Below are 56,215 nucleotides of genomic sequence, written 5' to 3' on the forward strand. Positions count from 1 at the left end.
CCCGCACCCCGCCACCCCGTCGGCAAACACCCCCACAAACAAGACACCCCCCGACCTTGAAGGCCGAGGGGGAACCTTTAAATTCAAGCTCAGCCGACACGGACATACCCATCGGGGTCAGGGCGTAGATGACGGTGCGGCCCAGGCCGGGTGCGGCCATTGCTCCCATGACGGCGGCGGCGGCCGGCAGCGCCCACAATCCGGCGCGCACGATGCGCGGGGAAGACTGGCCCAGCATGGTCAAGCCCAGCAGGACCAGCGCGAGCACCGCCGTGGCACCCTCGCCCGCGGCGAGCGCCCCGAGGGCGGTGCCTTGACCGTAAGAGTGACCGATGTTGCTGTAGGTGCCGATACCGCCGAAGACGCCCGTGGCCAGCATCGGCACGAACGCAGCCGCCAGCACCCCCACCTCAACCCTTGTCAACCGGGTGGTGCTGCTCATGCGGCACCACCGGGAAGGCTCGCGCCGGCGGTGCGGTTAAGTAGCGCTACCCGGGCGGCCAGAGCGCGGCGGCGGGCCCGGCGGATGCGGCGGGCGTCCAGCTCGGCCGGCGTGCGGTCCAGAGTGGTGATGTGTGCGTCCAGCAGGTCAACGTCCGCCAGGATGACGGGCATCTCCAGCTCGATCGCGTCCAGCTCAGCGGCCGTCGGCTCCATGAAGTCGGCGAACGCGGTAACAGCGTCCTGAACAGTGACGATGTGGTTCATGGGTCGTGTTCCTCTCACAGGTGAACGGCCCGAACAGAGCCCCCGGTGTTCCCGCACCGGGGGCTCACGCCGCTGAAGTCGGGTTCTCCGGCTCCCTGCCACTCCGGCCGTACGGACCCCGCTCCGAGAGCGGTCCCGGACGGCCGAAGGAGGCAACCGGCGCGGCGCTAGCCGCCGCGGTTCGGTGGAACGTGACCGGCCGGCCGTGGCGCTCGTTCGCGCTCACGGACCGGGGATGGAGCGGCGCGGCCGTGTCGGTCACTCACGGCCGCGCCCATCGCTTTCGTCGACTCATTGCCGCTCCTTTGGCCGTCTGATCAGGGGATACGCACTGCAAAGGGGACCGCTGTCCCCACCCTCCGGCCGTTGCTCGCGGTCACCGGGCCACCTCGCCAGTACGGGCCGAAACCCTGTTCCGCCTGGCCTTTAGCGGGATTGCAGCGTCCCCGCCCTGTCGTGCGTTCGTGCAGCTCAAGCAGCCGTGACGACGCTCCTCCGATTTGCTTAGGGGGGGTTGCCGCCTCGCTTGATAGGCACCGTAGGCAAACCGGAGGCTGCACGCAACCCCCTCTCGCGGTACAGTTCGATAGCCCCCCTAGGCGAGGATTGGAGAGTCGTGCACGACGACATGGAGCGGGTCTCTGGCATCGGAGATCCGGTCGACCGGGCCAAGGCAACAATCGACCTGATGGCGACGTATCAGGGGTGGGTACTGGAGCTATCCCGCGTTCGCCGCGAGGCCATCGAAGAGGCGCAAGCATCCGGTATGACCCAAGCGGAAATCGCATCGCGACTCGGGGTAAGTCGCGGGCGCGTTGGTCAGCTCGCGTCTGCCGGTCCCCCGCCGGGGCGAGCGTTCTTCGGCACCGACCTCGTGACCGTCTCCCTCGGCGGCAAGTACGAGGGTGGAAAGACGCCAGACCAGAACCCTGGCGAGGTCGTCGCCAGGGAAGACCTCGATAACTTCGAGCACCTGCGCAAGCTGCTCAACGGCATGAAGCTTGATGCTCAGTACGAGGTGATCCCACCTTCCGGCATCGTCAACCTGAACCGTGACAACCACGTGATCGTCTGTGGTCCGCGCCTGTCACCCATCGTCGCCCAGGTGCTGGAAGGAGACGACAACCTACGGTTCGAGAAGGACCACGCCTGGCACCTGGTCGACCAGAAAGCGGGGAAGCAGTACCGATCTCCGATGGACGGGGACGGGTCTGCGGGTGACTTCGGCTACCTCGGCCGGCTCCCTCGACTCGATGGGCGTGGAACCTTCCTCTACATCGCAGGTATCCACGCCATCGGCGCGAACGGAGTGGTCCATTACTTGGAGCACAACCTGGCTGAGCTGTATCGAGAGGTCCGAACGAAGCGCTTCTCCACGCTGATCTCGTGCCGCTACAACCCCGAGACCCTTGAGGTACTGGAGAGCCGCAGGGTCACCCCGCTGTACCGACACGAAGGCTGATCATGCGCGTTTGCTTCGACTCACAGCCGGGGGGCGCCAACCCCAACGAGGATTGGGTGGCTGGTTCGCCGGATCTAGCCGTGGTGCTAGACGGGCTAAGCACAGCCGGGCTGCCTACAGGCTGCCAACACGGCGTGCCCTGGTTCGTGGCCCACCTAGGAGGGCACCTCATGGCGGCTCTGGCAGAACCGAACGTGTCGCTGCCGGATGGGCTGGCGACCGCACTCGAACGCATTGCCGCACTGCACCCGGAGTGCGACCTTGCCAACCCTGGGACGCCATCCGCCACTGTCGCGATACTGCGGCAGAGGCATGGAGTCCTCGACCACCTCGTTCTCGCTGATTCGCCCGTGGTGTTCGAGGGCCCCGAAGGCCACACAGTGGTCACTGACCTGCGTGTGGATGATGTCCTGCCGGACTTGCGGGCGGAAGTGGAGAGCCACGAAACGCACACGCAAGGGCACAGAGAGGCTCTTCAGCGGCTTGTGCTCGCTCAGCGAGAGGTGCGGAACACACCAGACGGCTACTGGGTAGCCGGCGCCAATCCGGAGGCAGCACGGCACGGTCTGACCGGTTCAGTCAAACTTCAAGAGGTACGTTCCGCCGCCGTGATGTCCGACGGCGTGTCGAGGCTGGTTGCAGAGTATGAGACGGCCACCTGGGAAGAGGTCTTCACCACTCTTCGGACGGGCGGCCCCCGTGAGCTGATCGAAACCGTACGCAAGACTGAGGCGACGGATCCAACCGGCCGCCGGTGGCCACGCTACAAGTCCGGGGATGATGCCACCGTGGCCTACTGCCAGTGGTGATCAACTGAAATGTGGAACCCCTCTACGCAGCCGTGACGTACGTGGGAGGCTACTGCTGACTGCGGAGGCCCACACGGGGGGATTTCACACTCTTATGGATCTGCAAGGCGTCGGGGCAATAGCCGCTGTACCAAGTACCGTCATCGTCGGGTTCCTCGCTTGGTGGGGCGCGTCAAGACAAGCCAAAGCTGCTGCAGAAGTGGGACGGGAGCAAGCGCGTAGCGCCATTGTCGCCGCGCAGGAGCAAGCGCACTCCGCATATCAGGCAGCGCTAGACGCTGTACGGGAGCAGGCCCGAACGGATCACCACCACTGGCATAGCAACCTACGTCGGGAAACCTGGGCAGCGTTCCTGCTTGCCGTCTCGCGATACGACGGTGCAGCCGTGGAGCTCCACGAACTGCGCAGCGAAGAGCGCGTCCCGGACGCCCAGGAAGCTCTGGACCAGGCACATGACGCCCTTGCCGAGGCATGGGCCATTGTGGAGTTGGAAGGGCCCCAAAACATGGTTGCCCTGGCTCAAGTTCTCTATAAAGAGGTGGTAGGGCGAGCTGAAGAGCTATGCGAAATGGCACCCCTTCACCGGGCCACGCATGCCTTAACCGAGCTATTGGACCAGGAACTGACTATCGTGCCAACACTCGACGGGGAGGGGTGTCATCATCCCGCCAACGATGCCCAAGACGCACTTCTCGCGCTGGGTCAGCTATGGGATGAAATACCTCCTGATCAGTGGGAGCGGTCGCTGACCGACCAGCAATGGGAGGCCATTGACACCGCCCAGAAGGCTGCCCAAGACGCCCTGAATGCCTGTCCTGGTCTCAGCCCTGAGCACTCCCGCACGCTCATCAACATCTACAGCAGATCCCGGCAGGACTGGCGTACCGCAGAGGCCCACACAGAAGCAGCCGAGAGACGCCTCGATACTGCGCGCGAGTGTTTCCTCACTGCCGCACGGGAAGAGCTGAGCGGGGGCCAATGAGCCTGAGGCGGGCCCGCCCTGGGGCCGTCCGAGGGTGGCCAAGGACAACCCCGGTGACGCACCCAACGTTGACGCGGGCCAAAGGCAGTGGAGTTGACGGCAGTCTCTGACGGCAACACCAGCGCACGTTGCCGTACCGGGAGGTCCGACTGGACACCAGTTTCAGGAGACAGGCATGCCTCACCGCTGACCAGCGGAACGTTCGGATGATCTCCTAAAGCGGTGCTCACTCTACGGCGAGTTCAAAGCGAGGAAGAGAAGCCGCGAGAGACGCCGGCGGACTGGTCGAGGTGAAACGGTGAGCCTGCACGCGTGGGAATCCAACCCTGCCGTAGGGCGGCCCCGATGGCGTCGGCGACATCCGAGGGCAGTATCGGACTGCCCGGGCGGTCGACCCAATTGCCAGTGTGTGAACTCGGCAGGTCCCACCGGGGAACAGAGAGTGTGACCACATACGTCAGAGACGGAGACCCCGTGACCGGCCCACCGGACGTCGGGCACGACGACCAAGAGCACCACCACGATGACTCGTCCGCCATTGCCCAGTCCCTGCGGCGGCCCGAGGTCTTCGCCGTGTTGTACAACCGGTACGCCGCCGATGTCCACCGCTACGTCATGCGGCGGCTCGGCGACGCGGCCGCCGACGACCTTACGGCCGACACCTTCCTCGCGGCGTTCCGGGCCCGCTCGCGCTACGACCTGACCCGCACGAACGCCCGGCCCTGGTTCTACGGCATCGCCGCCAACCTGATCGGCAAGCAGCGCCGCACCGAGGAGCGCGCCCTGAGGGCGCTCGCCCGCACCGGCCACGACTCGGTCACCGAGTCCTGGGTCGATCACGCGGACGACCGGGTCACCGCGCAGGCCGCCCACCGCCTCCTCGCTGGCGCGCTCGCCTCGCTGTCCGGCGGCGACCGGCACGTACTGCTCCTCGTCGCATGGGCCGACCTCAGCTATCAGGAGGTCGCCGAGGCGCTCGCCATCCCGGTCGGCACCGTCCGTTCCCGACTCAACCGGGCGCGCAGGAAGGTGCGCTCCGCGCTGGGCGACGACCCCACTCTCGTGCAGGATTTCGCCCCGGAGGCCGGCCATGGATGAGATGACGACGCTGAAGAACTTCCGGCCGGACGCGCCCGCCCCTGACCGGGCCCGGCTGGCGCCTGGGCGGCAGAGGCTGCTGGACGCCGCCGCCGAACAAAGGCAGCGCCGCCGCTTTTGGCCACGGGCCGGCTGGAAGCTCGCCGCGGCGGGCGCTGCCGCCGGGGTGGCGGTGGCGGCGGTGCTGGTGGCGCAGGTGGCGCCGCCGAACGACACCCACCGGGTGGGGGCCGAGCACGCTACGTCTGCCGAGCCCACCGACGGCCAGTGGCTCTACGAGAAAATCCTGACGCGGCAGTCGACACTCAACTTCCGCGACGACCTCAATCCCGTTCCCGATAAGAACTCCCCGGCATACTGGGAGTTCACGGAGGAGACTTGGACGCAGTACGGCAGCGGCAAGGTCCGCCGCATGCTGCCGCGCGGCGTCCTGGATTCGGTGATCAGCGAGGCGAACACCGGATCGCCGAAGAAGCTGCGTCAGAAGCTGGAGAAACTGCCGAGCGAGCCGCAACAGCTGCTGCGGTCCCTCCGTGAGGTGATCCGCCTCGGGGGCGATTACCAGCGGATCCAGTACACCTTCTCCAGCGCGGACACCATTCCGTTCGAGGTCCGCCTGTCGCTCTTCCGCGCGCTCAAAACGATCCCCGGCGTGGTGGTCCGTCCGCAACTCGTCGAGGACGCGATGGGCAGGCCTGCCCTGGCCGTCCACCCCTCGGACGACAACCCGTTCACCAAGAAGACCCACCTCCGGGACGAGCTGCTCCTCGATCCAGAGACCTACGAGTACCGGGGTGAACGCACGATGATGCTCGTCGGCGGAATGATCGACTCCAAGGTCACGACAGAGGAAACCCTGATCAGGGTCTCAGCCGTGCAGAGGTTCGCGACTGCCGTGAACGAGCCGGGCGTGCGTCCCTGAGCTTGTCTTCTCTGACAGCGAGGCCGTTGACGGCACCACCAATCCCGCCGAAGCCCTCTGGACGGCGTTGTCAAGTTGTTGATGTGGTGGCTGCTTGAGGGTGTGTCGGGGTGCGACAGGCCCGTTTCTGCTGGTTCAGGCCGTGGTGGGCATGTCGGTGGTGCCGGTGATCTCGTGCCAGGTCTCGAGGCGGTGGTGCATCTCGGTGCGGTATTCGGTGGCGGTGATCAGGTGGCGCCGGGGCCGGAGGTGCGACGAGACCTGGCTGAAGACGGACAGGAACTTCTGGGCCGACCAGGGTGAGCGGAAGCTCTGAGGCGACCCCCGTGATGTGGACACTCCGACAATGGATCTTGCAGATCCAGGTCATGTCCCCTGTAGTGGTGTAGCCGGGTCGATCTGCTCTTTGTCCTGGGGGTAGATCGTGTCCATGCTTCCCTCGGGGAGGTAGCGGCGGGGAAAGGCGATCCACTCGTCGTGCATCTCGACGAGCACGGCGGTGGTGAGGCGTTCGAGGGCGTCGGGGTTGGGGAAGATCTGGACGACGTCGGTCCGGCGCTTGATCTCCCGGTTGATCCGCTCCAGCGGGTTGGTCGACTGGATCTTCTTCCAGTGCCGATCAGGGAAGTCCGCGAAAGCTTGCTGATCTCCAGCAGGCGCCCTTCGGGCAGGGCGAAGGCGTTGCGGGGGTTTCGGTAGGAGTGCCCGCCGTCGTTGATCCAGGCGCCGTCTGCCAACCGCCAGTGGGCAGGTTCCCATTGGCCCTGGTTCTCCAGGAGCATCCCCGCTACTTCGGCGGGCTCTTCGATCAAGCTGAGAGCGGCAAGCGCGGCAGTGAGGGGAACCGCGGCGTGGCTGGGAGCCGCGCATCGCCAAGTGTCGGAAAGAGCAGCAGGAGGCGAGCGTCGGTATCACCAACGCCCTCTTGTGCCGGCTGTCGAGCAGCGGACAGCAGTTCCGGCCAGGCCGTGCCGGGGCCCATGAAATGGCCGTCGTCCACTGCGAGGGTTTCCGCTGCGGGCCAAGCCGGGTGACGTATCAGGTAGTCCACTCCTCGGTCTCCGTCGAGGTTGCGGTAGACGACGTAGATGGTGTGGCCGGAGCGCAGGGGCACGCTGAACACTGGCCACTCGCGGTCGGCGGAGAGCGCGCGGTGCAGTTCCATGGTCGCATCCCAGTCGGCGCCGAAAGCGGCTCGTTGCGTGTCCTCACCGCGCAAACAGCTACCGAGGTGTACCGGCCAGAACAAGGGGTCGTCCAGATACGCGCTCCCCTCGATCAGAGGGCCGCCTTCGTATCCCGGGATCTGCAACACCCGAGGATCATGGCACGAGACGCGGGCACTCCTGCCTCTGCGCCTTCGACAGGATGCGCATACGGCACCGCACCACAAGCGCTCCAGAACGAGCGGGGAACGGCGGGGAACCGCAGTGAAAGCAACCCGGCCCGACGAGGCTGGATCACAGCCGTTCGCCCAGGTCAGTCCCCAAACCGGCCGCGAATGCTCGCAGCTTCCCAAGCTGAGATCTCGGGGAAATCCGCTGCTTGCCGTCCTCAAGGTGTCCTACGGTTCGACGCATGACTCCGATCAGCCCCGAGAACCCCCTGACCTCCAAAGACGCCCAGGCGTTGCTTGCCATGCCCTCTGCCCGCGTCGAGGTGAAGCGAGGCATGAGCGAGCGGGAACTTGACCACGTCGAGGAGTGCTGGGGGTTCCGCTTCGCGCCGGAGCATCGAACTCTGCTCGGGGCAGGGCTACCTACGGGGAGCCGTAGTTGGCCCGATTGGCGGGACGGCGAGCCGGAGGACCTGGCGAAGCGGTTGGCCTGGCCGGTGCACGGAGTGCTTTTCGACGTGGAGCACAACGGTTTCTGGCATCCGGACTGGGAACCGCGGCCGGCGGGCACTCAGGATGCCTTGGAAGTGGCTCGCACATACTTGGCCAAGGGGCCGGCCATGGTGCCGATCTACTCGCACCGGTACCTGCTGGCCGATCCAGACCGCACCGGTACCCCTGTGCTGTCGATGTACCAGACGGACATCATTTATTACGGCACCGATCTGGTCGACTATTTCCACCACGAGTTCGGTTGCCCTGTGCCGACACCCGAAGACCATCAGTACGCCACGATCCCTTTCTGGTCGTACTTCCTCGACTGAACGGCCCCCTGGCTCGGAAGCAAGAGGTCGCGTGCCACAACCGTGCCAGATGCAGGGGTCAGCCACGGTCAACAACGGCAACGAGCGGTTGCATCTGTGCCCGCTAGCCGGGCCGGTGAAGCCGCAGGTCACCGCCAAGACACCCCGCCCTCTCTCCTAAAGCGGGTGTCGCAGGTTCGAATCCTGCCGGGGGCACAACGCATTACCGCTCTGACCTGCATCGGAGCATCAGAAAGGCCCCTCGGGAGTGATCTCCGAGGGGCCTTTTGACCCTGCATGGGAACGCATGGGAACGCGCCGTCGGGCATGCACGGTGCTGTCCTATGCGCACGCCGTGCCGGTCGTCCACCGGGACCTTAAGCCCGCCAACATCTTGGTGGCGGAGGACGATACGGTGAAGGTCCTCGACTTCGGCATCGCCGCAGTCCTGCGCACCGACGTCACCAGGATCACAGCCACCGGAAGCCCGGTCGGCACCAGCCAGTACATGGCGCCCGAGCAGGTTCAGGGCGGACGGGTCACGCCACAAAGCGACCTGTAGGCGCTCGGCTGCATCCTGCACGAGCTGTGCTGCGGGCGCCCCCCTGTTCGACGGGGACAGCGCATACCAGCTGATGCGGCAGCACGTCGAGGCCGCGCCCGTGCCGCTGCGCTTGCTGCGGAACGACGTGCCGGAGGCACTGGAAGAGCTCGTCCTCCACCTGCTGCGCAAGCGCCCGGAGCGCCGGCCCGCCAACGCCCAGGAAGTCTATGGAGCGGCTACTGCCGTTCCTGCCCCCGCCCGGCCATGCCCCGGCGCCGGACGAGGCTGGCCCCGCCGGCACCCCCGCGCGCCCTGGTTGTCACACCCCTGTCACCGAGGTGTTCGTGCGGTGCGCACGGCGTGACCGGCCGGCCGCGGCACCGCGCTGCGACCCTTTTCCGCCAGCCCGAAACAGGCTTCGCATGTTTGTACAGGAGACGCTGGGCACTCGCGCTAAGTGGCCATGCGCAACACACTACGTGCATCGAGTTCACGGAATTCGCCCAAGCAATCCGAGAACGGCGCGGCGAAGGACCGGCTGAGCCCGATGGAGGCGTTGCGCCTCGGGCGCGACCAGTTCACCGAGCTCACCGGCCTGATTCCCGAGTCCGTGTCGTCCTTCGAACGCACGGCGGAGGGGTGGGTGCTGGAGATCGAGGTCCTGGAGCTCGCCCGTGTTCCCGACACGGTGAGCCTGCTCGCGAGCTACGAGGTGGAGCTCACCGCGGACGGTGAGCTCGCCGGTTATCGGCGCGTTCGCCGCTACGAACGCGGAAGGGCCGACCCACACCGGTCGGGCGGTCGCTCCCCGACACAGCAGACCGGCGGAGGTGGCGGCTCCAGCGGACTGTACGACGTCTTGGAGCTTGTCCTCGACCGAGGGCTCGTCATCGACGCGTTCGTGCGCGTCTCCGTCGTCGGCATCGAGATTCTGAAGATCGACATACGGGTCGTCGTCGCAAGTGTGGACACCTATCTGCGCTTCGCCGAGGCGTGCAACCGGCTCGACCTGGAGGCCGGTCCACGCAAGCCCCCCGGACTTCCCGACCTGGTCGGCGAGATCACCGAGTCCGGCGCGCGGGGCAAGTCGAAGGGCGCCCTCTCCGGCGCCGCAGAGACGATCTCCGACGCCTTCAATCAGGCGCGTGAGGAGGGCAAGTCCGAGGAGCGGCCGCGGCCGCGCAAGACAGCGCCGACCCGCAGTAAGAGGGAGGAGGAGCAGGAGTGAGCACGTACGTCTATGGCATCGCCGCGGCCTCCCATTCCTCCCTCCCCAAGGACATGGGCGGGGTCGGTGATCCGCCGCGCCCGGTCAGGATCCTGAAGCAGGACGGACTGGCGGCGATCGCCAGCGAAGCGCCCGAGGGACTGCGGCCCAAACGCAGGGACCTGCTCGCCCACCAGAACGTGCTCAACGAGGCGGGCGCGGGCGGCTCCGTGCTGCCCATGCGGTTCGGCAGCCTGGCCCCGGACGACGATGCCGTCACCCAGGTGCTCGCCGAACGCGCCGAGCACTACCTGGAGCGGCTGACGGCCCTGGACGGCCGGGTCGAGTACAACGTCGAGGCCAGCCATGACCAGGAGGCGGTGCTGCACCGGGTGATGGCGGAGAACGCCGAGATGCGCGCCCTGGCGGAGGCCAACCGGCAGGCCGGCGGCGGAAGCTACGACGACCGGCTGCGGCTCGGCCAGATGATCGCGCAGGCGGTACAGGGCCGCGAGGCGGAGGACGCCGCGGAGCTCCAGAGCCTGCTGGAACCGGCCGCCGAGGCCGTCAGCGTCGGCCCCGAGTCCACCGGCTGGCTGGCCAACCTCTCCTTCCTGGTGCCCCGGGACTCCGCCGAGGAATTCCTGGCCGCCGTGGAGGAGGCTCGCAAGAGCTCCCCGCACCTCGAACTGCGGGTCAACGGGCCGCTGCCGCCGTACGGCTTCGTCGAGCCCGGCCCCGCCGAGCCCGCCGGGACCACGACCGGCACGGCCACCGGCGAGGAGTGACCCATGGGACTGATCACGGAAGCCCTGTTGCTGCGGTTCGCACCGCGCGCGGCAGCCTCTGGGCAATCAGACAAGTGCTCGCCGAGGCCGAGCGACAGTACTACGACCCGGCGACCGTCCGCGCCGAACTCGCCTTCCTCGAGCGTCGGCTCGAGGAAGGCGAGAGCACCGAAGAGGAGTTCGACCGCGAGGAAGACGCACTCCTCGACCGACTGGAGATCGGTCTGGGCCATACATCGGAGGCGGGCGACGGGACCACATGATGAACCGAACCGCACTGGGCCTCGCCATAGGGGCCGGGTACGTCCTCGGACGTACCAAGAAGATGAAGTTCGCATTCGCCGTGGGCTCGCTGGCCGCCGGAAAGCGGATGCAGCTGGGCCCGAAGGCGCTCGAGGAACTTGTCAACCAGCAGCTGCGGAACAACCCGCAGTTCAAGGAGATCGGCGACCAGCTGCGCCAGAACCTGCGCGGAGTGGGCAAGGCCGCCTCCGGCGCGCTGGTCGAGAGGCAGATCGAGGGCCTCGCCGAGCGGCTGCACGGCCGCACCGACCAGGTGCGTGAGCAGCTCTCCGGCGTTGTACCGGAGACCTCCGACCTGTCCGGCCTCCACGACGAAGAAGAGGAAGCGGAAGAGGAGGAGGAAAAGGAGGGCGCCGAATCGGCGGAGGTCGAGGGCAGTGGGGAGGCTTCCGAGGACGAGGAGGCCCCGCAGCGCGAGGCGGCGAAGAACGCTCCGGCCAAGAAGAGGCCCGCCAAGCAGCCCGCGGGCACGAAGGCCGCGACGGCCGCCAGGACGGCTCCCGCGAGGAAGGCCGCCGCCGCGAAGGGCGGCGCGCGGCGCGCCGCCAGCGGGTCGGCCGGTGAAAGGAGGCGGTGACGATGGCAGACACCATCGGTTCCGAGAACGGCAAGGCGAAGGGCGGACTGTCCCAGCTCGCCCAGAGCGAAGCGGCCGACCACCTCAAGAAGGAGTTGCAGGGCTATCTGGCAGCACAGGCCGAGCGGATGCTCGCCGGCGCGGGTCGCAAGCTCGGCGAAACCACCGGCAAGCTCAACGACATCGCCGAGGGCAACAGCCCCGGCTTCGCCAAGATGGCACTGGAGGGCGGACGCAAGCTCGCCGAGGGCAAAGGCCCGCTGCGCGCCATCCTGGAAACGGGCGCAGGCCAGGCCAAAGAGAAAATCGGCCAAGCCTTCAAGGGCCTCATCGGCGGCAAGCGCAAGCGCGGAGGGGGCAACAAGCCCACGGTCATCATCGAGTCCCTCGACGTCGGAGTGCCGGTGCGGACCGCCTACGATCAGTGGACCCAATACCAGGACTTCAGCACCTTCGCCAAGGGCGTCAAGAGTGCGAGCCGCAACGACGACACCACCTCCAGCTGGAACCTGAAGGTGCTCTGGTCCAGTCGCAGCTGGAAGGGGCACACCGTCGAGCAGGTGCCCGACTACAAGATCCAATGGACCTCGGAGGGCGCCAAGGGCACCACCAAGGGCGTGATCACCTTCCACGCGCTCGGTGAGAACCTCACGCGCTTGCTGCTGGTGATGGAGTACTACCCCAGTGGCCTCTTCGAGAAGACCGGCAACATCTGGCGCGCTCAGGGCCGCAGGGCTCGCCTCGACTTCAAGAACTTCGACCGCTTCATCACCCTCAAGGGCGAGGCGGAGGACAGCTGGCGCGGCGAGATCCACGACGGCGAGGTCGTCCGCACCCACGAGGATGCGATCGCCGAGGAGGAAGAAGAGGAACCCGAGGCCGAGGAAGAGGAGGCCGAGGAAGAGGAGCCCGAGGGCGAGTACGAGGAGGAGGAAGAGGAGACCGAGGAAGAGGAACCGGAGGAGGAGTACGAGGAAGAGGACGAGGGCAAAGGCGAAGAGGAAGAAAAGGAGTACGAAGAAGAGGCTGACGAGCGCGAGGCCGAGCGGCCACCCGCCGGGAGCCGGCGATGACGACACCCAGCAGGCTCCCGGATCCCTACGGGGCCCAGCAGCGGTGCCAGCCTCGCCGACATCCCCGACGCCGCTGCGCCGCCGACGACCCGACCTCTCCCGCGAGTCCCTGCGCGCCTCGGACGAGCGGTTCGCCCAGGCCGCCGGGATCCTCCACCTCTGAGCCCCTGAGATCTCGACGCACGATCATCGTTCCCATGCTCGCCACACCGCCGTCCCTGCGGCCCATTACATGATCGATCTACGCTTCACCCGGGCGAGTAAGCCGGAGACCCCCGACACGCCCATCGCGCGGATCGGGACAGGCGAGATGAATCGAATGCAGCTCCGTCACGCTGCGTGCATATCCGGTCTGACCTCCACGATGAGGTCCGAGTCCGTCTCGTCGCCCTCCTCGTCGCGCCAGAGGAAGACCCGGACGTGCTTCGCCCGTGGAAAGCCGCGCATCTTCCACTCGGTCATCAGGTCGGCGACGACGAGGGCGACGGCAAACTGGGCGCCCTCGCTCGAATCGGCAGCTGTGATCGCGCCCCGCCACCGTTCGGGGTCGCTGCCGTAGGGGCGCCATCCCTCCGAGCCATGCGACTCGAATACCCGGTACACCCAGTCCGTCTCGGTGCCCATAACGCCGATCGTGTCACCTGGGAGCACCCTGCGCCGTATCGGATCGACTGCGGCCGGGGTGGTCAAGGTGATACGTCCGCCACCGTCCCCCTACGCCTGAGCACGACGGCCACCAAGGGCGCCGGCAGCGCGGCCGCCGCCTTGGCCGAGACATGGTCTTCAAACTCGTCGAATCCGCCCAGCAACGGTGGCTGGCCGTCAACGCACCCCACCTCGTCGCCCTCGTCCGCGCCGGAGCTCAGTTCGAACGCGGCCTGCTGGTCGAGCGTCGGAACCGCGTGGCGTAAGGCAGCATTCGGCGTTACCGGGCGGACTCCGAACGCCCTGCCCCGTGCGTCGGCGAACCGGCTGGTACGGGGGTGTTACGGGATCGCCATGCGCCAGATGCGGGCCCAGGTGGAGGCGTACTGGCGCAGCAGCGGGCCGGTGGTGTACGGGATGCCGTACTTCTCACATAGCTTGCGCACCCGGGGAGCGATCTCGGCATAGCGGTTGCTGGGCAGGTCGGGGAATAGGTGGTGCTCGATCTGGTGGCTGAGGTTGCCGGTGAGGATGTGCAGGAGAGGGCCGCCGTCGATGTTCGCCGAGCCGAGTGCCTGCCGTACGTACCACTCGCCGCGCGACTCGCCCTCGATCTCGTCCTCGGTGAAGGATTCTGCACCGGCGGGGAAGTGGCCGCAGAAGATGACGGTGTGCGCCCAGATGTTGCGGGTGACGTTGGCTGTGAGGTTGCCGAGCAGGCAGGACAGGGCGGACGGGCCGGCCAGCAGCGGGAACAGGACGTAGTCCTTAGTGAACTGCCGTGCCGCCTTGCGGGCCACACCTTCGAGGTCGCACAGGAACGCGCGCACGGACTTGCGGCCCTGGACGACTGCCTCGGGCTCCAGGTCGTACAGCGCGATGGCCCAGTCGAAGAGCGGTGCCAGCAGCGGCCCGCCGTAGCAGGGCTGGAGGAGATGGACGGGGCGCCAGGGCTGGTCCATGCTCATCCGCATGGCCACGTAGCCCAGGTCCCGGTCCCGGCCCACCACGTTGGTCCAGGTGTGGTGCAGGTCGTTGTGGGTGTGCTTCCAGGCGGCGGCCGGAGTGGGGAAGTCCCATTCCCATGTGGTGGAGTGGATGGCAGGGTCGCGCATCCAGTCCCACTGGCCGTGCAGGATGTTGTGGCCCAGCTCCATGTTCTCCAGGATCTTGGCGGTGGTGAGCATCGCCGTCCCGGCCATCCAGGCGGGCGGCAGAAGGGAGACGGCCAGTACGGCCCGGCCGCCGACTTCCAGGGCGCGGTGCACCCTGATGAGGGTACGGATGTAGCGGGCGTCCTCGGCGCCGCGCTCGGCCAGCACCTCGGCGCGGATGTGGTCCAGTTCCTGCCCGAAGGCGTCGGCTTCGGGCGGCGCAAGAGCTAGCGCAGCGGCCACTGGTTCTCCCCTTCCTCAAGGCTCGACAGATCGCCTCTACAGGTCGATGCGCACGGGTCCACAGGCGGCCGAGACGCAGGTCTGGATCAGGTCGCCCGGCTCGCCGTGTACGTCGCCGGTCCGCAGGTCGCGGACCCGGCCGGCGGACAGCGGGCTGACGCAGCTGTGGCAGATGCCCATACGGCAGCCGCTGGGCATGACGACACCCACCGCCTCGCCGACGTCCAGCAGGGGCGTGGCGGCACCGGCGTCCGTCTCGACACCGCTGCGGGTGAAGCGCACCCGCCCGCCCTGCCCGCCCGATCCACTGCCAGGCGCGGCCGGTGACGGCGGCCGGAACCGCTCAAGGTTCAGCCGGTGCCGGGCATCCGCGTCGCGCCAGGTCCGCTCGGCGAACGCCAGCAGCCCTTCCGGCCCGCAGGCCCAGGTCTCGCGCTCCACCCAGTCAGGGCACACAGCGCCCAGGCGCACCCGATCCAGCCGCCCTTCCCGGCGGGTGTGGTGTTCGTACAGCGTGAACCAACTCTCGCGGGCGGCCATGGCATGGAGCTCACCGCCGAAGACCACACGGTCGGCGTCCGACGAGCTGTGCACCAGCATGGTGTCCGGGCGGCGGCCCGTGCGCCCGGCGAGCGCGCGCAGCATGGCCACCACGGGAGTGATGCCAATGCCGCCGGTCAGGAACAACAGGCGCGTGGGTGGCGGGACGGGCAGCACGAAATCCCCCTGGACAGGGCCCAGGCGCAGGGTTTCCCCGGGCTGGACCCGGTGGGCCAGGTGCCGGGACACCCGCCCGTCCGGGACCGCCCGCACGGTGATCGCGAAACGCCCGGAGCCGTCCGGCGGGGTCGTGATCGAGTACGTCCGCCAGTGCAGTACGCCTTCGATGCCCACTCCCACCGGCACGTACTGCCCGGCCGCGCGATGTCCCGACCAGCCGCGCCCCGTCCGCACCACGAGCGTCGTCGCGTCCGCTGTCTCCGCCCGGACCACCTCCACCCGGCCCGCTGGCCACCTGGCCGACCATAGGGGATCGATGACCGTCAGAAAGTCATCAGGCAGCAACGGCGTGGTCAGCTTCCCGGCGCCCTGCCAGACGGGCCGCGCCACGCGCCGGAGCACACCCACCATTCCGCCTCCCCGTCCCTCGTCACTCTCCGATCACCTACGCTCACGCATCCGTGGAGGGCCGGCAAGCCGGGTTGCTCCTTCCTTGACGGGCATGACCCTGGCGCGAGCCGGCCGCCTACCCGCCCGCACTAACGACGACCTCGCGGCGCCGGTGTGGACACGCATGCAACGGGATGCAGCCCCGGCAACGGCTTGCCAAGCCCTTGTCCCCGGCATGTCCGACCGTCAGCCGGTCGGCGGTACATGCGGTCCCAGGGCTTCGGCGTAGTCGGCGGACGTCCGTTTCGTGACCACTTGCGGTGAAGGGAGCGCGAGCGGACGGTTCCTGTCTCATGTCCATTGCGCCTCGGTGGCCTGCGTCTCCGCACCGTCGGGCGGAGCCAGCCGACGGTGCCGGGGGATGCCCCCTGCGTGGCTGAAGAGACAGGTGCGGATGCGGACGGCGCTCGTGCATGGGATGAGCGGCTGGGCTGGGCGTTCGGGCTGAGACGCCATCCGCTTTCCGAACGTGATCGGTTGGTTCGGGGCGGGTGGGCATGAACTCCGGTCGGAGGCGGGAGATATGGGCGTGGTTCGTCCGTTCGTCTCGTTCGTGGGGGGTGGCTGGTGCCGTCAGTGCTCGGTCTACTGGAGGCCCGGGAGAAGAAGGTCCGGGAAGATATTGCGCGATTGCGGGAGGAGGCCGAGCGGGTGCAGGCCGCGCTCTGTGAGGCGGAACGTGCACTTGATCGGCTGGTGAACGCCCGGGTGACGGTGGCCGAGGTGCTGGCCGGACCGTCTTCGGCGGTCGTGGAGCCGGCGCGGGGCTCGGTGGCGGGGGCGCCGGTGCCGCACCGGGCCGATGGCATGGCGGTGTCGGTGCTCGCGCCGGATTACCGGCGGATCGTGTCGGTGCTGGAGTCGGAGGCAGGCCGGGAGGGTCTGCGCTGTCAGCAGTTGGCCAGGGCTCTGGGGCTTGAGGTGGTCCCCGCGAAGGTCGAGGGACTGCGGTCGAAAGCGAAGCGCCTGGTGGAGCGGGGGTGGGCCCTCCAGGTGCGGCCGGGGGTCTTCACCGCGCTCACGGCGCCGGCCGGCTGAAGACACCGGGGCGGCGTCCGGCCAGGCGGCGGCTCATGAGCATGGTCATCGACCACAACACCATGGCCTCGTGCATGGAGGGCAGTTTCTCGTAGTCGCGCGCCGGGCGGCGCGAGCGCATCAGCCAGCTCAGCGTTCTCTCCACCACCCACCGGCGCGGCAGTACCACGAACCCCGTCACGTCATCAGTCCGTTTGACGATCTCCAGGGTGAGCCGGAGTTTGTCGCGGGCCCAGCCGACCAGGCTCCCGGCGTATCCGCCGTCCGCCCAGACAAGACGGATGGAAAAGTATCGGCGTCGGAGCCGCTCGAGCAGGGGCACCGCGGCGTCACGGTCCTGCACGTTTGCCGCGGTCACCGCGACGGCCAGGACCAGGCCGAGGCAGTCCACCACCAGGTGGCGCTTGCGGCCGCCTACCTTCTTCCCGCCGTCCCAGCCGGACGTGGAGCGCGGGATGTTCGCCGCTGCCCGCAGTGACGCGAGTCCACGATCGCGGCGGTCGGGTCCACCGTCCGGCCTTCCTTCTGCCGCACGCGGTCGCGCAGCCGGTCGTGCGACTCGGCAAGCAGCCCCGTTACCTGCCAGCGGCGGGCGAAGGCGTGCACCCGCCGGTACGGCGAAAATCCGCAGGCAGATTGGCCCATTACGCAGCAGACGGGCCGGAGCGCGTGCGGTGTTACGGATCAGACATGACGGACGCCGAATGGCAGGTCGTCCGGGCGGTCCTGCCGGTGCCCGCGTGGCTTGAGGGACGGGGCGGCCGGCCGGAGAGCTATTGCCACCGCGTGTGCCGAACCTGTGCGCGAGGCAGTCACACAACAGGGACGGCGAGTTGGACTCCACCGGTGCGAGCGCGAAAGACTGCAGCAACAGGGCCTCCTGGTGCTCGTTGGCTTCGACAACCCCGAGCTACCGTGAGGCCCTGCCTTCATGCACCGACCGGCCGTGATCACCCGATCAAGACCCTTGTTCGACGCGACAAGCCCGTTGATCGGTAAGCGGATGACTTCTGATGGCAGATGATCCGGCTGCGAGGAGTGCGGCACGCGCCGGCCGTCGTCCTCGACCTGACCGCGTGCGCGGTGGCGGACCGACAGCGCACCCCGCGCTATGGCGACCTGGCGCAACCTCGCGGTCGGCGCCCTGCGACTCAACGGCGCGAAGAACATCGTCTCCGGCCGTCGCCGCAATGCGCGTGACGCCCGCCGACCCCTCACGCTCCTCGGCCTCGCCTGAGCACGAAGTGGACGTCACTCGACTACGCCGAAGCCCTGAGGGCTGTCGCAGAATAACTTCAGGCTTTGATCTTGGTCAGGCGGGCTGTCTCGCGAGGTCATCGAGTGGAACGGCGTTCGGCGTTCGTGAGTTATTTTCCGACGACTCCCTGGGCCGCTAAGGGGTCGACCGGGTCCGGCGCATGCGTTCTCGGCGTTCCCTCAGGCCGAGACCGAGAGGTAACGCCGCCTCAGATGGTCGGGGTGTTGTCAACAATCGGCCTGTGAATCTCAACGACCGGCTTCCACCCCGCGGAGAACTCGATGAAGTCCGCACGGGTGGGGTAGGTGTCGATCGCGCGACGGTCACGCTTGGGGCTGTCGCTCCCCTTGCGCCCCCGGGGAATCTGCTCCTCGAAGATGTCGACCTTCACGTCGGGAACCTCCTTGAGTCCCTGGCGCCAGATCTGCACGATGTCGGCGCCGAACGCCTGCCGGGCCGCAGCGTAAAGGGCCGTGAGGGCCCCCTTGTCCCCGCCAGGGACGAAAAGTGCCAGGTCCAGCACGACACCGGCGGACTGGAGGACCTCGATGGTCACCGAGCCGTTCTCGTCGGCCAAGTAGATTCCGGCTTCATTCTCGTCGTCGGGAAGGCAGGAGACCTCTTCCTGGAATACGGTTCTCGCCGTGATCGAGCCGCCCTCGAAATTCTCACCGGACTTGGTCAGAAAAGCAGGGACATAGCAGTCGGGAAGCTTGAGTTCTGCCGTGTCGGCGGAAACGAAGAGCCTGTCCTTCACGCCGAGCTTCGTCACCTCTTCCAGCGAGAGGCGGCGAGCGGCGATCTTCTCCGTGTTCACGATTTCCCTTTCAGGTTGCACTGTCCCTCCGAACAAGGACGCTACCACGAAACCCTGAGGTCAACTGCCCAGTAATCTTTGGGTAAATGGCCTCCGATGACCTGCACGGGAGGATACCGAAGCGAGTGCCACTCGGTCGGGAACACGCATCCGCCAGGTAGTGTCCCTCGTCATGGTGTTGGGGATCAACTGGCGGTTGCATTTCGGTGCGTTGGGTAGCGCGGAGGAACCAAAGAGAGCTTACGGTAGATATCACCCATATCCCCTTCGGGGAGGTGGCGGCGAGGTAAGGCGATCCATTCGTCGTGCATCTCGAAGTGCAGCGGAAACCAACCGGATGGTCCGACAACGCAACAACGGAGACCCCACCGGCAGCATCTGGATGGAGCGCGAACCGGAAGTCGCGTACTACCGCGCCCTCTTCGGTCAGGACTTCGGCGTAGTCGGCTGACGTCCGGTTGCTGACGTCTCGTCATGTTGGGCGGGGTTCGGTACACAGCAGGCACGGACGTCCGCGATCATGGAGTTCTCTACGCTCTGTGACCTTGGACTGCCCGTGCCTGCCGACGCATCATCTCTGATCTCCCCTGCCTTTGAACAGCTCAGACCGCATCCGGAAGTGTCCGGGAGCGATCTTCCGGATCTGCTCGAACGCCTCGCGCAGGTCCCGGACCCGCGGGATCCGCGGGGAGTACGGCACCCTCTCGTGACGCTCCTGGCACTGACGGCCTGCGCGGTCCTCGCCGGAGCGCGATCCCTGCTCGCGGTGAGTGAATGGTTGGCCGACGCACCGCCGGCCCTGCTCGAACGGCTCGGCACGGCCGTCGACCCGCTGGTCCCGAAACGGTCCTGGCCCGCGGAATCCACGATCCGGCGACTGCTCGCCAGAATCGACGCGGACGCCCTGGACCGGGCGGTCGGAGCCTGGCCCGCGGACCGGCAGACCAGGGGACAAGGGCTGCGAGGGCTCGCGGTCGACGGGAAGTCGCTGCGGGGTGCGCCCCGCGCGAAGGGACGGAAGATCCACCTCCTGGCCGCCTGCGACCACGTGAACGCACTGGTCCTGGCCCAGATGGACGTCGGTGAGAAGACCAACGAGATCACCCGCTTCCGGCCTCTGCTCGACACCCTCGGGGATCTGGCCGGCACAGTCGTCACCAGCGACGCGATGCACACCCAGCATGACCACGCCGTCTACCTGCTCGACCGGCAGGCCCACTACATCGTGATCGCCAAGCGCAACACGAAGAAGCTCCGTCGGCAGCTCAAGTCCCTTCCCTGGACGCCGATCCCACTGCAGGACAGGACCCGTGCGACCGGTCGCGGCCGCCAGGAGATCCGCCGGCTGAAGGTGTGCACGGTCAACAACCTGCTCTTCCCCGGCGCCCGCCAGGCCGTCCAGATCGTCCGCCGCCGCGTCCACCGCAAGACCGGGAAGATCAGCCTCAAGACCGTCTACGCGGTCACCAGCCTCACCGCCGAGCAGGCCGGCCCGGCTCAGCTCGCCCGACTGATCCGAGGGCACTGGACCGTCGAAGCCCTGCACCACGTCAGGGACGTCAGGGACGTCACCTTCGCCGAGGACGCCTCCCAGCTGCGGACCGGAAACACCCCCAGAGCGATGGCCACCTGCAGAAACCTCGCGATCGGAGCTCTCCGCCTGACCGGCGCCCGCAACATCGCCTCCGGCCTCCGACGGGCAGCCCGAGACCAAACCCGGCCCCTTGCCCTTCTCGGCCTCACATGATCAAAACGGACGACAGCAAACTACGCCGAAGCCCTACGCCCTACCGGGGCAATACCAGTGAAAGATCGTTCCATTTTGCTGACTCGTCCGAGGCGGCACCCCGGTGCCTGGCGGCATCAGCAGATCTGGCCGGGCCGGGTCGCAGTGGCCTTGAGCAGATCCCGCAGCAAGCCGAAGTCGATGTTCTCCGGCCTGCGGAACCGCAGACAGCCCTTGCCCATGTCTTGCCCGGCCAGCCGTTTCTCGAATGCCTCACGGACGTCACTGCGCATGAGATAGAAGGAGATGTATTGCTTCTGGCTGGCAAACGCGATCTCGCAGGCGCCGTCCCGCTCATATGCGGGCATCCCGTACGCCATGACCTCGTCGAAGCCCACCAGCTCCTCTCGGCACAGCTGCCGCATCTTGGTCAGCATGGCCCTGCGTTCCTCAGGAACCTCAGTCAGGTAGCCGTCGACGTCGCTGGCCTCGCTCTGCACCATTCCGTGAGGTTATGCCGGACGCAAGGCCCACATCAACTTTCCAAACACTGCCTTCAGGGCCATGTCAGGTGCTTGACCTGCAGGGAAGCGCCCTTCCGGCGGCAGGCGCTGGTGGCCGGTCATTCGCGATTCCCCGTGGCTCCCCGCCCGACCTGGCACAGGTCTGGCACGACGAGTCGAGCGGCCATTGCTCTGGAGTCGGTCGCCGCAGAACCGCCGAGCAGGCCATGCGTGAGCGATGCGTGCGCGGATGCCCGAGCAGCAGCACAAGCCGGATCAAGAATCATGCCGGGGCTCCTCTGACCTGCACGGACAACAGGCCGGCCCTCCCTCTCCGGAGGAGTCCGAAGCCGCTCCCCCACCGCCCCGGATCATGGCCCCGAGCCGGTCGGCGATGGCCCGGTCACGGTCGCTGGTCATGTGCTGATAACCGTACGACGATGTCGCCAAGTTGGTCTTCCGGAGGCGTCGCGCCTGCCGAAGTACATCATTTCTGCGTGCGCAACCTGCCCCCGCTGAAGGGCCAACGCGTCACAGTCAGCCGCCTCAAGACCTGATGCTTCAAACGCCCTGTCGTCGGGGAAGTCTGAGCACGCTGCAGGCCGCTGCGGTGGCCTGTGAGGCACGGCAGCGCACCTGCACAGGCCGGCCCGTCCAGATCAGGCAGTGCGCCCCGCAAGCGGGGCGGGCGCCGTGGCCGTCTCCATGAGCCGCTCGGCCTCCTCCTCCGTGGCGGCGGGTGGCACGACGAGCAGGTCCCAGCGGCCGTACCCGGGAGCGAGCAGGCAGATGGTGTGTTCGGCTCGCGGCAAGTCCGTCCGGCGCAGGTGCACCCTCTGGTCCTCGATGAGCGTCCCGTCCCCGGAAAGCGACCACATCGCCCCGTTCACGAGAACGCTGCTGATGTGCCCCCAGCGGTGCGGCAGCCCGGCGAGCAGTCCGGGGAGCTCGGCGGTCAGGTCGTAGGACCTCGGCCACCAGGCCCCGTCGATACGCCGGGCCGAGCCGTCCTGGGACTGCTCCCCCAGCCGGAGCCGGGCGGAAGGCGGGTGAAGCGAAAGGGTGGTGGTCATGAGGACTCCTGGGGCGGTAGGGGTGGGGGACTCGCCACGGTCGGGGGTTCGGCGGGCGACGGCCCGCCCGGCGGCCACACGCATGACGCCGTCTCGCCCGGATGCGTCCGGTCGACCGGCGGCCTGCTGGCCTCCAGCCAGGAGCGGAGCGGGCCGGCGCCCCGCTCGGGGTCGAGCGTGAGGTGCAGACGCGTCCCTCTCCCCGACGGGAAGGCCGGGTAACTGCGTTGCTCGCCCCCGGCGAACAGCAGCCGGAGAGCGTCCGCGACGTGCCGGGCCGCTTCGGCGTCCATGGAGACGATGCGGACCTCGACCCTGCCCCCGGCGGGAGGGGCATCCGGAACGTCCAAGGTCAGGGATGAGTACGGTGAGTGCAGGGATTCGGTGGTCATCGGGCGGAACCTGTCCCGGGCTGGAAACGGCCCGTGAGGTGTCACGCGGCCCCTACCGAGCCGCGCGCCGAGGACGAGACCAGCCCTGTCACCGGTGTACGAAGTACCCTCGACCCTCCCCACCGTACTCCTGGCACCCTCGGCGCAGCCGCTTCCCGTCGCAGGCGACGTAGGGTTGACGTACCGAGGGCACCACGCACTCCGGCCGCCGCGCCGGGTCGTCCTCGGCGAGAGACGAACCCGGGCCGCCCCCAGCGGTCGGCGCGGAGACGGGTCGGCATCATGTCCGCCGCGGTCGAATCCACGCAAGCTCGTCATGGCTGGGGCCGCGCTGAGCACCCGCGCTGGTCCACGCCCCGGCCGAGGGGAAGCGTGATGGCCTTTCCCCGGCTGGACATCCGTCGGCGGAACCGAGGGGAGCGGACGCTCGTCACGCTCGCCGGTGACATCGGACCGGCCACGACGCCGCTGCTGCGGGCCGCATTGGAGCAGTGTCTGCTGGACGGTGTCACCGTGATCGACATCGACCTGACCACGGTCGGCTCCTGCGACGCCAGGGGCTTGGACGTCCTCCTGTCGGCGTCACGGCGCGCCGGCCGGGTTCACGCCTCCCTGCGGCTGCATCACCCGTGCGCGCAGATCACCCGGCTCCTCGCTGTCACCGGATCCGCTTCGCTGCTCCTTGCGGCTCCTGTGAGCCCCGTGCCGCCCACCGCACCCGGCGACCTCATGAGTACCGCGACGCGGGCGCCCGAGGACCCCGCTCGTCGGCCGGATCAGCCGGTCCTCAAGGACGCGATCCGCCTTCGCCGGCTGACCCGCTGGCAGGCCGAAGACATGTGCGAGGACATCGCGGACCTGGCCGCGGAGTCTGTCGCGGGCACCCCCGGCGAGGCGTACCACGACCGTGGAGACTTCCTGCGCCGCTTGGCGGTCATGGCCCACCGCCCCGGCTTCGCGCTGCTGGTCGCCGAGACGACGGTGCTGGTCGGTTGCGCCTTCGGTTTTCCGGTGGGCCCTGACGGCTCCGGCCGGCGGGGGTTCGACGGAACGCTCCAGGAGACCATCCAGCGGCTCACCTCCCGCGCGCGGTTCGTCGTCCTCACCCAGGTCGTGGCCCATCCGCACGCTCAGCAGCGCGATATCGCCCGCCGCCTGCAACAGCGTCTGCTCACAGACCTGCACTCCTCCCTCGGGGTCACCCTGCTGCATCCTGCCGACCAGGCAGGACAAGCCGCCTTCTCGTCCTGGGGCTGGCAGAACATGGGTGAGGTCGTCGGGCTGCCCGGCCCCGTCGCCCCCTGCCTGTTGAGCCTGCCTGTCGAAGGGCTGTCCCCGGCACGCCGATGATGTGACGGAGGGGCGACGAGCCGGCGTTCGTACCGGCCACGGCGGTCACGCCACCCGTCGTCTGCCGTACGGACGTATCTCCGCGCGACGGCTGCACACCGCGCCGCCCGCGACGGCCGGGAGTAACCTGGCAGGTACCGAGAGCTTTTAGGGCGCACGACCACGGCGGCGCCGTTCCCGGCGAGGGATGGACACGGGCAGCCGCAAGCCGCCCGGGACGGGATCGCACGATGGACGCCATCACCAAGCCCGCCGAGGGTCCGGCACCAGCTGACGGACACACCTACCGGATGCCCTTGCCCCGGCTGCGCCTCACGCGGGACGCCAGCCACGGCCCGCTGGACGGAGCGTGGTGGCCGCGTTGCGCCGAACTGGAACTGGAGCTGCCCGCGCTGGTCGACTCCCTGGATCCGAGCGTCGGCACCGTCATCCACGTCACCGTGGGGACCGCCGCCTGGCCCGATGCCCCGCAGAAGGTGATGGCGCCCGGGCATGTGATCGAGGTGGACCTGACCGACCTCGCCGCCGAGGCGCATGCCATCACCGTGGACTGCGGCACCGTGGGACGCTGGGAACTGCTGGTGATCCCACCGGACGAGCCGGCCAAAACGGCTGCCGGGCTGCTGATCGCTGCCGCCGACCCCCGGAACTCGCTGTCGGCTCCGCGCCTGCTCGCACTCGCCGAGTGCGGCTCCGACGGCCAGGACACATGGGAGTCGGAAGGAGGAGCCGGACTCAGATGAGCAGCCCGATCCGGTCGGGCCCACGTGCCCGGGCCGATCCGGGCGTCTACGACCCCTCGATGGAGCGATGACACCGGCAGACCCTGCGTCGTCCCAGCCCGCCGCCCTGACCGGCCCGGCCCGTGGCGGGTGAGTGGATGACGACCGGACGGCGCGCGGACCGCTCCGAGAGCTTCGGGGAAGCTCTGCTGGGCGAGATCCTCGATCGCGCGCATGAACTGCCGCCCCATCTCATCGGGCCCTTGGTCGCCGACGTGATGGAGCGGCTCGGGGGCCGCCGACCGCAGGTGCTGCTGCAGGACTACGGACAACTGCTGCTGGTACCCCTGCCCGGCGACGGCCTCACGGAGTGCGAACCGCAGGTGATCGACGACTCCGTGGCGGGCCGCTGCTTTCTCGACGCTCACCCCGTCGAGCTGCCCGAGGACGACGGCGTGCGGGTCCACCTGCCGCTGCTGGACGGCGGCGACCAGGTCGGGGTCATGGCAGTCACGTTGGACAGCGTCGACGCCCACGACCGCCGCATACTGCGCAGGATCGCCGGCCTGGTGGCCGACCTGCTGGTGACCAAGCACGGCTACTCCGACCTTTTCTTCGGTGTCCGACGCGGTGAACCGATGAGCGTCGCCGCGGAGATCCAGTGGTCCCTGCTGCCGCCACTGGCGATGCTCATGCCTCGGGTCGCCGTGGCCGGGATCCTGGAACCCGCCTATGACGTGGCGGGGGACAGCTTCGACTACGCCCTCAACGGAGACGTCCTCCACGTGGCCATGATCGACGCGATGGGCCACGGCCTGGACGCGGCCACGATGGCCACCGTGGCCATCGGTGCCTACCGCCACGCCCGCCGCGCCGGCACCGGGCTGCCTGAGATCTACGCCTTCATGGACCGTGCTGTGGCGGACCAGTTCGGTCCCGAGCACTTCGTCACCGCGCAGATGCTGCAGCTGGACACCACGACGGGACATCTTCAGTGGGTCAACGCCGGGCACCCGTCACCGATGCTCGTCCGCGATCACCGTGTAGCACTCCGGCTGACCGGTCCGACGACCCTCCCTGTCGGCTTCGGCGGTCCGGAGCCGCAGATGTGCGAGATGAAGCTGGAGCCGGGGGACCGCCTCCTCTGCTTCACCGACGGACTGATCGAGGAACACGCGATGGGTGAAGAGCAGTTCGGAGAGGGCCAGCTGATCGGCTGGGTGAACCAGTTGGAGAGAACCGGCCGCGGGATCCGGTCAGTGGCGCGCGCCTTGTCCCACACGCTCAAGCGGGCGCGGGGCGGACACACCTCGGACGACGCGACGCTGCTCCTGGTGGAGTGGCGCGGCTGACCTCACCGGGTGTCGTCCAGTGCCGCTCCGCCGCCCGCGGCTCGCTCGTCACTCCGGCGGCACCTGTGCGCTTCCGGTGTCGATGAGAATCTGTTCCGCCTGGGTGACGTTGTCGGCCCGGACGGCCTGAGCCATCGCGGCGCGGGCGGCCTCGGGTGCCGTGTCCGGCGGAACCACCAGCAGCGAGAAGATGTCCTGATCGCCGCGAGTGATCAGGACGGTGTCGTCGCCCACCGGAAAGGTGTCGATGTGCACCACCCGGTCCTCGACGACGATCCGCGTCGGGAGCCCTTCCCAGGCCGCGGCGTCCAGCCCGACGCGCGTGACGGGGCCGAGGTGGCCGGTGAGGGCGCTGAGCAGCGCGGGCAGCTCGGCACCGATGTCGCGCGACCGCGGCCACCACGCACCATCGAGGACGCCTTCGCGTGCCTCCGTGGTCTCCAGCCGGAGCAGCGCACACCCCGGCTGCACGGCCTCGTGAACGCCACTGGGCAGATGCCGGGAAACAGGCCGTGCATCGGAGCCGGTCATGAGGATCACCCGTCTTCTGGAATCGGTGCGATCATGGGACTCGCCTCGCCATCCACGCTACTCCTCGTGCCACGGGCGTCGATGTTTCCCGAATCTGACCCTTAGTCGTGGGTCACACTCGTAGTCCGGGCACGAGCGTGTACGCGCTACTGGGCGCAGCTTTACCAGTTTCTGCGGCGCAGGCTTCGCGCGAAGAGCAGAACCGACAACAGGAGCAGGGCTCCTTCGACGGCCAGGCTGACCAGCCCGAGCGGTTCCGTCCAATTGCCGATGTCGTCGCTGTAGTCGGGGAGTCCCGTCCCCCTGGAGAGGATGTAGCCCAGCAGGGGGCCGATGGCGACCCCGGCTGCCAGGAGCCATCCCAGTCGGACGAGGCCGATGAGGAGCAGCACGGCGGCGATCACGGCCGCGATCTCCAGGACGTGGTAGGCGACGCCGACATAGTAGGGGTCTCTCGTCGTCGTCATGCCGCCTTGGTCCACGACATGGATGGCGGCCACCGCGAGACAGAGCAGAGCTCCCGCCCACCTGGCCACCCAGGTGGCCTCCGGCGCCATCGCGGTGTGGTGTGACATGCGGAGACACCTTCTCCCTCCTTCGGCAGCGCGTGGCCGCCGTGCCGTGATCCCATCCGCCGGTCGGTTCCCGAAGAGGCAGTGCGCCGCACCTGTGTCAGGTCCCAGCCTCAGCGGACGGCTGCTCGACGTCGCCTCCGACGGTGCGGACGAGTGACACGGAAGACGCGCCGTCACGCACGGCGCCCACCCGCGGCCGGGCGTCCATGGCGTTTCAGACCTCGCGGGCCTGGTGGGCAGAGCACCGTTGCCGCGTAAGGGCTCCGGCTCCGACGCCCCTGCTGGGCTGCCGGTGACCGAGGCCCCAGGCGCCTTGCGGCAGCGCTCCGTTTCTGGGCCGTCCGTGGGCCGTCCAAGGGTGACCAGTGACGCCCTGTGACGACCAGTGATGACAGTCGTCCGGAGCGACAGCCCCAGGTCACCCAAGGGAACGACGGCACATCCAACGCGCCGGCGGCATGGCTCGGCGATGTGGAGTCCGAGCATCGGGGCAGCAGCGAACACCTGAACCGCGAAGGTGAGCGCCTACCTTGCGGGCTCTACCAGCATTGCTGGCCTGTCGGTTCGACGTGAAGCCTCCGGGCATGAGCTACGACTTGGCTGTGTGGGAGGGTGATCGCCCGGCGGACGACAGCGGGGCCGGGCGAACTTTCACGAACCTCTAACCGATACGTCGACACGGAGGTGAACATCCGCCGACCGGGCGCATTGCGGTATCCGCGGTCTCACCTTTCGTGCAACACGACAACCAGACCGAGATCGACCGTCTCTACACAGACGGTGTCGAGCAAGGCACTGAGCTCATGCCGCCAAGAAACCATGGCTTGAGTACCAAGTTCGGCTTGGTCAACGATCAGTTCGGCGTCTCTTGGCAACTGAACCTGCCCGCGTGAGTCATTAAGCCCGCGACATAGCTTGGCGGCGGCAGACACGATACCGAGCGGCCCTGCTCGCGAGGCCACCTCGCGAGCCATTCTCGTGCCAGAACGGGCGGGGACTCGCAGGGAACGGCGGTACTTCCAGGTACCCGGCGACAGACGCTGCCCATGCCGGCAAAGCCACAGGTCACCTCGGACAACCGCCCAACCTCGCGGTTGTCCGGGGTGTTCCGTTGCGCTGCCCAGGCAACTTGCCCCGTGCCACTTCGCTCTGAGCTGCTCTGTGTTTCGTGGAGTTCTTGCTGTGCCAGCACCACGGAAGTACCCGACGAGCCACGGGAGCGTGCGATCCGCCCTCGGCTGAGTTCCGCCCGCCGAATACAAATACGACTGGCATCGAACCCAGTGAGCCACCCAACTGTCTGCCTGCACCGAAATCACAAACTCCGTTAAACCAGGGGCAGTTCAGCTCGTCTGGGTGACATTCGTGGTGTCCCGAAGCGTGGCTGCGGCGGACCGTTGGATAGTGCCGCACGTGAACCTTCAAAAAATCGCCGTAACGCTCCTCGGCGCCAGTAGTTGCCTGGTGCTGTCCTGCACGACAGCCGCCCACGCCGATGGCACCATTGCCAAGATCGGTAGCCACGGAATCAGTCAGCCCGATAGCTGCGGCGACCATGGCAACCACGGCGGCGGCAAGCACCGCGGCAACCACGACGACAGCAAGCACGACAACGACAAGCACCGCGGCGGCAAGCACCGCGCCAACCACGACGACGGCAAGCACCGCGGCGACCACCACAACGGCGGCGTCAACTGCGGCCACCAGGGAGACGGCGACCACCACAACAGCGGCCACCACGACGGCAAGCACCGCAGCGGCAACCACGACGGCGGCTGGCACGACGGCAAGCACCGCGACGACCACAACAACAGCGGCCGCCACGACGGCAGGCACCGCAGCGGCAACCACGAGGACGGCAAGCACCGCGGCGACCACCACAACGGCGGCCGGCACGACGACGGCAAGCACCGCGGCGACCACCACAACGGCGGCCGGCACGACGACGGCAAGCACCACGGCGACCACCACAACGGCGGCCGGCACGACGGCAAGCACCGCGGCGACCGGCACGACGACGGCTGGCACGACGGCAAGCACCGCGGCGGCCGGCACGACGACGGCTGGCACGACGGCAAGCACGACGACGGCAAGCACCGCGGCGACCACAACAACGGCGGCCGGCACGACGGCAAGCACGACGACGGCAAGCACCGCGGCGACCACCACAACAGCGGCCACCACAGCGGCCACCAGGGCGGCGGTAACAGCCAAGACGGCGGCAAGAGCCAGAGCGGCAGCCCCAGGCGGTAGAAGGCGCCCGCCTCATGCCACCGGCCCAGCCGACGCCAGCGGGTGTGCCCAGAGTGGAACCCCAGCTCCAATGACGGCAGTTGCCGGCTGACGTCGAGTAGAGCACGCACGAGATGCCCTGCAGGCACAGCCGGTCAGGCACCGGTTCGGGCCGGGCGCGGCGCAAAGGCCCCGGACCGATCACGGTTCGGGGCCTTTGACGCCCATAGGTCTGCCCGTTGCCGGTGCTGTTCCGCTGACATCCAACGGTGACATCAACGACCACGGACAGCGCCAGCAGTGGGCGGCCGCGAATGACTCATGTGCGTTCGGGTGACCCTACGCCAGCCCGCGGTAGACCGAACTCTAAAGCGGGCGTCGCAGGTTCGAATCCTGCCGAGGGTAAAGAGAAAAGGGCCAGCTCTGGACGAGTCCGCGGACGCCCAGGCCCTCCATATCAGCGGTCCGGAAAGCTGGCCATGCCGCGCAGGACAGTCCCGATCAAGAAGAGGACTGCCCCCACTGCGAGTACTACGAGCAACTTCAACGAGACATCTCCCGACGACGCGAAGAGGAAGAACACGCAGAAGCAGAAGAAGCCGCACCCCGAAAAGATGTGGCTGAACCCGTGGGGCACGGTACGCAGGACCCGGCCTCGCTCCCATGGGTGGATCCAGCCGGTGGTGAGCCCCGCCACGCCCAACCCCACGATGCCCAGAGCGAAGGCCATCAACGCCGACAGGACCACGTAGTTCATCGCGCCTCCCAGCGGAGATCGTGGCACGCGAACGTCCCCTCTGGTGACCTCACCACCTATGGAACTTGCGTAGTGATACGGGGCCGTCTGCGGGCCGTCCGAGGCGGACCAACGTTGACAGACGATGACAACCACCCAGGGGATCAGCGCAGGCCAGGGCGGTACGCCGGAGCATCGGCCCAGGTGGGAGACTGGTCGGATCACTTTCAGAAGATCTGATCGAGTACCGATGAGCTGTTGACTCGGTCATTGAGGCTCCGCCGACCTCGGTTACTGTCTGGGGGCCCGAGAGGCGGGCGCAGTGAGGGGAGGCCGCCGCCGTGTCGATACGTGAGAACTTCGCCAAGCTCTTCAAGAGCACGGCCAAGACTCCTGACGGCGACCCGTTCGCGGTAGAGCGCCCGTGTCAATGCTCCCCGGAGTGGCCCGACTTGGAGACGACGGCAAACGGGCACATGCTCCCGGCTCAGCCCTCCAGCCACTACAGCGTTCTCACGAACCCGGAGGTCGGTCCGTTCATCGCGCGCTGCACCGGTTGCAAGGCTCGCTATCCCCACCCGTGGGTGATCCCGCAGGGCGCGCCGATGCCTTTCGACTGGGCTCGTGAGGCTCCGCCGACCACGTGAGCACTGAGTGGGCTCAGTCTGGGAGGAATCATGCTCCCGGGCTGGAGGCGGGAGACGGCCATGTGTGCCCCCTGCGTGCCCGATCGCACGCAGGCCACTCTGCCAGGCGGCATCAAGGCCAGATCGCTCCGCGTGTTCACCGACTCGCCCGAGACCATGTCCACCGACGTCCATTTCCGCTATGGGCACAGTGATGTCAGACTCACCGTCGCCCCGGACGTGGACGCCAAGGCCTCCGCCCCCGTCACCAGCGAGGAACTGCTGGCGGCTGTCGGCGATTCCCGCTTCCTCGACCTGGTGCGGTACGCCGACGAGCACCCGGTGCAGAAGCGGCAGACCACCATCGCGGGCGGCTGAAAGCGGATGGCACGCCGAGACCACGCCCGGGAGGCGCGGAGCGGTACTGCGTGTCCAACTGCGTGACAACGCCGACGTACGGCGGCGGAGAACCACGCACACCTGCGGACGGCGCAGCAGGTGAGGCACGCACCAGCTCCAGGCCAAGCGCCCGGCCACGTCCGTCCGGGATGAAGAGGTCCGTGCCCCATCCGTGCCCGACCGTGCTGGGAACCGCGGGGACCCACGGTGGCGAGTGGGCACCGCGCAGCGCTCCGGCCCCTGACCGATTCGCCTGGTCAGGGGCCGTTCACCTGCGCGGTGGGTACGGGATTCGAACTTATTCGCCGACGGCACCGAGACCGCGGCCGCGCACCCGTGGAAGATCCGGCCGGACCTGGTCTGAGCACTTCCCTGAACACGCCGAAGAGCCGGGAGGATCACCCTCCCGGCCCCTTCACGTCGCTGCCACCGTGGACCGTGTCGCCCCTCTCACACCCACCGGGCTGTCGATAGCCCGTGACGCCGGCCCCGGGCGGAACGTGCTGCGCTGGTCGGCGAACAAGGAGATGGACATCGCCGGTTACCGCGTCTACCGCCGTACCCCCGGCCAGACGTCCTTCGGCGCTCCCGTCGCCACGGTCACCGGCACGTCCTTCACCGACACCACCACCGGGGGCACCACCCACCTCTACGAGGTCCGCGCCGTCGACAAGTCCGGCAACATGTCCGCCGGTACCTCCGACGTCTCGGTCACCGGGAACCCGGTCTTCCTGCGCCAGTTCTTCGCGAACACCTCCTTCTCGGGCACGCCGAAGCGCACGGACACCGACACCGCGATCAACGAGAACTGGGGCACCAACTCGCCCGGGGTCCCCGGCGTCGCCAAGGACAACTTCGGCGTCCGCTGGCAGATCACCCGCGACTTCGGCTCCGGAGGTCCTTTCGCTCTCACCGCCTCCGGCCAGGACGGCATCCGTGTCTACCTCGACGGCGCGCGCAAGATCGACCTGTGGAAGAACGGGTCCAGCACCGTCCCCCGGACCGTCAACCTGACCATCCCCCGCGGCACCCACACCCTCCGCATCGACTACGTCAACTGGACCGGCGCCGCCGCCGTCAAGTTCGTCTACACGCCCCGCACCGGCGCCACCGTGGACCGTGTCGCCCCTCTCACACCCACCGGGGCGAAGGTGGTGTACGACAAGGGCACCGACTCCGCCACCTTCTCCTGGGCGCCCAACAAGGAGATGGACCTCGCCTACTACCGGGTCTACCGGCAGACCGCGGTGGGTGACTGGGCCCCCATGGTCCTGACCGACAGGACCGCCTGGACCGACACCAAACTGCCTCGCGACGGCAAGCCCATCCGCTACTTCATCCGCGTCACCGACCGCGCCGGGAACCTGTCCGAGAGCACACCCGTCCTGACGGTCACCCCGGTCGACACCGTCGCCCCGACGGCACCCGTCATCGCCGTGTCCCACATGGCGAACACCCACAGCTCTCTGAAGATCAACTGGGACGGCCGGACCGAGGAGGAGATAAGGATCGGTGGCACCATCAGCATCTACCGGTCCACCGGCGACACCCTCGGCGACAGCCCCGAACTCATCGGCACAGCGTCGAAGGACTCGTCGCCGACGTCGACCTACGCGTACGTGGACGAACTGCCGGCGTTCGACGGCACCACCTACACCTACGCCGCCGTGGTGACCGACGCCGCCGGCAACGTGTCCCCGATGTCCGCGCCGGATTCGGTGACCCCGGACAGCGTTCCCCCGGCCCCGCTCACCGGCCTGACCGCCACGCCCCGCGCCGACGGCGTCCTGCTGAGCTGGGACGCCCCCGCCGAGAGCGGCCTGAGCCACGCCGCCACCCGCGTCGTACGGCGGCCGGACGGCAGCACCGGCTACAACAGTGACGGGTGCTCCGACGCCGTCGACCCCAGGAAGCCCACCGCCCTGCCGAACGCGATGCTGTGCGCCGGCCCGGCGGACGGCGAGACGGTGACCTTCCTCGTCGTGGCGATCGACGAGTGGGGCAACCACATCGGCCTCGACCTGGCCCCCACCGTCACCACCACCGAACTCGACAACAGGCCCGACGACGCCCTCGACGAGGACTCCGGCGCGCTCACCGTCCTCAACCCCGACGCCGTGACCAGAACCGGCCGCTTGGAGTGGACCTGTTCCGACAAGACGGCCTGCGCCGGCATCACCGAGCACCGCGTGGAGCGCTGGAACGTGGCCACCAGGGCGTACGAACCGGTCACCTCCATCGCCGCGGTCCCGGACCGCATCTACCGCGCCCTCGTGCGCCTGCCGCTCGGCGAGACGTCGTACTTCCGGATCACCGGCATCCTCGCCGACGGCACACCGGCCGCCGTGGTGCACTACTCGGCGGCCAGGGGCGACTACGTGTGAGCCCCGGGAACCGCGCCGACGACTTCGCGGCGGCAACACGGGTTCTGACCGAGGTGGATCAGCAGGACGTCTGCGGCGGACCCTGATCGCCCGGGGAAGCGTTGTCATGCGCGCAGCGGCTACGGGGGCCGCGACCTCAAGGTCGCGGCCCTCGTAGCGCTGAACATCGGCCACCGCGACACCGAGGTCGACGAGCGCCTGTCGAGGGGAAACGGCCGTCCGGTCCGCAGCGTTCGGCTCCGTGCCACGGCACACCGGCGCACATGGCGCGTGCGCCGGCGATCCGCACCCATGACGCAGAATGAGGTGCCGCTCCAGCTCCACGAATCGTCATGGGCATCCCGCAGCAGGGCGGCGAAGGCGCCGTGTGCAGGGCGCGGGCCGCCAACTGCCCGGAGGCCGACACGATGGCCGGCGGAGTCGGCGACGGTGGCCGCAGAGGTCGGCGGGACGGCGACGTCGTCCGGGTCCGCCGGGACCTCGGCATCACCGCGAGGCCGACCGCGGTCCGCCGGGCGGTGCGAGCGGTGCGCGTCGACGAGTCCTTCATGGTTCTGTCCATCGGTCAGGTCGTGACCGTGAAGCCGTGCTTCTTGCCGAGCTTGGTGAGGGAGTCCTTGCCGGGGATGCCGTCGGCGGGCTCGCCGGGCTTGCGGCCGCGGTACCCGCAGCGTTCCTGCCAGCCGCTCATGGCGTCCTTGGTGGCCGTGCCGTAGTGACCGTCCAGGTAGGTCTTGGCGAGCAGGCCCTCGTTGACGAGAGCGGCTTCCACGGTCTTCACCCCGGCATAGGAAACCGGCGTCCCCTTGGCCTGCGGGTCGCGCTTCGCCGCAGCGATCAGCTTGGACAGCGACACCTTCGGCTTGGCCGGGGCGGGCAGCTTGGTGGTGGGCGGCTTGCCGTCGAGCCGCTTCGCGACGCGGTCGAGGATCTGCTCCCAGTCCATGCCGGGCCCGCGCGGGTCGACCTTGCCGGGCTGCCAGTCCAGGTGCCGCAGCGCCGACCGGGCGCCCCACCCGTGCTGCCGGCTGATCGCGGCCACCACGCGGACGATGGCCTCGATCTGCTCGGTCGGCCACGGGTCCTTGTTGTCACCGAGGTTCTCGCACTCGAAGCCGTAGAAGGCCCGGTTGCCGTCGACGGTGGCCTCGTCGTCGACGGGCGGCCGCCGCTCTGCGATGACCGCGGACAAGACGTCCGGGTCTCCCAACCCCGCATGGTTGGCGCGGCCCCAGCCGACCACATGCACACGCCCGTCCTTGGCGATCATGCCGTGACAGAGCGGGCCGGGCAGTCCGGCGTACCCGTCGCGCACGATCTTCACCGTGTTCGCGGTGCCCTTGGTGACGGTGTGGTGGATCATCACGCCGTGCACGGGCCCCCAGGCGCCCTTGGTGTTGCGGTTGTGGCTCTTCCAGTCGCCGACCTCGACGACGGCCACACCCTCGGCCTTCAGTGCGGCGAGGAACTGGGCAGCGGTGAGTGGCGTGGCCACGGGCACCTCCAGGGTGAGAGGGGATCGGTCAGTTGGCGGCTTCGTGGACGGCGGTGATCCAGATCCGGTCGCCGGCGGCGAAGACCTGAGGGCCTTCCCCGACGCGGCGGCCGCCGCCGTCGGATTGCCAACGTAGGCGCTCACGTCCGTGTTTGACCCCGAAATGCAGGCGGCGCCCGTGCTGTACCCGGCGTTCGATCTGCCGATGAACAGGGTGCCGACCATGTCCTGCCCGGCTGCCGCTGCCGCTGCCGCTTCCATTCCGTTGCCCGGCAACGCAAGCGTTGACCGTGGTGCGCGCCGTCCCCGGCCCAGGGGCGCGTCGTGCGCGCAGCCCACGGCTTCCGGCAGAACAGGCGTCGGCCTTCAGCGCGGCGGCCCGTACCGCCGTCGAGCTTCGCGTCCTTGCTCGGCGTCACGAGCCGCGGCGGAGCGTCAACGTCCGGGCGAAGGAGGTATCAAGGCGGCATCAAGTGCGCGTAAAGATTGCCGAGAGCAGGCAATGTATTGCCACCCGATCGCATGGCAATATGCAGGCGGGGGAGATCGTCGAGCGAAAGCGGGGCCCGAATGAACTGGTTTGTGGGTCTCGGTATCGCGGGACTGGTCCTGCTGGTGCTCTCGCTGATCTTCGACGGGATCCTGGAAGGCCTGTTCGGCGGGGTGCTGGACGGGTTGTTCGACGGGCTGCTGTCGCTGCCGGTCATCGCCGGATTCGTGTCCATGCTCGGCTTCGGCGGGGCGATCGCGCTCGGCACCACCGGTCTGGGGGTCACGGGGGCAACGGCGATCGGCGTGGTGGCGGGCCTCGCCGCGGGCTGGTTGACGTGGAAACTCAGCCGTGTCCTGATGCGGGAACAGGGCGCGGCCGCTCCACAGGGCGGCGATCTCGTCGGGAGCTCCGGTTCCGTGGTGACCGCTATTCCGGCCGAGGGGTACGGCGAGGTGCTGGTGTATCTCGCCGGGCAGCCGCTGAAGCTGGCCGCGAAGTGTTCGGTGCCCGTGGCGCGGGGTGCCGAGGTCTGGGTGGAGTCGCTGCTGTCCGCGACGTCGGTCGCGGTCCGGCCGGTCGAAGACTGACCGTCGGAGCGGCGCGCCACACCACGAGGCCCACACGCCCGCCCCTTCATCCTCCTTCCGCGTCCGTTCCTGATCCGTTCCAATTCGCCGTCCCCCGGGGAGGGCTGAGGGGATTGCACACATGAGTCCTGTACTGATTGCCGTGATAGGAGTCGTCGTACTCCTGGTCCTGCTGGCCCTCACGGTCGTCACCCGCTACAAGGTCGCGGGTCCCAGCGAGGCGTTCATCGTCACCGGACGGCGCGGCAAGAAGTCCACCGACCCCGAAACCGGCCGCGTCTCCACCGACAACAGCGGCCAGAAGGTCGTGGTCGGCGGCGGTGTCTTCGTCGTGCCCTTCGTCCAGCAGAAGTTCACCCTCGACCTGTCCAGTCGGCACATTCCGGTGGCCGTCCGGGGCGCGGTCACGCTCCGCGGGGTGAAAGCCAACCTGGAGGGCGTCGCCATCGTCAAGGTCGGTGGCACCGAGGACTCGATCCGCGCCGCGGCCCAGCGCTTCCTCCAGCAGCAGGACGGCATCGTCGGGTTCACCCAGGAGGTGCTGTCCGGCGCGCTGCGCTCCATCGTCGGGCGGATGTCCGTCGAGGACATCATCCGGGACCGGGCCGCCTTCGCCGGACAGGTCGCGGAGGAGGCCGAGGCCAGCCTGTCCGGGCAGGGACTGGTGCTGGACGCCTTCCAGATCCAGGACATCACCACCGAGGGCTCCTACCTGGAGGACCTCGGCCGGCCTGAGGCGGCCCGCGCCAAGCAGGAGGCCGACATCGCCGAGGCCGTCGCCCGGCGCGCTTCCGAACAGGCCCGCCTCAAGGCGGAGGAAGAGATCGCGATCGCCCAGCGCACCTACGCCCTGAAGCAGGCCGAGATCAAGGCCGAGACGGACGAGGCCGCCGCCCGCGCCAATGCCGCCGGCCCGCTCGCCGAGGCCGCCCGGCGCCAGGAGGTCCTGCAGGAGCAGGAGAAGGTCGCCGCCCGGCAGGCCGCGCTGACCGACCGCGAACTGGACACCCAGGTCCGCAAGCCCGCCGACGCCGCCCGCTACCGGGCCGAGCAGGAGGCGGAGGCCCACCGCATCGCCCTGGTCAAGGAGGCCGAAGCGGCCGCCGAGCGGGCACGGCTCACCGGTGAGGGCGAGAAGGCCCACCGTGCGGCGCTCGCCGACGCCGTTCGTATCGAGGGTGACGCCGAAGCGGCCGCGATCGCCGCCAAGGGCGCGGCGGAGGCCGACGCCATGCACAAGAAGGCCGACGCCTTCGAACGGTACGGCGACGCGGCGGTGCTCCAGATGCTGGTCGAGGTGCTGCCGCAGGTCGTCGGCAAGGCGGCCGAGCCGCTGGCGGCCGTGGACAAGCTGACCGTCATCTCCACGGACGGCGCGGGCCAACTCCCGCGCACGGTCGCCGACAACGTCGCCCAGGGCATGGAACTCCTCAGCTCCACCACTGGCGTCGACCTCGCCCAGCTCCTTCAGGGCCTCGCCGGACGCGGCACGACGAAGACCCCGGCGCAGGTCGAGTCATCGGCTCCGGCATCGGCCGAACCGTCCCAGGGCAAGATCGACATCACCGAATAGAACACAGAACGGGGTGACACCGCCGACCACGGAGCCCGGACGCCTGAGCGGCGCCCGGGCTCCGCTGTTTCCTGGCCCTCCCACGCTGCCGTCATCGGTCGAGTCCGCCTCCGTTCTGCTGCCGGGCGTGGCGTCGACGCGGGAACTCACGGTGGCTGCCGGCTGCCCGCCGGGGGTGTTCTGCGAGCCCGTTCCGCCGCCGCTCATCGCCGGTCAGACGTCTTCATGTGTTGCCAACTCGGAGGCAGCAATGAACAGTTGAGGAAGAACGAACTGTGCTGCGTCTGGAGGGGAAAGAGATGAGAGTCACGGTGGCCGTCGACGTCGGGAGCGGAGACGCGGCCGGAGCCTCGGACGACCTGTACCAGTGGCTGCGCCAAGACCCCGATCTGCGCGCGTTCGTCCGCAGGGAGGCTCCCGACGCGCCGGCGGACGGAGCCATGGGCGCGCTGGGGGAGTTGATCGCACTGCTGCTGGCTCCCGGTGGTCCGACGGCCGCGCTGGGCGCGGCCGTCGTGATGTGGCTGCAGAACCGCCGGGGCAAGCAGACCGTCACCATCACCCGGCCGGACGGTACGCAGGTCGTGGTCTCGTCGGAGAAGGTGCGGGGTCTGACCGCCGAGGGCACCAGTGAGCTGGCCGAGCGGGTCGCCGCAGCGCTTGCGCAGGAGCGGAACCCGCGGGAAGTACGGAACCCGCGGGAAATACGCAATACGGCGGAGGACGGCGGTCGGGTCGGTCCGTCGCGAGAGGCGGGCTGACCATGCCGCCGCGGCGGGCGCGGGATCCGCGGGTGGGAGCGGATCTGGCCGGAGCCGGCTGCCACGCGCTGGTGGTCGGGACGGCCACCCACCCGGGGCGGCAGTTGCCGGGTCTGCCCTCCGCTCTGCGGTCGGCGCGGGACGTGGCCGAGGCGCTGAGCACGGTGTGCGGCATGGGCGACCGGGTCACACTGCTCACTGACCCGACGTCACCGAGCGACGTCCTGGAAGCGCTGTCGGAGGCCATCGGCCGGGCCGAGCCCACGGAGGAACGGTACGAGCGGGGAACCGTCCTCTTCTACTTCGTCGGGCACGGGTTGCGCGGACCCGGTCAGCAGCTGTACCTGGCGACGGCGACGACCCGGTCCCAGGCGGATACGGCGCACTCCATCCCCTACACGGAGATCGAGCGCTACTTGAGCGACGCCGCCGCCGACCCGGTCGTGATCCTCGACTGCTGCTTCGCGGGGAACGCGCAGGAGCCGGGCCGGTCGGCCGCCGTGGACCCGTTCGCCGGTGCGCGGCCCGCAGGCAGCTACCTGCTCGCGTCCGCGATGCGCAACGCCCTGGCGTATGCCCCACCGGACGCGGAGCACACCCTTTTCAGCGGCGAGTTGCTGAGCCTGCTGCGGGAGGGCGACGCGGGCGGTCCGAAGTGGCTGACGCTGGGCGAGGTCTACCGACTGCTCGACCAGCGGCTCCAGGGCAGCGCGGCCCGCCCGTACGGCGGTGGCACCGCGCGCATGGGGGAGCTGTCCCTCGCCGTCAACCGCCGGTACGAGGCGCGGCCGGGCCCGGACACCGGGCTGCCGATGGCCGACGTACCGGATCCGAACGCGGTCTGCCCCTACCCCGGCATCCTCCCCTTCCTCCCCGAGCAGCACCGTCTCTTCTTCGGCCGGGAGGAGCTGACCCAGGAGCTGCTGCGGCGCGTCGAGCGGGCACGGCCCGGTGAGCCGGTGGTCCTGGTGGGGCCGTCGGGAGTCGGCAAGTCCTCGCTGCTGCGGGCAGGGCTGAGCGTGGCGGCGGAGCAGGCGGGGCTCGGCCCCGTGTGGATGGTGCCCGCTCCAGGTCAGCGGCCGTTCCGGACGCTTGCCGAGGGGTGGGCGAGGGCGGTGGGCAGGGAGCCCTCCGAGGTCGTACGGGATCTGGAGCGGGGGCGCTTCAGCCGCCCCGCGGCCACGGGAGCCACGGCGGGCCGGGCACCGCGCGTCCTCGTCATCGACCAGCTCGAGGAGTACTTCACGCTCTGCTCGGACGCGGCCGAACGTGAGCGGTTCGCCGCCGCCCTCACCGCGGGAGCGGACCAGGAACCGGGCGGGAACGGGGACGGGGGCGGCCCGCGTCTCGTCCTGGCTCTGCGCGCCGACTACTACGGCGACGCCCTGAGCGACCCCCGCCTGGCGCCCGTCGTACGGACGGGCCACTTCGCCGTGCCCGCGCTGGGCGACGAGGAGGTCGAGGCGGCGATCACGGGTCCGGCAGAGTACGCGGGCCTGCGGTGGGAGGAGGGCGTACCGCGGCTCCTGGTGCGCGATGTGAACGAGGAACGGCACACCGCGGGGGACGCCGCGGCGCTGCCCTTCCTGGCCTACGCCCTGCCGGAGATCTGGCTGCGGCGGCAGGGGACGACGCTCACGTACGCCGGGTACGTCGGTGCCGGAGGTATACGGGGCGCGGTGGCCAGGGCCGCCGACAGGATCTACGACACTCTCGACGGCACCGGCCGCGCGGCCTTGCGGAGCCTTCTGCTGGCCATGGTCCATGTGGTCGACGGCGAGGGGCGGTTGGTACGCCGCAGGGTACGGCGGGAGGAACTGACCGGCAGCGAGGACCTGCTGCGCCGGCTCGCGGACGCCCGCCTGGTCGTCGTGGACGAGGAGGGCGGGGCCCAACTCGGCCACGACTCGCTGCTGCACGCGTGGGGGAGGCTGAGCGGCTGGGTCGACGAGGTGCGGGACGACCTGCTGAGACTGCGGCGGCTGACCGCGGCGGCGGAGGGCTGGGCCGAGGCGGGACGGAAGCCGAGCGGCCTCTACCAGGGCGATGCCCTGGAGGAGGCGGAGAAGCTCACGGCGGACGACGCCCACGCGGTCCGCGGAGCCCGGCCGGTGGTCGCAGTCGGCTCGCCCGTCGCGGCCGCATCGGCAGCGGTCCACTTGCCCGTCCGCCTGCCCGTCCGCCAGGTGGTACGGGACTTCGTCGCCGCGAGTGGTCACGCGCAACGGCGCAGACGTTTCGTCACCCGTGCCTGGATCGCAGGGCTTTCTGCCCTGTCGCTGGTGGCCGCCTCGCTCTTCGGGTGGGCGTTCTACGAGAACCGGCAGGCGGCGAGCCGGGAGGAGAGTCTGATCGCCAGGGAACTGGCCGCCCAGGCCGACGCCATGCGGGAAGGCGACCCGCAGACCGCACTCCGCCTCAGCCTGGCCGCGTACCGCACCGCGGTGACCCCTGAGACCCGCTCCAGCCTGTACACGGCGGCGACGACCGTCACGCCGACCCGCCTCGTCCCGAAGGAGCCGTACCGCAAGCCGGTGCTCAACGTCGCCTACAGCCCGGACGGCAAGGTCCTGGCCGCGAGTCACCGGGGCGGCCGGATCCAGTTGTGGGACCTGTCCGAGCCGGCCGTACCGGTGGAGGCGGGCCGTCTCACGCTGAGGAGCGGTGCGGCCATCGCCTACCATCCGCGTTCGCGGCTCCTGGCCGCGCAGTCGGCGGACGAACTGAAGCTGTGGGACACCACGGACCCGGCGAAGCCACGGCGGCTCTCCTCGGTCCGGATCGCCCACGGTGTGACGTACACGCTGGCGTTCAGCGCGGACGGCCGGACCGTCGCGGCGGGCAGTCAGGAGGGCCGGCTGCGGCTGTGGGACGTGAGCGACCCCGCCCACCCCGCACTGCGTACCCAGCGGACGATCGCCAAGGCGGAGGTGATCTCCCTGGCGTTCACCCGCGACCGGCACCACTTGATCACGGGCAACGGCAGCGGAGAAGCGGGGAGCGGGCAGCCCGCGCAGGTGCGGCTGTGGGACCTGAGCGATCCGGACCGGCCCGTGCTGCGGGACACGAAGCAGGCCGACACGGTCATGGCGGTCGCGGCCGATCCCCGGCGCGACCTGGTGGTCGCGACCGGTGCGGCGGGGAAGATCGCCTGGTGGGAGGTGGTGGACGGACGGGAACTGCGGCGTGTGAAGGCGAAGAAGTACCTGGACTACTGGGGCTACAACCGGCTCGGCATGCCGTCGCTCGCGTTCAGCGGGGACGGCGCACACCTTGCCGGAGCGGACGGCGAGAGCGGTGTTGAACGAGCCGATGTGAACAGGAAGGTGTCGGATCTCGTGGACAGCATGCACGACGTCACCCTGCCGACGGGCGAGCCGGCCCAGTCGGTCGCCTACAGCCCGGACAGCCGGTATCTGGCTGCCGGTGAGGTGGGTGGCGAAGTGCGGCTGTGGCCCGAGCGGCCTTGGGCGCCCGCGATCGAGGGCAGCATCGACGTCATGCCCCAGGCGGGGACCAGTCCGTTCAGTCCCGACGGTGAGTTGGTCATCGCCTCGCGGGCGAACGCGGACTCCACGAACACGACGAGGGTGTGGGACGTCAGCGCCCCGGGCGCACCGAGGGTCCGGTACACCCTGCCGAGGGGATGGGAGGCGAAGTACTTCCTGACGGGGCACAAGTCGCCCGTGTTCCTCGTGCATTACTGGATCAAGGGGCTGGACCACACCTTCCAGTTGTGGCAGTTCGACTCCGACGGGACCCTGAGGAAGGGACGCGGCATCCGGCTCACCGCCGACGCCCCGAGTGTCGCCGTGAGTCCCGACGACCGTCTCCTCGCGGTGGGTTCGCAGGAGGAGCCCCACATCGCGGTGTGGGACATCGGGGATCCCACGAAGCCCGTGCGCAGGGGCACGATCGAGGCGCGGGCGGGTGGGGGCCTCGGGGCCACGGGAAACCTGTGGTTCACGGGGGCGCGGTCTCTGGCGACGGTGGAGAAGGGAGGGCACATCAGGTTCTGGGACGTCTCCGACCCCGCCCGGCCTCGCAAGGGCGGGCGCATAGCCCACGCGGCGACGGGGGAGGGCGCGATGTACGTCCCCTCGTCCCAGCTTCTCGTCACCGAGGACGTAGGGGACACCCTTCGGCTCTGGGACCTCTCCCGGCCCGCGCACCCCGCAAGAGGCGGTCTGCTTCCGGCAGCCGCGGGGGGCTACTTCCCCACGCGCAAGGGAGAGTTGGCGGCGACACTTCACGACGGAAGCGTCGAGTTCTGGGATGTCACCGATCCCGCTCGTCCCCGGAAGAAGCACGACGACCTCCTGCTCGACCACGAGGTCACGTCGATCACCATGACCCCGGACGGTCGCTACGCGGTGACGAGCGAGCCCTATCGCATCTGGTCCGTCGGGAAGGACGGGCGGTGGAGCACTCCCGGGCTCGTCACGCTGAAGACCGCGGACGCGGTACACGTGCCCCCGGCAGCCTCGCCGCAGGGCCCTCGTTGGCTGGCTGTCACCGCCTCGGGCGGCTCCGGTCCGACGGACGAGAGGACCTACGTGCTCGACTTCGACACCGACCGCCTCTACGAAGCCCTGTGCAGGTCCCATCCCTTGAGCGTCCGCGAAGACCAGTGGGAGCAGCTGTTCCCGCACCTGGCCTACCGCACGTCCTGCGACTGAGGCCAAGCGGTGCTGGTGAGCTCGACTCGTCGAGGGGAGCTCGGGTGGGAAGTGGCGGACGCGTGTCGCCCGCGAGGTGCTTGTCGAGCGCTTCCTCGGTGCCCGGCCACTTCGGGTCGCGGTAGTCGTCGAGGACGACGATCCCGCCGGGTGCCGCGATCTCCTCCGCCCACTCCAGGTCCTTGGCGACGCCCCCGGCCGAGTGGTCGCCGTCCACGACGATCACGCCGTAGCGGCGGTCGGAGACGGCCGCGCGGGTCTCGGGGTCCTCCGAGAAGCCCTGCTGGATCCGGGCGGCGACGCCCGCGCGGCCGGCCGGCGCCGGATTCGTCCGGACGGCGTTCACGTCGACCGGCGTGCCCGTGAGGTCGGGCCGTGTACTGACGCTGTCACAGCACCTGGATGTCGCGCTTGAGCTCCTCGTTCTCCGACTGCGACCGGGCGACCGCTGAGCGGCACCCTCGGAGCAAGCGCGTCTTTCATGCGACATGCACGGCCCACCTCCGCTCCGAACCGGTACGGCTCCGTGGGACGGGGGCCGTACCGGTTCGGCGCGGGAGGGGGTCAGTTGGTGAAGGTGAAGTACTTCCAGGCGCCGTGGGTCGTGGAGTTGACGGTGTCGCCGGAGGAGCCGTTGATGTAGGACGAGCGCATGCGGGCCCGGATGCCGGACGTGCCCGGTGCCTCCAGGCTCACGGACGACTTGCCCTTGGTGGACAGGGCGAAGTACTCGGAGCCCGAGTCGTACCAGGAGCCCTGGTAGTACACCTGGAGCTGGAAGCGCTGTTTGCGGCCGGGATAGTAGTTCATGGTCGTGGTGAACAGCGGGTCGGTCTTCTTGCGGAAGTAGTAGTACGTCGTGGAGCCGATCTTGCCCGTCTTGTAGTGCCGGAAGACGGCGGTGGAGACCTTCACCCGGGCGTACGCGGTCGACTTCACGGTCTTGGCGGCGTAGCGGGCGTCGCCGCCGAAGACGGCGGTGACGGTGGTGTCACGGGTCATGCCGACGGTCGCCGACAGGTTGCCCTTGGAGTTGACCTTGGCCGTCTTCAGCAGCTTCTTCGGCTTGTCGGGGCCGAAGGGGTCCGCGTAGATCGAGACGGTGCGGTTCTTGTACGTCGTACCGAGGTGCGCGGTGAAGGTGACCTTCTTGCCGTACGAGTACAGCTTGCCGTTGTTGTTCAGGGTCAGCGCGGTCGCCTTGCGCGAGACGTCCACCGTGCCGGAGCCGGAGGCGGGCATGTGCGTGGCGTCGCCCGCGTAGGAGACCTTGTAGGTGACCTTGCCGCCGGCGGGCGGGGTGTCCGTGAAGGAGAAGCTGCCGTCCGCCGCGGTCTTGACGGCGGCCAGCGCCTTGCCGTTCGGCGACTCGACGTCGGTGCGGGTCACCTTCAGGGCGGTGCCCGCGGTGGGCAGCGTCTTCGAGGTCAGTTTGCCCTTGACGGTGAGCTTCTTGGCGCGTTCCGACTTGGCGGGGGCCGACACCTTGAGGGTGGGCAGTTCCTTGGTGGGGTCGGTCAGGGCGCGCAGGGTGTGGGTGCCGTAGGAGTTCACGGAGACGGCGAAGACCCGGCTCGAGTCGGGCGCCCAGGCGAGCGCTCCGTTCACGAGGGTGTCGGCGCCGCTGGTGTTGCCGGTGTTGGGGAAGTCGTACTCCCGCACCGGCACCCGGTCACCGGGCCGGTGGATGTGGACGTCGGGGTCGTACCAGGAGAAGCTGCCGCCCGCGATGGTGCCGTCGGGCGCGACGCGCACGGCGTTCGGGTACGCGTCGATGGGGTAGCCGGTCAGCTCGGTGAGGTCGGTGGTCGAGTAGGCGCCGAGGCTGTAGCCGTACGACGAGGCGCCCCACGAGGTGAGCACCTGGCTGCCGTCGGGTGTGAGGTCCAGTTGCTCCGCGCCGCTGCTCATGGCGCCCTTGGCACGCAGGGTGGCGCCGTCGGCCGAGACGTCGTACACGGCGAGCATGCCGCTGTTGCCCGCCACCAGGACGCCGGGGACGGCCGGGTCGGCGGCCAGGGACGTCCCGGCGCCCGTGTAGAAGTCGGCGTCGCCCCGCTGGGCGAGGTGGACGACGGGTTCGTCACCGGAGACGTCGAGCGAGCCGAAGTCGCTGCCGTGGGAGAACCAGATCCGGCCGTCCACGACCTCCAGGTCGCCGGGAGCCGCGCCGACCGGGTAACTCGCGGTCTGGGTGTACGTCCCCGTCTCCACCGAGACGATCCGGTTGCCGTTCCTCACGGCGGCGTACACCTGGCCGGAGTCGGCGGACAGCGCGAGGCCGGTCACGCCGGAGAGCCCGGTGAGCGTCGCCTTCACGGTGCCCGTGTAGTCGGTGACGACGATCTTGCCGGCGGTCGGGTCGGAGACGTAGACCCGCTGGTGGGTGCCGTCCACGACCATGTCGCCGACCGACGTCACCGGAAGGACCTTCGCCGAGTCGGCCGCCGCCGGACCCGCCACGCCCGTGGTCAGGGCCACGGAACTGAGGACGACCGCGAGTGCCGTCGCGGTCGAGATGCTACGCCTGCGCACAGTGATGGAACCCCCACGGAAGAAGCCCGGTGCTCACCGGGTGGAAACGGACAGGCCGCGTGTCCCCCCTCGCACCGACGACGGATGCGTGGACGCTGCCGAAGGTGCAGCGTATGGCATGCCAGTGACAATTGAAGACTGGAATTTCCCGACTCGCTGCGACCGGCCGGGCGGGCGCAGGTCACCGGTCCGACGGCGCCGCCTCCCTCCTCACGATGGGGGCGGGAGGCGGTGGGCCGGCTGTTGTCAGGCTGTGCTCGTCCATGCGTCCGGGCGGGGTGCCAGCACCGCGGAGACGACCGCGCCGGACGAGGTCACGACGTCGGTCGCGAAGCGCAGGCGTCCGATGCCGAGGCGTCGCAGCGCCGGACCGTGGTCGGTGACGACGACGAGGGAGGCGGCGAGCAGAAGAAGTTGCCACAGGGCCATCACCGGGCGGCGCGTTGCGCGGGGCAACTCCGCCAGGGAGGCGTGCAGTCGCTCGCAGTGGAAGGGGACGTGGCGTTGCTCGTCGGACAGGATCCGCCCCGCCACATCCGAAGTGAGCACGTCGTCGGTGCCGTCGCGCAGGGCCCGGTAATAGCGGAGTGCCACGACTTCCGCGATCATCAGCACCAGCAGTTCCATGCGCAGGCCCATGAGACGCCGCAGCCGCACGAAGACCGTGTCGCTCCAGTGGCCGGACAGGGTTGGTACGCCACCCGCGCCGAGCAGACGGGCGAGTAGACGGGCGTGGTTCTGCTCCTCGGCGACGAAGAGCCGGACTGCCTGCGCGTAGTCGGGGTCGCCGGCCTCATCGGCTTTGCCGACGAGGTTGGCGCCGTCGCCGTCCTCGCCGACCTGGAAGCGCTGAATGCTGGCCCACACCGCCGGGTGCAGCGTCGCGCTCTGCCCCCAGTCCGGGTCGCCCTGGGCGCGCCTGCGCTCGCGCTCGTCCTCGAACCGCCTTGTCCACTTGGCGAAGCCGCCCGCATCCACTCGGTCTCCCCTCCCCGGGGCACGGCCGCCGCGCCCCGGAGAGGGACGACGCCGGCGGACGCCGAACCGTTCCACTGCTGCCGGGAGCCACGGACCACGCAGGGCGCACATCAGGCTGTGGCGTCCTCCGGGACCGCCAACGCCTCGGCAGCTTTCCGGGCCCCTTCGGGGGTCGGGGTGCCCGGTGGGGTGTATGCGGCCGGGGCGTCCGGCGCGTACATCGCGGTCACCGCCGCGGAGGCCGTTCAGGCGGCCCGCAGGCTCGGTGCCCACAGGGAGCGCGGGCAGGACACGCAGGACGGCGTTGGGTGCCGTGGCCGCGTGGACCAGCATCGCCGCTTCGCCATGGCCGTGGGTGGCGTACGAGTGGGTGGCCGCCCGCACCAGTTCGGTGAGGTGGCGGTGCGCCGCGTCGGGGTCCGTGCCCGTGGCCGCGGTCGCCCAGGTCGGCAGGCCCCTGACGCGCGCGAGCCGGGTGGGGAAGCCGCCGTCCCGTTCGGCGATGGGCGTCACCGCGTCGAGGGCGGCGGCCGCGCTGTCGGCGCCCGGCAGCGGGACGAGGTCCGTGACGGGGTGGTGGCGGGCCGCCCAGTCAGCCAGCCGCCCGGCAGCCAGGACCGGTCACCCCAGACGGCGTACCGGCTCGCCCGCCAGGTACGCCTGGATGTCCTCCACGGCGTCGCCGTAGTACGTCGCGTAGTTGGCCTGCGAGACGTAGCCGAGGTGGGGGGTGGCGAGCAGGCGCGGGGCGGTGCGCATCGGGTGGTCGGCGGGAAGTGGTTCGACGTCGAACACGTCCACTCCGGCACCGGCGATACGGCCCTCGTGCAGGGCGGCGAGCAGCGCGTCCTGGTCGACGATGGCGGCGCGCGAGGTGTTGATCAGGTACGCGGTGGGCTTGAGGAGGGCGAGTTCGGCGGCGCCGAGCAGGCCGCGGGTGCGGTCGCTCAACGCGAGGTGGACGGAGACGAAGTCGCTGTCCGACAGCAACTCCTCCTTGGAAGAGGCGAGTTCCACGCCCACCTCGTCGGTGCGCTCCTTGGTCAGATTCCGGCTCCAGGCGCTGACCCGCATCCCGAAGGCGAGGCCCACCTGCGCGACCCGGCTGCCGATCCTGCCGAGGCCGAGCAGGCCCAGGCGGCGGCCCTGGAGGTCGGCGCCGACGGTGGACTGCCAGGGGCCGCCCTCGCGCAGCGCGTTGTTCTCGGTCACCAGGTCGCGGGCGAGGCCGAGCAGCAGCGCCCAGGTCAGTTCCACCGGCGGGGTGGAGGAACTGCCGGTCCCGCACACGGTGACGCCGCACCGCTCGGCGGCGGCGTAGTCGATGACCGAGTTGCGCATGCCGGAGGCGACGAGCAGCTTCAGGCGGGGCAGGCGGTCGAACAGCGCGGCCGGGAAGGGGACGCGTTCGCGCAGGGTGACGACGATGTCGAAGTCGGCCAGGGCGCTTGCGAGTTCGTCCTCGTCCGAGATGTGCTCGCGGAACGTGACGATCTCCACTCGGTCCTCGACCGGACTCCAGTCGGCGGAGGCGAGGGCGGCGTCCTGGAAGTCGTCGAGCACGGCACAGCGCAGCACCATGTCGGTTGTCTCCGTCCTTGGTTCAGGCTGATCAGTCGGTTCGATCACACCACTGTCCAGCAAACCTGGTGGACCACGGGCGACGAGGGCTCGTACCGTCGAACGCGGGCAGCCACACGGACGACCACACTCGAGACGATCAGAGGTGCCATGACGGACGCCACCGAAGCCGCCGCTCCCGCCACCGGATTCGCGGACATCCCGACGACCACGCTGGCCGACCTCCTCGGCCGGGCTCAGGTCATGGACATCGGCATCCGCCCGCTGTGGTCGCCGGTGCCCCGCGTGGCCGGGCCGGCGTTCACCGTGCGGTGCCCTCCCGGTGACAACCTCATGCTGCACGCGGCCATTCACCGTGCCGCCCCGGGCGCCGTCATCGTCGTCGAGTCCGGCGACCTGGACTACGCCCTGGCAGGCGGCAACGTCTGCGCCGTGGCTCAGCGCCGCGGCGTCACGGCCTTCGTCCTGGACGGCCTGATCCGCGACCTGGGTGAAGTTCGCGAGGCGGGCTTCCCCGTCTTCGCCCGGGGCGTCATCCCGATCCCGGGCGGCAAGAAGGCCGTGGAGCCGCTGAACGCGGAGGTGACCTGCGGCGGCGCGAAGGTGAACGCCGGCGACGTCGTGGTCGCCGACGAGGACGGCGTCGTGGTGGTCCCGGCCGCCCGCCGCGAGGAGATCCTCGTCGCCGCCCAGGCCAGGCTGGTCAAGGAGGCGGACGAGACCCTCGACGCGTGGGAGGAGGCCCACCGCACCCGCGTCAACGGAATCCTGCGCGCCCAGGGCTTCGAGAACTGACATCGCCCGGACGGGCCACAGCCTTTCGAGACAGGGGGACCTCGTTCACCGGGGCCCTGCCCACCGGATCACCGTGGCCTCCACTGGGCGTAGATCCCGCCCTCGGTGTTGTGGACGGTGATCTGGTTCTCGAGGTGGAAGGGGTCCTTGCCCGGTTTCAGGTCGGTGACGGCGTACCAGACGCCCCATCCGGGGTCGCCGGGCAGCTCGATGAGCTTGCCCCGCACCGTCCCGGCCACCGTTTCGACCTCCACGCTGGACGCGGTGCCCTTGCCCCCGTAGTACACGCCGGAGAGGTAGCGGCGGCCGTTCTCGGACTCCTCCTGAAGAGTGACGCCGGGGTCGCTCCGGACGATGTTGCCGTCGACCACGCTCCGGAACTGCGGCTCGGGCGAGACCGGCGACGTCCAGTGCTTGCCCTCCGCCGTGAGCCAGAGCTCGAAGCCGGGGACGGCCGTCACATGCTCGCCGGAGGCGACGATGCGCGGCGTCGGGGCCGGGGCGGCCGGCGAGACGGAGGGCGTGGGCGAGACGGACGCGGGCGCCGCCGGGGACGTGACGCCGGGGGCGCCGGATTCCGTGCCGGGCAGCACGACGACGGCCAGCGGCACCAGCAGCAGCCCGCACCCCGCGCCGAGTACGGCCGTCCGCCGCCTGAGCCGGATCCGCCGGCCCTGGCGCTCCACGGCCGCCAGCGGCAGCGGGGAGGGCGTGATGTCGTACGCGACCTCGGTCAGTGCCCGACGCAACTGTTCGGTCTCGGCGTGTCCCGGGGCTGGTTCTGCTTCGGTTCTGGGGTGATTCATCAGTGGGCTCCGGAGACGGGGTGGGAGCGGTCGGAGGCGCCGGAGGCGTCGAAGGCAGGATGAGAGCGCAGGGCCGCGAGGCCGCGCCGCGCGTGGGTCTTGACCGTTCCGATCGAGCAGTCGAGCACCTCGGCGATGTCGGTTTCGGCGAGGTCCTCCCAGTAGCGCAGCACCAGCACCGTCCGCTGCCGGGCGGAGAGCGTGGCGAGCGCCTCCATGACCGCGGCGCGGCGCTCGACGGACTCGGCGTGGCCGTTGTCCGGCTGGTGCACCCGCTCGGGCAGGAACGGCATCAGCAGATGCGTGACACGTCTCCTGCGGATCCGGTTGAGGTTGTTGTTGACGAGTGAGCGTCGTACGTAGAAGTCGACGTCCTCGTGCGGGATGCGCCCCCAGCGCGCGTACACCTTGGCCAGGGTGGTCTGCACGAGATCCTCGGCTTCGTGGTAGTCACCGGTGAGCAGGAGGGCGGTCCGTAGCAGACGGGCCCAGGCCGCACCGGCGTAGGCGGCGAAGTCGGTGCTCCCGGAGGAGGCTGCGAATCTCTCGTACTGGGGCACGGATGCGGTTCCTGTGGGTCGGGTACGGGGAGGAGGAGCCGGGGCGGGGACCGCGCGGGTCCCCGCCGGGGGGATCAGCGCAGCGTCAACCGGGAGTAGACCTTGCCCTTGGTGTCGTGGACGGTGATCCGGGACACGTAGTCCCAGGAGCCGCTGCCGGGCTTGACGACGGCGGTGGCGTACCACACGCCCCATCCGGGCTTGCCGGGCAGCTCGATGAGCTTGCCGTGCACCGTCCCGTCCGCCGTTTCGACCTCGACGCTGGACGCGGTGCCCTTGCCGCCGTAGTACAGGCCGGAGAAGTAGGCGCTGTCGTCCATGATCTCGGACTGGATCGAGACTCCGGGGGTGTTCCTGTCGATGTTGCCGTCGACCACGCTGCGGAACTGCGGGTCGGGCGAGGAGGGCGTCGTCCAGTGCTTGCCCTCGGCCGTGAGCCAGAGCTCGAAGCCGGGGACGGCCGTCACGTGCTCACCGGGGGCGACGATGCGGGGCGTCGGGGCGGTCTTCTTCGCCGTCGGCTGCGTGGCCGTGGCGGCCCGGGCCTTCGAGACCGAAGCGGCCCGGGTCTGCGCCGTCCCCGCCTTCGTGACCGTGCCGTGCGGTGCCTTCGCGGGTACGGCGTACGACGCCGTGGCCATCCCGGCCACGGCGGCGGTGGTGACGGCCACGCAGGACAGGTACTTCAGCGTCCGTTTCATGAACGGGCAACTCCTAGCGGAACACGGACCCTTGGGGGATCCAGGCTGACTGGTGGAAGGAGGGCGCCTCTCCACCCGTTCAAACCCCTCCCGGTTCCCGTCCGGATGACACCCCCCGCGGAATTTCTTCGCGGGGGGTGTCCTGGGCCGACGCGCGCCCGGACGCTGTTCCCGCTCCGCTCGGCACCCGGTGGCGATAATCGGGGCATGATCCCCTCACGGTGCGCCGTCACGGCCGAGTACTCGTGTTCCCGGTCCGGACAGGGACCGTTCGCGGACGGCGGGGGCGCCGGATGAACGCCGGTGAGGTGCGGCGGCGGCTGCTGGGCGACCTGCTGGCGGTGGGGGCGCCGTACGGGCTGGCGCTCGCCGGTGGGGACGCGGTGCGGGCGCACGGACTGGTGGACCGGCCCGGCCGGGACGTCGACGTGGCCACCGAGAGCCCGGTCGAGACGGGGGACATCGTCGCGGCGGTGCGAGCCGGCCTGGAGGAACGCGGCTGGCGGGTACGGACGTCGGGGACGGAGCCGCTGGCGGCCCGGCTGGTCATCGGTGGCCCGGAGGCCGGGGCCGGGGAGGAGTACTCCGTGCAGGTCCTCAAGGAAGTGCTGTGGCGGCCGCTGGAGGCGGGCGAGTTCGGCCCGGTCCTGTCCGTCGAGGACCTCGTCGGCACCAGGGTGCGCGCACTGGCCGATCAGGGGCTCGCCCCCGACCTCGTCGACGTCCACGCCGCCGCCGGCCGGTGGAGCCACCCGGAGCTGGAGGAACTCGGTCGCCGCCACGCCGGCGACGCCCTCGATCTCACCGATCTGCAGACCCGGCTCGTCGGCGCCGAATGGATCGACGACCGCGAGTTCGCGGCCTGCGGGCTCGACGACCGGGCCATCGCCGAGCTCCGCCGCTGGGCCCAGGAATGGGCGGACGACATCGGCGAACGGCTAGCGGAGTCCTCGGCGCCACCCGACGACGAGTGAGGCCACCTCCTACGACCGACCGCGCGCCGCCGCCCGTCCCCTCTCCTCCCCTCCCCCGCACGCACCTACCGCGGCCCACAGCCCGCCGCCCACACCCGGGCCCTCGTCAAGGGGTCAGTCGCTGATCACCGTCCCGCGGCCCACAGCCCGCCGCCCACACCCGGGCCCCTCGTCAAGGGGTCAGCCGCTGATCACCGTCAGCCCCTCCGGAGCCGACACCTCCGCCGATCCGTCGGCCCTCACCGTGATGTCCAGGCGGCCTCCGCCGGCTTGGAGCCCGGTGACCGTCAGCGGGCCGTACGCGCAGGCGAAGCCCGGGGTCACCGTGAGGGTGCCGGCGGGGACGTCCGCGCTCAGGCCGAGAGCCGACTGGAGGACGAGGACCGAGGACGCGGCCGCCCACGCCTGGGGCCGGCAGGACGCCGGATAGGGCGCGGGGCGCGGACCGGCCTCGATGCCGTGGCCCGCGAAGAGTTCCGGCAGCCGGGCGTCGAAGCCCGCCGATGCCGTCAGCAGACCGTCCGCCAGCGACGCCGCGGCGTCCGGGAAGCCGGACCGGACCAGGCCGTGCACGGCGATCGCCGTGTCATGCGGCCAAATCGAACCGATGTGGTAGCCGTACGGGTTGAAGCCCACCGCCTCGCTGCTCATCGTGCGCAGACCGTGGCCCGCGTCCAGGTCGCCGCCGGAGAGCCGGGCGGCCAGCAGCGCGCTCTCCTCGTGGTTCAGCAGACCCGTGCCCAGGAGGTGGCCGAAGCCCGAGGTGACCGAGTCGGCCGGCCTGCCCTCGCCGTCCAGCGCCACCGCCGGGTACGGGCCCCGTTCGTCCTCCACCCAGAAGCGCTCGCGGAAGCGCGACGCGAGCCGGTCCGCCCACTCCTCCCACTCGTCGGCCCCCGGGCGGCCGAAGGACCGCAGCAGCGCCGCTCCGCCGCGCGCGGCCTCGTAGGCGTACGCCTGCACCTCGCACAGCGCGATCGGCGGGTGGGCGAGGCGGCCGTCGCGGTGGCGGATGGAGTCGCCGGAGTCCTTCCAGCCCTGGTTGGCCAGGCCCCGGCCCGACTGGTCGACGTACTTGAGGAAGCCGTCGCCGCCGGCGTCCCCCTGGTCGCGCATCCACGCCAGCGCCGACTCGGCGTGCGGCAGCATCCGCTCGACCTCCTCCGGCGCCAGGCCCCAGCGCCAGGCGTCGTGGAGCAGGGTGATCCACAGGGGGGTGGCGTCCACGGTGCCGTAGTACACCGGCGGGAGCGAGAACGTGTCGCTGTACGCCGAGGTGCCGCGCCGGACCTCGTGCAGGATCTTGCCCGGCTGTTCCTCGGAGACCGGGTCGGTGACGCCGCCCTGGCGGCGGGCGAGGGTGCGCAGGGTGCCGGCCGCGAGATCAGTGCCGAGCGGGAGCAGCATGCGGGCGGCCCAGAGCGAGTCGCGGCCGAAGAGGGTCAGGAACCAGGGGGCGCCGGCGGCCAGGAACTGGTCCGGCCGGTCCCCGGGCGACCGCGGGTCCGTCAGGCGCAGGCGGTCCAGGTCGGCGAGGGACTGCTCCAGCCACCGGTCGAGGCCTCGGTCCGCGCTGCGCAGGACGGGGGTGCGCCACGGTACGGCGTCGGCGGGGGCCGCCGGGAACTGGTCGCCGTCCGCGTAGGCCGCGGTGCAGTCCAGGGTCACCGTCCACGAGGCACCGGGGTCCAGGGCGATGTCGTACGACAGCCGGCCCGCCGGCACGTCCAGCGCGTCGGGCGCAGGCTCGCTGGTCAGGCGCACGGCGAACCCGTCGTCGGCCCAGGACAGTTCGCTCCCGCCGGAGTTCGCGGCCTGCGGGGGCGCCGTCCCCACCAGGCGCCCCGACTTGACCTGTTCCATGGTGGCGAGGTCGGTGGCGGCCGTGACCGTCAGCCGGAAACGCACCGACTGGGTGCCCGCGTTGGTGACTTCGAGGACTTCCTCGAGCCGGCCGGCCGCCGTGGTCCGGCGGCGGTGCAGGGCGACCGCGGGGTCCGCCGTCACCTCTCCGAGCCCCCGCAGGATCGACCGGAAGTCCGCCCGGTCCGCCCCGCGCAGCCCGTGCCCGACCGGCGCCAGCGGGATGCCGTCGGCCGCGACGGTCAGCCGGGAGAGCGCCCGGCGGTCGCCGTGGAAGAAGCCGTCCGCGCCGCCGTCGAGAGCCCCGTCGGCACGCGAGATCACGAAGCTCGGGGCGTACAGCGTGACGACCGCGTCGTGCAGGAACGGCTGAAGGCCCCCGGTCACCGCGGGGGGCGGCGTGACCGAGCCGTTGGTGTCGGGGGTCTTGACAGTCGAGTCCAAGGGAGTAGAACCTCTCAGCGTTTGATCGTTCCAAAGACATTAAGTGACTCGTCAGAGCGCTGACAATGCTTTTGGAACGCTAAAACCCGCTCCTCGTTCCCTCTGCACGCCGGAGACCCGCAATGCCCCGCTCCAGCAACGACCCGCCCGCCAGGGGCGGCCCGGTGACGCTCGCCATGGTCGCCCGCCGGGCCGGGGTCTCCCCGCAGACCGTGTCGAACGCGATCAACTCGCCGGACCTGCTGCGCGCCGAGACCCTGGAGCGGGTCCGCCGGGTGATCGACGAGATGGGCTACCGCCCCAGCCGGGCCGCGCAGACGCTGCGCACCCGCTCCAGCAAGCTGATCGGCTACGGCATCCTGCCCTCCCCGGCCAGCAGCCCCGTCCTCGACCGGTTCCTGCACGCCCTGTCGCAGGCCGCCGACGAGGCCGGTTACAGGATCCTGCTGTTCGCCTGCCAGCCCGGCTCGCCGACCCTGGACGGCTACGAGGAGTTGCTCGACCAGCACGAGGTCGACGGCTTCGTGCTCAGCGGCACCGAGCACAACGACCCTCGTCAGGCGTGGCTCGCCAAGCGGGACGTGCCGTTCGTCGCCTTCGGCCGGATGTGGTCGCGGCGGCAGATCGGCGACTGGATCGACGTCGACGGCGCCTCGGGCACGGACGCCGCCGTGGAGCACCTGATCGGCCTGGGGCATCGCAAGATCGCCTTCCTCGGCTGGGGACGCGGCTCCTCCGGCGCCGGTGACGACCGCGCCGAGGGCTGGCAGCGGGCCATGAAACGGCACGGGCTGCCGACCCGCGGGCGGCGCGCGCAGAGCGTGAACGACATCGACGCGGCCCGCGCCGCCGTGAAGCCGCTGCTGGACGCGGGGGCGACCGCGGTGGTCGCGGCCAGCGACATGCTGGCGCTCGGCTGCTACCAGACGCTGCGCGAGCGCGGCGCCGTCCCCGGCCGCGACGTCGCCGTGGTCGGCTTCGACGACTCGCCGACCGCCGAGCTCCTTTCGCCCGCGCTGACCTCCATCGCCCAGCCGCTGGAGGAGGTCGGCCGGGAGTGCGTACGGCTGCTGCTGGCGCGGCTGTCCGCTCCCGACGCGCCGCCCGAGCGCATCCTGCTGCCGCCGTCCCTGGTCGTCCGGGACAGCGCCCGCGCACCCGGTGCGGACGCGGTCGCGCCCACCGTCTGACGACGGCCCGGCAGGCGCCGGGCACCACGGGCCGGTGCCGTCCCGACCGGCGCCGTCCCACCCCGAGTTCTCTCCTCCTCCACCCCCCGGCCGTGTTTCGCGCCGCCGGGCGGAGCCGCCACTCACATCCCCGATCCCCGGAGGAATCCATGTCCCACCGTACGGCCGCCGCGGCCCTCGCCACCTGCGCGGCACTACTGGCCACCGCGGGCTGCTCGTCGAGCTTCGGCGGCGACAAGAAGACGGAGCAGGACACCGGCTCCGGCCAGCACCTGACGGTGCTCATAGCCAGCTCCGGCGACGCCGAGACCAAGGCCGTCAAGGAGGCGGCCGCCGCGTACGCCAAGCAGTCCGGCAACAAGGTGACGGTCGACGTCGCCAAGGACATGAACCAGCAGCTCGCCCAGGCGTTCGCCGGGCACAAGCCGCCGGACGCCTTCTACGTCAACTCCGACCAGTTCGCGAACTACACCAGAGGCGGCTCCCTGTACGCCTACGGCGACAAGGTCAAGGACGCCGACGACTTCTCCGAGCAGCTGCGCGCCTCCTTCACCCACGACGGCAAGCTGATGTGCCTGCCCAAGGACACCTCCACGCTCGCACTGGCGGTCAACAACGACCTGTGGAAGAAGGCGGGGCTGACCGAGAAGGACTACCCGACG

General features: G+C 69.7%; 49 protein-coding genes, 1 tRNA gene and 9 pseudogenes (1 of these 59 cut by a window edge). 33 read left to right on the plus strand and 26 right to left on the minus strand.

The genetic code is table 11. From position 1 onward, the window contains the following. Together ACFY3J_RS34130 and ACFY3J_RS34135 are read right to left on the minus strand one after the other, a co-directional pair. Window positions 1-442 (minus strand): annotated as a pseudogene (locus ACFY3J_RS34130) (hypothetical protein); the annotation flags it as partial. Next, the gene (locus ACFY3J_RS34135) at window positions 439-708 is read right to left on the minus strand and encodes a DUF6284 family protein (protein WP_390842453.1); all 270 of its coding nucleotides are present in this window, start codon (window positions 706-708) and stop codon (window positions 439-441) included. The gene ACFY3J_RS34135 and the pseudogene ACFY3J_RS34130, both read right to left, overlap by 4 nt. A gap of 616 nt (window positions 709-1,324) precedes the next feature. Here ACFY3J_RS34135 and ACFY3J_RS34140 point away from each other — a divergent pair. The 5 genes from ACFY3J_RS34140 to ACFY3J_RS34160 all read left to right on the plus strand — a co-directional run bounded on the left by ACFY3J_RS34140 (window position 1,325) and on the right by ACFY3J_RS34160 (window position 5,981). Then, window positions 1,325-2,170, plus strand: a complete 846-nt coding sequence (locus ACFY3J_RS34140; RefSeq protein WP_390842454.1) for a sigma factor-like helix-turn-helix DNA-binding protein — start codon at window positions 1,325-1,327, stop codon at window positions 2,168-2,170. A 170-nt stretch (window positions 2,171-2,340) separates the two neighbouring features. Then, window positions 2,341-2,979 carry a hypothetical protein gene (locus ACFY3J_RS34145; RefSeq protein WP_390842455.1) on the plus strand — a complete coding sequence of 213 codons (639 nt, stop codon included), beginning with the start codon at window positions 2,341-2,343 and terminating at the stop codon, window positions 2,977-2,979. Between the two features lie 385 nt (window positions 2,980-3,364). Continuing rightward, a complete protein-coding gene (locus tag ACFY3J_RS34150) occupies window positions 3,365-3,961 on the plus strand; it encodes a hypothetical protein (RefSeq protein WP_390842456.1) in 597 nt (198 codons plus the stop codon). Between the two features lie 474 nt (window positions 3,962-4,435). Next, window positions 4,436-5,059 (plus strand): RNA polymerase sigma factor, encoded by a 624-nt coding sequence (locus tag ACFY3J_RS34155; RefSeq protein ID WP_384178714.1) that lies wholly within the window; start codon window positions 4,436-4,438, stop codon window positions 5,057-5,059. Next, window positions 5,052-5,981, plus strand: coding sequence for a hypothetical protein (locus ACFY3J_RS34160; protein ID WP_390842457.1), 930 nt, complete (start codon window positions 5,052-5,054; stop codon window positions 5,979-5,981). The genes ACFY3J_RS34155 and ACFY3J_RS34160 overlap by 8 nt, the downstream gene beginning before the upstream one ends. Before the next feature lie 135 nt (window positions 5,982-6,116). On the opposite strand, the gene ACFY3J_RS34165 is transcribed toward ACFY3J_RS34160, so the two are convergent. The 3 genes and pseudogenes from ACFY3J_RS34165 to ACFY3J_RS34175 form a co-directional block, all read right to left on the minus strand. Continuing rightward, the gene (locus ACFY3J_RS34165) at window positions 6,117-6,320 is read right to left on the minus strand and encodes a hypothetical protein (RefSeq protein ID WP_384178710.1); all 204 of its coding nucleotides are present in this window, start codon (window positions 6,318-6,320) and stop codon (window positions 6,117-6,119) included. A 27-nt stretch (window positions 6,321-6,347) separates the two neighbouring features. Beyond that, a pseudogene (locus ACFY3J_RS34170) lies at window positions 6,348-6,635 on the minus strand (transposase); the annotation flags it as partial. 154 nt (window positions 6,636-6,789) lie between these two features. Continuing rightward, window positions 6,790-7,296 (minus strand): hypothetical protein, encoded by a 507-nt coding sequence (locus tag ACFY3J_RS34175; protein ID WP_384178708.1) that lies wholly within the window; start codon window positions 7,294-7,296, stop codon window positions 6,790-6,792. A gap of 263 nt (window positions 7,297-7,559) precedes the next feature. Between ACFY3J_RS34175 and ACFY3J_RS34180 the strand changes: the two genes are divergently transcribed. The 9 genes and pseudogenes from ACFY3J_RS34180 to ACFY3J_RS34220 all read left to right on the plus strand — a co-directional run bounded on the left by ACFY3J_RS34180 (window position 7,560) and on the right by ACFY3J_RS34220 (window position 12,612). Next, on the plus strand, window positions 7,560-8,141 hold the full coding sequence (locus tag ACFY3J_RS34180) for a hypothetical protein (protein WP_390842458.1): 582 nt from the start codon (window positions 7,560-7,562) through the stop codon (window positions 8,139-8,141). A gap of 111 nt (window positions 8,142-8,252) precedes the next feature. After that, window positions 8,253-8,336, plus strand: a tRNA-Arg gene (locus ACFY3J_RS34185). Between the two features lie 106 nt (window positions 8,337-8,442). After that, window positions 8,443-8,973 (plus strand): annotated as a pseudogene (locus ACFY3J_RS34190) (serine/threonine-protein kinase); the annotation flags it as partial. Between the two features lie 154 nt (window positions 8,974-9,127). Continuing rightward, window positions 9,128-9,436, plus strand: a pseudogene (locus ACFY3J_RS34195) (gas vesicle protein); the annotation flags it as partial. 36 nt (window positions 9,437-9,472) lie between these two features. Further along, a pseudogene (locus ACFY3J_RS34200) lies at window positions 9,473-9,892 on the plus strand (gas vesicle structural protein GvpA); the annotation flags it as partial. Further along, on the plus strand, window positions 9,889-10,659 hold the full coding sequence (locus tag ACFY3J_RS34205) for a GvpL/GvpF family gas vesicle protein (RefSeq protein ID WP_390842459.1): 771 nt from the start codon (window positions 9,889-9,891) through the stop codon (window positions 10,657-10,659). The pseudogene ACFY3J_RS34200 and the gene ACFY3J_RS34205, both read left to right, overlap by 4 nt. Before the next feature lie 3 nt (window positions 10,660-10,662). Continuing rightward, window positions 10,663-10,922, plus strand: a pseudogene (locus ACFY3J_RS34210) (gas vesicle protein GvpG). Further along, window positions 10,922-11,539, plus strand: coding sequence for a DNA primase (locus ACFY3J_RS34215; protein WP_390842460.1), 618 nt, complete (start codon window positions 10,922-10,924; stop codon window positions 11,537-11,539). Before ACFY3J_RS34210 ends, ACFY3J_RS34215 begins: the two are co-directional and overlap by 1 nt. A 2-nt stretch (window positions 11,540-11,541) precedes the next feature. Continuing rightward, complete coding sequence (locus ACFY3J_RS34220; RefSeq protein ID WP_390842461.1) at window positions 11,542-12,612, plus strand: SRPBCC family protein; 1,071 nt, start codon at window positions 11,542-11,544, stop codon at window positions 12,610-12,612. A gap of 330 nt (window positions 12,613-12,942) precedes the next feature. On the opposite strand, the gene ACFY3J_RS34225 is transcribed toward ACFY3J_RS34220, so the two are convergent. Continuing rightward, window positions 12,943-13,236 carry a hypothetical protein gene (locus ACFY3J_RS34225; RefSeq protein WP_390842462.1) on the minus strand — a complete coding sequence of 98 codons (294 nt, stop codon included), beginning with the start codon at window positions 13,234-13,236 and terminating at the stop codon, window positions 12,943-12,945. 72 nt (window positions 13,237-13,308) lie between these two features. Between ACFY3J_RS34225 and ACFY3J_RS34230 the strand changes: the two are divergent. Next, window positions 13,309-13,523: pseudogene (locus tag ACFY3J_RS34230) on the plus strand (IS256 family transposase); the annotation flags it as partial. A gap of 75 nt (window positions 13,524-13,598) precedes the next feature. On the opposite strand, the gene ACFY3J_RS34235 reads toward ACFY3J_RS34230, so the two are convergent. Then, window positions 13,599-14,654, minus strand: a complete 1,056-nt coding sequence (locus tag ACFY3J_RS34235; RefSeq protein ID WP_390842463.1) for a fatty acid desaturase family protein — start codon at window positions 14,652-14,654, stop codon at window positions 13,599-13,601. Between the two features lie 36 nt (window positions 14,655-14,690). Further along, window positions 14,691-15,785 carry a ferredoxin reductase gene (locus ACFY3J_RS34240; protein WP_384178696.1) on the minus strand — a complete coding sequence of 365 codons (1,095 nt, stop codon included), beginning with the start codon at window positions 15,783-15,785 and terminating at the stop codon, window positions 14,691-14,693. Window positions 15,786-16,391: 606 nt separating this feature from the next. Here ACFY3J_RS34240 and ACFY3J_RS34245 point away from each other — a divergent pair. Further along, entirely contained in the window at window positions 16,392-16,862 is a 471-nt protein-coding gene (locus ACFY3J_RS34245) for a hypothetical protein (RefSeq protein ID WP_390842464.1), read from the plus strand. On the opposite strand, the gene ACFY3J_RS34250 is transcribed toward ACFY3J_RS34245, so the two are convergent. Beyond that, on the minus strand, window positions 16,843-17,256 hold the full coding sequence (locus tag ACFY3J_RS34250) for a transposase (RefSeq protein ID WP_384178692.1): 414 nt from the start codon (window positions 17,254-17,256) through the stop codon (window positions 16,843-16,845). The two genes, ACFY3J_RS34245 and ACFY3J_RS34250, sit on opposite strands and share 20 nt — an antisense overlap. Window positions 17,257-17,973: 717 nt before the next feature. On the opposite strand from ACFY3J_RS34250, the gene ACFY3J_RS34255 reads away from it, so the two are divergent. Then, entirely contained in the window at window positions 17,974-18,099 is a 126-nt protein-coding gene (locus tag ACFY3J_RS34255) for a hypothetical protein (protein WP_384178690.1), read from the plus strand. A 229-nt stretch (window positions 18,100-18,328) separates the two neighbouring features. On the opposite strand, the gene ACFY3J_RS34260 is transcribed toward ACFY3J_RS34255, so the two are convergent. Next, window positions 18,329-18,937 carry a hypothetical protein gene (locus ACFY3J_RS34260; protein WP_365429824.1) on the minus strand — a complete coding sequence of 203 codons (609 nt, stop codon included), beginning with the start codon at window positions 18,935-18,937 and terminating at the stop codon, window positions 18,329-18,331. A gap of 520 nt (window positions 18,938-19,457) precedes the next feature. On the opposite strand from ACFY3J_RS34260, the gene ACFY3J_RS34265 reads away from it, so the two are divergent. Further along, on the plus strand, window positions 19,458-20,684 hold the full coding sequence (locus tag ACFY3J_RS34265; protein ID WP_390842465.1) for an ISAs1 family transposase: 1,227 nt from the start codon (window positions 19,458-19,460) through the stop codon (window positions 20,682-20,684). Between the two features lie 116 nt (window positions 20,685-20,800). Here ACFY3J_RS34265 and ACFY3J_RS34270 read toward each other — a convergent pair whose 3' ends face one another. The 3 genes from ACFY3J_RS34270 to ACFY3J_RS34280 all read right to left on the minus strand — a co-directional run bounded on the left by ACFY3J_RS34270 (window position 20,801) and on the right by ACFY3J_RS34280 (window position 22,631). Continuing rightward, a complete protein-coding gene (locus ACFY3J_RS34270) occupies window positions 20,801-21,166 on the minus strand; it encodes an iron chaperone (protein WP_384178686.1) in 366 nt (121 codons plus the stop codon). A gap of 659 nt (window positions 21,167-21,825) precedes the next feature. After that, window positions 21,826-22,239, minus strand: a complete 414-nt coding sequence (locus tag ACFY3J_RS34275; RefSeq protein ID WP_384178684.1) for a DUF5994 family protein — start codon at window positions 22,237-22,239, stop codon at window positions 21,826-21,828. Beyond that, window positions 22,236-22,631, minus strand: a complete 396-nt coding sequence (locus tag ACFY3J_RS34280) for a hypothetical protein (protein WP_384178682.1) — start codon at window positions 22,629-22,631, stop codon at window positions 22,236-22,238. The genes ACFY3J_RS34275 and ACFY3J_RS34280 overlap by 4 nt, the downstream gene beginning before the upstream one ends. Window positions 22,632-23,006: 375 nt before the next feature. On the opposite strand from ACFY3J_RS34280, the gene ACFY3J_RS34285 reads away from it, so the two are divergent. The 3 genes from ACFY3J_RS34285 to ACFY3J_RS34295 all read left to right on the plus strand — a co-directional run bounded on the left by ACFY3J_RS34285 (window position 23,007) and on the right by ACFY3J_RS34295 (window position 26,055). After that, on the plus strand, window positions 23,007-23,981 hold the full coding sequence (locus tag ACFY3J_RS34285; protein WP_384178680.1) for an STAS domain-containing protein: 975 nt from the start codon (window positions 23,007-23,009) through the stop codon (window positions 23,979-23,981). A 230-nt stretch (window positions 23,982-24,211) separates the two neighbouring features. Then, entirely contained in the window at window positions 24,212-24,724 is a 513-nt protein-coding gene (locus ACFY3J_RS34290; protein ID WP_384178678.1) for a DUF5994 family protein, read from the plus strand. 137 nt (window positions 24,725-24,861) lie between these two features. After that, the gene (locus ACFY3J_RS34295; protein WP_390842466.1) at window positions 24,862-26,055 is read left to right on the plus strand and encodes a PP2C family protein-serine/threonine phosphatase; all 1,194 of its coding nucleotides are present in this window, start codon (window positions 24,862-24,864) and stop codon (window positions 26,053-26,055) included. A 48-nt stretch (window positions 26,056-26,103) separates the two neighbouring features. Here the strand turns inward: ACFY3J_RS34295 and ACFY3J_RS34300 are convergent, their stop codons facing one another. Further along, on the minus strand, window positions 26,104-26,586 hold the full coding sequence (locus ACFY3J_RS34300) for a DUF5994 family protein (RefSeq protein WP_384178674.1): 483 nt from the start codon (window positions 26,584-26,586) through the stop codon (window positions 26,104-26,106). A 161-nt stretch (window positions 26,587-26,747) separates the two neighbouring features. Then, window positions 26,748-27,161: a hypothetical protein gene (locus ACFY3J_RS34305; RefSeq protein ID WP_390842467.1), complete on the minus strand. Its 414-nt coding sequence runs from the start codon at window positions 27,159-27,161 to the stop codon at window positions 26,748-26,750. Between the two features lie 707 nt (window positions 27,162-27,868). Here ACFY3J_RS34305 and ACFY3J_RS34310 point away from each other — a divergent pair. Both ACFY3J_RS34310 and ACFY3J_RS34315 read left to right on the plus strand, forming a co-directional pair. Beyond that, complete coding sequence (locus ACFY3J_RS34310) at window positions 27,869-28,054, plus strand: VOC family protein (protein WP_390842484.1); 186 nt, start codon at window positions 27,869-27,871, stop codon at window positions 28,052-28,054. Window positions 28,055-28,574: 520 nt separating this feature from the next. Further along, window positions 28,575-29,414: a hypothetical protein gene (locus ACFY3J_RS34315; protein WP_390842468.1), complete on the plus strand. Its 840-nt coding sequence runs from the start codon at window positions 28,575-28,577 to the stop codon at window positions 29,412-29,414. A 436-nt stretch (window positions 29,415-29,850) separates the two neighbouring features. On the opposite strand, the gene ACFY3J_RS34320 is transcribed toward ACFY3J_RS34315, so the two are convergent. Next, on the minus strand, window positions 29,851-30,150 hold the full coding sequence (locus ACFY3J_RS34320) for a hypothetical protein (RefSeq protein ID WP_384177895.1): 300 nt from the start codon (window positions 30,148-30,150) through the stop codon (window positions 29,851-29,853). A 701-nt stretch (window positions 30,151-30,851) separates the two neighbouring features. Between ACFY3J_RS34320 and ACFY3J_RS34325 the strand changes: the two genes are divergently transcribed. Both ACFY3J_RS34325 and ACFY3J_RS34330 read left to right on the plus strand, forming a co-directional pair. After that, window positions 30,852-31,133 (plus strand): hypothetical protein, encoded by a 282-nt coding sequence (locus tag ACFY3J_RS34325; RefSeq protein ID WP_384177893.1) that lies wholly within the window; start codon window positions 30,852-30,854, stop codon window positions 31,131-31,133. 452 nt (window positions 31,134-31,585) lie between these two features. Then, entirely contained in the window at window positions 31,586-33,538 is a 1,953-nt protein-coding gene (locus ACFY3J_RS34330; RefSeq protein ID WP_390842470.1) for a PA14 domain-containing protein, read from the plus strand. A 565-nt stretch (window positions 33,539-34,103) separates the two neighbouring features. On the opposite strand, the gene ACFY3J_RS34335 is transcribed toward ACFY3J_RS34330, so the two are convergent. Beyond that, window positions 34,104-35,033: an N-acetylmuramoyl-L-alanine amidase gene (locus ACFY3J_RS34335; RefSeq protein ID WP_384177889.1), complete on the minus strand. Its 930-nt coding sequence runs from the start codon at window positions 35,031-35,033 to the stop codon at window positions 34,104-34,106. 570 nt (window positions 35,034-35,603) lie between these two features. Here ACFY3J_RS34335 and ACFY3J_RS34340 point away from each other — a divergent pair. The 4 genes from ACFY3J_RS34340 to ACFY3J_RS34355 all read left to right on the plus strand — a co-directional run bounded on the left by ACFY3J_RS34340 (window position 35,604) and on the right by ACFY3J_RS34355 (window position 43,126). Beyond that, entirely contained in the window at window positions 35,604-36,113 is a 510-nt protein-coding gene (locus ACFY3J_RS34340) for a hypothetical protein (RefSeq protein ID WP_384177887.1), read from the plus strand. Window positions 36,114-36,234: 121 nt separating this feature from the next. Then, window positions 36,235-37,686, plus strand: coding sequence for a flotillin family protein (locus tag ACFY3J_RS34345; RefSeq protein ID WP_390842471.1), 1,452 nt, complete (start codon window positions 36,235-36,237; stop codon window positions 37,684-37,686). A gap of 299 nt (window positions 37,687-37,985) precedes the next feature. Continuing rightward, window positions 37,986-38,447 carry a hypothetical protein gene (locus ACFY3J_RS34350; RefSeq protein WP_384177884.1) on the plus strand — a complete coding sequence of 154 codons (462 nt, stop codon included), beginning with the start codon at window positions 37,986-37,988 and terminating at the stop codon, window positions 38,445-38,447. Window positions 38,448-38,479: 32 nt separating this feature from the next. Continuing rightward, entirely contained in the window at window positions 38,480-43,126 is a 4,647-nt protein-coding gene (locus ACFY3J_RS34355; protein ID WP_390842472.1) for an AAA family ATPase, read from the plus strand. Window positions 43,127-43,184: 58 nt separating this feature from the next. On the opposite strand, the pseudogene ACFY3J_RS34360 reads toward ACFY3J_RS34355, so the two are convergent. From ACFY3J_RS34360 to ACFY3J_RS34380, 5 genes and pseudogenes are all read right to left on the minus strand, one after another. Next, window positions 43,185-43,502 (minus strand): annotated as a pseudogene (locus ACFY3J_RS34360) (class I SAM-dependent methyltransferase); the annotation flags it as partial. Between the two features lie 188 nt (window positions 43,503-43,690). Further along, window positions 43,691-45,661: a YncE family protein gene (locus ACFY3J_RS34365; RefSeq protein ID WP_390842473.1), complete on the minus strand. Its 1,971-nt coding sequence runs from the start codon at window positions 45,659-45,661 to the stop codon at window positions 43,691-43,693. 246 nt (window positions 45,662-45,907) lie between these two features. Next, window positions 45,908-46,639, minus strand: a complete 732-nt coding sequence (locus tag ACFY3J_RS34370; protein WP_390842474.1) for a ferritin-like domain-containing protein — start codon at window positions 46,637-46,639, stop codon at window positions 45,908-45,910. 164 nt (window positions 46,640-46,803) lie between these two features. Then, a pseudogene (locus tag ACFY3J_RS34375) lies at window positions 46,804-47,239 on the minus strand (hypothetical protein); the annotation flags it as partial. Window positions 47,240-47,260: 21 nt separating this feature from the next. Continuing rightward, complete coding sequence (locus ACFY3J_RS34380) at window positions 47,261-48,220, minus strand: D-2-hydroxyacid dehydrogenase family protein (RefSeq protein WP_390842475.1); 960 nt, start codon at window positions 48,218-48,220, stop codon at window positions 47,261-47,263. Between the two features lie 150 nt (window positions 48,221-48,370). Here ACFY3J_RS34380 and ACFY3J_RS34385 point away from each other — a divergent pair, with 150 nt between their 5' ends. Continuing rightward, the gene (locus ACFY3J_RS34385; RefSeq protein WP_384177873.1) at window positions 48,371-49,015 is read left to right on the plus strand and encodes an RraA family protein; all 645 of its coding nucleotides are present in this window, start codon (window positions 48,371-48,373) and stop codon (window positions 49,013-49,015) included. Window positions 49,016-49,083: 68 nt separating this feature from the next. Here ACFY3J_RS34385 and ACFY3J_RS34390 read toward each other — a convergent pair whose 3' ends face one another. The 3 genes from ACFY3J_RS34390 to ACFY3J_RS34400 form a co-directional block, all read right to left on the minus strand. Next, a complete protein-coding gene (locus tag ACFY3J_RS34390) occupies window positions 49,084-49,821 on the minus strand; it encodes a hypothetical protein (RefSeq protein ID WP_390842476.1) in 738 nt (245 codons plus the stop codon). Then, window positions 49,821-50,381, minus strand: coding sequence for a SigE family RNA polymerase sigma factor (locus ACFY3J_RS34395; RefSeq protein ID WP_384177869.1), 561 nt, complete (start codon window positions 50,379-50,381; stop codon window positions 49,821-49,823). The genes ACFY3J_RS34390 and ACFY3J_RS34395 overlap by 1 nt, the downstream gene beginning before the upstream one ends. Before the next feature lie 74 nt (window positions 50,382-50,455). Next, complete coding sequence (locus ACFY3J_RS34400; protein ID WP_384177867.1) at window positions 50,456-51,082, minus strand: hypothetical protein; 627 nt, start codon at window positions 51,080-51,082, stop codon at window positions 50,456-50,458. A gap of 293 nt (window positions 51,083-51,375) precedes the next feature. On the opposite strand from ACFY3J_RS34400, the gene ACFY3J_RS34405 reads away from it, so the two are divergent. Then, window positions 51,376-52,056, plus strand: coding sequence for a hypothetical protein (locus ACFY3J_RS34405; protein ID WP_390842478.1), 681 nt, complete (start codon window positions 51,376-51,378; stop codon window positions 52,054-52,056). Window positions 52,057-52,236: 180 nt separating this feature from the next. On the opposite strand, the gene ACFY3J_RS34410 is transcribed toward ACFY3J_RS34405, so the two are convergent. Further along, a complete protein-coding gene (locus ACFY3J_RS34410; RefSeq protein WP_390842479.1) occupies window positions 52,237-54,363 on the minus strand; it encodes a glycogen debranching N-terminal domain-containing protein in 2,127 nt (708 codons plus the stop codon). A 122-nt stretch (window positions 54,364-54,485) separates the two neighbouring features. On the opposite strand from ACFY3J_RS34410, the gene ACFY3J_RS34415 reads away from it, so the two are divergent. Both ACFY3J_RS34415 and ACFY3J_RS34420 read left to right on the plus strand, forming a co-directional pair. Beyond that, window positions 54,486-55,553 (plus strand): LacI family DNA-binding transcriptional regulator, encoded by a 1,068-nt coding sequence (locus tag ACFY3J_RS34415; protein ID WP_384177861.1) that lies wholly within the window; start codon window positions 54,486-54,488, stop codon window positions 55,551-55,553. A 149-nt stretch (window positions 55,554-55,702) separates the two neighbouring features. Continuing rightward, window positions 55,703-56,215, plus strand: partial view of an extracellular solute-binding protein gene (locus tag ACFY3J_RS34420; RefSeq protein ID WP_384177859.1) — the start only. 732 nt of this gene lie beyond the right edge of the window; 513 of the gene's 1,245 nt are visible here — the first part of the coding sequence; its start codon is at window positions 55,703-55,705; its stop codon lies beyond the right edge, outside the window.

Source organism: Streptomyces sp. NPDC001231, assembly GCF_042896885.1.
GTDB lineage: Bacteria > Actinomycetota > Actinomycetes > Streptomycetales > Streptomycetaceae > Streptomyces.

Excerpts from the sequence above, each read along its gene's own strand:
- ACFY3J_RS34135 (WP_390842453.1), bottom strand. The coding sequence starts at position 708 with ATGAACCACATCGTCACTGTTCAGGACGCTGTTACCGCGTTCGCCGAC.
- ACFY3J_RS34145 (WP_390842455.1), top strand. The coding sequence starts at position 2,341 with ATGGCGGCTCTGGCAGAACCGAACGTGTCGCTGCCGGATGGGCTGGCG.
- ACFY3J_RS34160 (WP_390842457.1), top strand. The coding sequence starts at position 5,052 with ATGGATGAGATGACGACGCTGAAGAACTTCCGGCCGGACGCGCCCGCC.
- ACFY3J_RS34180 (WP_390842458.1), top strand. The coding sequence starts at position 7,560 with ATGACTCCGATCAGCCCCGAGAACCCCCTGACCTCCAAAGACGCCCAG.
- ACFY3J_RS34215 (WP_390842460.1), top strand. The coding sequence starts at position 10,922 with ATGAACCGAACCGCACTGGGCCTCGCCATAGGGGCCGGGTACGTCCTC.
- ACFY3J_RS34220 (WP_390842461.1), top strand. The coding sequence starts at position 11,542 with ATGGCAGACACCATCGGTTCCGAGAACGGCAAGGCGAAGGGCGGACTG.
- ACFY3J_RS34225 (WP_390842462.1), bottom strand. The coding sequence starts at position 13,236 with ATGGGCACCGAGACGGACTGGGTGTACCGGGTATTCGAGTCGCATGGC.
- ACFY3J_RS34240 (WP_384178696.1), bottom strand. The coding sequence starts at position 15,785 with ATGGTGGGTGTGCTCCGGCGCGTGGCGCGGCCCGTCTGGCAGGGCGCC.
- ACFY3J_RS34255 (WP_384178690.1), top strand. The coding sequence starts at position 17,974 with ATGGCGACCTGGCGCAACCTCGCGGTCGGCGCCCTGCGACTCAACGGC.
- ACFY3J_RS34265 (WP_390842465.1), top strand. The coding sequence starts at position 19,458 with ATGGAGTTCTCTACGCTCTGTGACCTTGGACTGCCCGTGCCTGCCGAC.
- ACFY3J_RS34270 (WP_384178686.1), bottom strand. The coding sequence starts at position 21,166 with ATGGTGCAGAGCGAGGCCAGCGACGTCGACGGCTACCTGACTGAGGTT.
- ACFY3J_RS34275 (WP_384178684.1), bottom strand. The coding sequence starts at position 22,239 with ATGACCACCACCCTTTCGCTTCACCCGCCTTCCGCCCGGCTCCGGCTG.
- ACFY3J_RS34280 (WP_384178682.1), bottom strand. The coding sequence starts at position 22,631 with ATGACCACCGAATCCCTGCACTCACCGTACTCATCCCTGACCTTGGAC.
- ACFY3J_RS34285 (WP_384178680.1), top strand. The coding sequence starts at position 23,007 with ATGGCCTTTCCCCGGCTGGACATCCGTCGGCGGAACCGAGGGGAGCGG.
- ACFY3J_RS34290 (WP_384178678.1), top strand. The coding sequence starts at position 24,212 with ATGGACGCCATCACCAAGCCCGCCGAGGGTCCGGCACCAGCTGACGGA.
- ACFY3J_RS34295 (WP_390842466.1), top strand. The coding sequence starts at position 24,862 with ATGACGACCGGACGGCGCGCGGACCGCTCCGAGAGCTTCGGGGAAGCT.
- ACFY3J_RS34300 (WP_384178674.1), bottom strand. The coding sequence starts at position 26,586 with ATGACCGGCTCCGATGCACGGCCTGTTTCCCGGCATCTGCCCAGTGGC.
- ACFY3J_RS34305 (WP_390842467.1), bottom strand. The coding sequence starts at position 27,161 with ATGTCACACCACACCGCGATGGCGCCGGAGGCCACCTGGGTGGCCAGG.
- ACFY3J_RS34320 (WP_384177895.1), bottom strand. The coding sequence starts at position 30,150 with ATGAACTACGTGGTCCTGTCGGCGTTGATGGCCTTCGCTCTGGGCATC.
- ACFY3J_RS34340 (WP_384177887.1), top strand. The coding sequence starts at position 35,604 with ATGAACTGGTTTGTGGGTCTCGGTATCGCGGGACTGGTCCTGCTGGTG.
- ACFY3J_RS34345 (WP_390842471.1), top strand. The coding sequence starts at position 36,235 with ATGAGTCCTGTACTGATTGCCGTGATAGGAGTCGTCGTACTCCTGGTC.
- ACFY3J_RS34350 (WP_384177884.1), top strand. The coding sequence starts at position 37,986 with ATGAGAGTCACGGTGGCCGTCGACGTCGGGAGCGGAGACGCGGCCGGA.
- ACFY3J_RS34380 (WP_390842475.1), bottom strand. The coding sequence starts at position 48,220 with ATGGTGCTGCGCTGTGCCGTGCTCGACGACTTCCAGGACGCCGCCCTC.
- ACFY3J_RS34385 (WP_384177873.1), top strand. The coding sequence starts at position 48,371 with ATGACGGACGCCACCGAAGCCGCCGCTCCCGCCACCGGATTCGCGGAC.
- ACFY3J_RS34390 (WP_390842476.1), bottom strand. The coding sequence starts at position 49,821 with ATGAATCACCCCAGAACCGAAGCAGAACCAGCCCCGGGACACGCCGAG.
- ACFY3J_RS34400 (WP_384177867.1), bottom strand. The coding sequence starts at position 51,082 with ATGAAACGGACGCTGAAGTACCTGTCCTGCGTGGCCGTCACCACCGCC.
- ACFY3J_RS34405 (WP_390842478.1), top strand. The coding sequence starts at position 51,376 with ATGAACGCCGGTGAGGTGCGGCGGCGGCTGCTGGGCGACCTGCTGGCG.
- ACFY3J_RS34415 (WP_384177861.1), top strand. The coding sequence starts at position 54,486 with ATGCCCCGCTCCAGCAACGACCCGCCCGCCAGGGGCGGCCCGGTGACG.